General features: G+C 68.3%; 53 protein-coding genes (2 of these 53 running past the window's edge). 37 read left to right on the top strand and 16 right to left on the bottom strand.

The genetic code is table 11. The features are described from left to right. Positions 1 to 1,184 carry the 3' portion of a lipoprotein-releasing ABC transporter permease subunit gene (locus tag ACE3PU_RS06125; RefSeq protein ID WP_374387725.1) on the top strand. Its footprint begins 103 nt before the window's first position, so only the last 1,184 of its 1,287 coding nucleotides appear in the window; the start codon falls outside the window, past its left edge; the stop codon is at positions 1,182 to 1,184. Then, positions 1,177 to 1,881 carry an ABC transporter ATP-binding protein gene (locus tag ACE3PU_RS06120; protein ID WP_374387723.1) on the top strand — a complete coding sequence of 235 codons (705 nt, stop codon included), beginning with the start codon at positions 1,177 to 1,179 and terminating at the stop codon, positions 1,879 to 1,881. Before ACE3PU_RS06125 ends, ACE3PU_RS06120 begins: the two co-directional genes overlap by 8 nt. On the opposite strand, the gene msrA is transcribed toward ACE3PU_RS06120, so the two are convergent. Further along, positions 1,882 to 2,490 (bottom strand): peptide-methionine (S)-S-oxide reductase MsrA, encoded by a 609-nt coding sequence (msrA, locus tag ACE3PU_RS06115; protein ID WP_374387886.1) that lies wholly within the window; start codon positions 2,488 to 2,490, stop codon positions 1,882 to 1,884. Positions 2,491 to 2,981: 491 nt separating this feature from the next. Here msrA and dnaE point away from each other — a divergent pair, with 491 nt between their 5' ends. The 18 genes from dnaE (at position 2,982) to lpxB (ending at position 22,538) form a co-directional block, all read left to right on the top strand. Next, positions 2,982 to 6,434: a DNA polymerase III subunit alpha gene (gene dnaE / locus ACE3PU_RS06110; protein WP_374387884.1), complete on the top strand. Its 3,453-nt coding sequence runs from the start codon at positions 2,982 to 2,984 to the stop codon at positions 6,432 to 6,434. Then, entirely contained in the window at positions 6,434 to 6,790 is a 357-nt protein-coding gene (locus ACE3PU_RS06105; protein ID WP_374387721.1) for a GFA family protein, read from the top strand. The genes dnaE and ACE3PU_RS06105 overlap by 1 nt, the downstream gene beginning before the upstream one ends. A 92-nt stretch (positions 6,791 to 6,882) precedes the next feature. Further along, positions 6,883 to 7,482: a DUF4142 domain-containing protein gene (locus tag ACE3PU_RS06100; RefSeq protein ID WP_374387719.1), complete on the top strand. Its 600-nt coding sequence runs from the start codon at positions 6,883 to 6,885 to the stop codon at positions 7,480 to 7,482. 212 nt (positions 7,483 to 7,694) lie between these two features. Next, on the top strand, positions 7,695 to 8,603 hold the full coding sequence (rpsB, locus tag ACE3PU_RS06095) for a 30S ribosomal protein S2 (RefSeq protein WP_374387717.1): 909 nt from the start codon (positions 7,695 to 7,697) through the stop codon (positions 8,601 to 8,603). Between the two features lie 106 nt (positions 8,604 to 8,709). Continuing rightward, positions 8,710 to 9,651, top strand: a complete 942-nt coding sequence (gene tsf, locus ACE3PU_RS06090) for a translation elongation factor Ts (protein WP_374387714.1) — start codon at positions 8,710 to 8,712, stop codon at positions 9,649 to 9,651. A gap of 128 nt (positions 9,652 to 9,779) precedes the next feature. Beyond that, complete coding sequence (gene pyrH / locus ACE3PU_RS06085; protein WP_374387712.1) at positions 9,780 to 10,514, top strand: UMP kinase; 735 nt, start codon at positions 9,780 to 9,782, stop codon at positions 10,512 to 10,514. 38 nt (positions 10,515 to 10,552) lie between these two features. Then, positions 10,553 to 11,110, top strand: coding sequence for a ribosome recycling factor (gene frr, locus ACE3PU_RS06080; RefSeq protein ID WP_374387710.1), 558 nt, complete (start codon positions 10,553 to 10,555; stop codon positions 11,108 to 11,110). A 33-nt stretch (positions 11,111 to 11,143) separates the two neighbouring features. Then, on the top strand, positions 11,144 to 11,905 hold the full coding sequence (gene uppS / locus ACE3PU_RS06075) for a polyprenyl diphosphate synthase (RefSeq protein ID WP_374387708.1): 762 nt from the start codon (positions 11,144 to 11,146) through the stop codon (positions 11,903 to 11,905). Then, positions 11,905 to 12,723 (top strand): phosphatidate cytidylyltransferase, encoded by an 819-nt coding sequence (locus ACE3PU_RS06070; RefSeq protein ID WP_374387706.1) that lies wholly within the window; start codon positions 11,905 to 11,907, stop codon positions 12,721 to 12,723. The genes uppS and ACE3PU_RS06070 overlap by 1 nt, the downstream gene beginning before the upstream one ends. Continuing rightward, positions 12,720 to 13,916 (top strand): 1-deoxy-D-xylulose-5-phosphate reductoisomerase, encoded by a 1,197-nt coding sequence (dxr, locus tag ACE3PU_RS06065; RefSeq protein ID WP_374387704.1) that lies wholly within the window; start codon positions 12,720 to 12,722, stop codon positions 13,914 to 13,916. The genes ACE3PU_RS06070 and dxr overlap by 4 nt, the downstream gene beginning before the upstream one ends. A 25-nt stretch (positions 13,917 to 13,941) precedes the next feature. Beyond that, entirely contained in the window at positions 13,942 to 15,159 is a 1,218-nt protein-coding gene (gene rseP / locus ACE3PU_RS06060) for an RIP metalloprotease RseP (protein WP_374387702.1), read from the top strand. A gap of 29 nt (positions 15,160 to 15,188) precedes the next feature. Next, positions 15,189 to 17,609 carry an outer membrane protein assembly factor BamA gene (bamA, locus tag ACE3PU_RS06055; RefSeq protein WP_374387700.1) on the top strand — a complete coding sequence of 807 codons (2,421 nt, stop codon included), beginning with the start codon at positions 15,189 to 15,191 and terminating at the stop codon, positions 17,607 to 17,609. A 34-nt stretch (positions 17,610 to 17,643) separates the two neighbouring features. Then, the gene (locus tag ACE3PU_RS06050; RefSeq protein WP_374387698.1) at positions 17,644 to 18,249 is read left to right on the top strand and encodes an OmpH family outer membrane protein; all 606 of its coding nucleotides are present in this window, start codon (positions 17,644 to 17,646) and stop codon (positions 18,247 to 18,249) included. A 6-nt stretch (positions 18,250 to 18,255) separates the two neighbouring features. Then, on the top strand, positions 18,256 to 19,269 hold the full coding sequence (lpxD, locus tag ACE3PU_RS06045; protein WP_374387696.1) for a UDP-3-O-(3-hydroxymyristoyl)glucosamine N-acyltransferase: 1,014 nt from the start codon (positions 18,256 to 18,258) through the stop codon (positions 19,267 to 19,269). Positions 19,270 to 19,271: 2 nt separating this feature from the next. Then, positions 19,272 to 19,748: a 3-hydroxyacyl-ACP dehydratase FabZ gene (gene fabZ, locus ACE3PU_RS06040; protein WP_374387694.1), complete on the top strand. Its 477-nt coding sequence runs from the start codon at positions 19,272 to 19,274 to the stop codon at positions 19,746 to 19,748. Further along, a complete protein-coding gene (gene lpxA, locus ACE3PU_RS06035; protein WP_374387692.1) occupies positions 19,748 to 20,536 on the top strand; it encodes an acyl-ACP--UDP-N-acetylglucosamine O-acyltransferase in 789 nt (262 codons plus the stop codon). The genes fabZ and lpxA overlap by 1 nt, the downstream gene beginning before the upstream one ends. Then, positions 20,533 to 21,372 (top strand): LpxI family protein, encoded by an 840-nt coding sequence (locus ACE3PU_RS06030; RefSeq protein ID WP_374387690.1) that lies wholly within the window; start codon positions 20,533 to 20,535, stop codon positions 21,370 to 21,372. The genes lpxA and ACE3PU_RS06030 overlap by 4 nt, the downstream gene beginning before the upstream one ends. Continuing rightward, positions 21,369 to 22,538, top strand: a complete 1,170-nt coding sequence (gene lpxB, locus ACE3PU_RS06025; RefSeq protein WP_374387688.1) for a lipid-A-disaccharide synthase — start codon at positions 21,369 to 21,371, stop codon at positions 22,536 to 22,538. The genes ACE3PU_RS06030 and lpxB overlap by 4 nt, the downstream gene beginning before the upstream one ends. A 57-nt stretch (positions 22,539 to 22,595) precedes the next feature. Here the strand turns inward: lpxB and gltA are convergent, their stop codons facing one another. After that, positions 22,596 to 23,888, bottom strand: coding sequence for a citrate synthase (gene gltA / locus ACE3PU_RS06020; RefSeq protein ID WP_374387686.1), 1,293 nt, complete (start codon positions 23,886 to 23,888; stop codon positions 22,596 to 22,598). A gap of 66 nt (positions 23,889 to 23,954) precedes the next feature. Continuing rightward, a complete protein-coding gene (gene gltX, locus ACE3PU_RS06015; protein WP_374387684.1) occupies positions 23,955 to 25,370 on the bottom strand; it encodes a glutamate--tRNA ligase in 1,416 nt (471 codons plus the stop codon). 67 nt (positions 25,371 to 25,437) lie between these two features. On the opposite strand from gltX, the gene ACE3PU_RS06010 reads away from it, so the two are divergent. Continuing rightward, complete coding sequence (locus tag ACE3PU_RS06010; RefSeq protein ID WP_374387682.1) at positions 25,438 to 27,552, top strand: ComEC/Rec2 family competence protein; 2,115 nt, start codon at positions 25,438 to 25,440, stop codon at positions 27,550 to 27,552. Here the strand turns inward: ACE3PU_RS06010 and lexA are convergent. From lexA to ACE3PU_RS05990, 4 genes are all read right to left on the bottom strand, one after another. After that, positions 27,533 to 28,228 carry a transcriptional repressor LexA gene (gene lexA / locus ACE3PU_RS06005; protein ID WP_374387680.1) on the bottom strand — a complete coding sequence of 232 codons (696 nt, stop codon included), beginning with the start codon at positions 28,226 to 28,228 and terminating at the stop codon, positions 27,533 to 27,535. The two genes, ACE3PU_RS06010 and lexA, sit on opposite strands and share 20 nt — an antisense overlap. Positions 28,229 to 28,340: 112 nt before the next feature. Next, a complete protein-coding gene (trpC, locus tag ACE3PU_RS06000; protein ID WP_374387678.1) occupies positions 28,341 to 29,135 on the bottom strand; it encodes an indole-3-glycerol phosphate synthase TrpC in 795 nt (264 codons plus the stop codon). Beyond that, positions 29,132 to 30,169, bottom strand: a complete 1,038-nt coding sequence (trpD, locus tag ACE3PU_RS05995) for an anthranilate phosphoribosyltransferase (protein WP_374387676.1) — start codon at positions 30,167 to 30,169, stop codon at positions 29,132 to 29,134. Before trpD ends, trpC begins: the two co-directional genes overlap by 4 nt. Position 30,170: 1 nt before the next feature. Continuing rightward, positions 30,171 to 30,761 carry an aminodeoxychorismate/anthranilate synthase component II gene (locus ACE3PU_RS05990; protein WP_374387674.1) on the bottom strand — a complete coding sequence of 197 codons (591 nt, stop codon included), beginning with the start codon at positions 30,759 to 30,761 and terminating at the stop codon, positions 30,171 to 30,173. A gap of 106 nt (positions 30,762 to 30,867) precedes the next feature. On the opposite strand from ACE3PU_RS05990, the gene ACE3PU_RS05985 reads away from it, so the two are divergent. Beyond that, positions 30,868 to 31,059: a peptidoglycan-binding protein gene (locus tag ACE3PU_RS05985; RefSeq protein ID WP_374387672.1), complete on the top strand. Its 192-nt coding sequence runs from the start codon at positions 30,868 to 30,870 to the stop codon at positions 31,057 to 31,059. Here the strand turns inward: ACE3PU_RS05985 and trpE are convergent. Then, entirely contained in the window at positions 31,056 to 32,573 is a 1,518-nt protein-coding gene (trpE, locus tag ACE3PU_RS05980; RefSeq protein WP_374387670.1) for an anthranilate synthase component I, read from the bottom strand. The genes ACE3PU_RS05985 and trpE overlap by 4 nt on opposite strands. Beyond that, positions 32,570 to 34,480 carry a peptidyl-prolyl cis-trans isomerase gene (locus ACE3PU_RS05975; RefSeq protein ID WP_374387668.1) on the bottom strand — a complete coding sequence of 637 codons (1,911 nt, stop codon included), beginning with the start codon at positions 34,478 to 34,480 and terminating at the stop codon, positions 32,570 to 32,572. Before ACE3PU_RS05975 ends, trpE begins: the two co-directional genes overlap by 4 nt. Positions 34,481 to 34,618: 138 nt before the next feature. Here ACE3PU_RS05975 and tpiA point away from each other — a divergent pair, with 138 nt between their 5' ends. From tpiA to ACE3PU_RS05955, 4 genes are all read left to right on the top strand, one after another. Then, positions 34,619 to 35,368, top strand: a complete 750-nt coding sequence (tpiA, locus tag ACE3PU_RS05970; RefSeq protein ID WP_374387666.1) for a triose-phosphate isomerase — start codon at positions 34,619 to 34,621, stop codon at positions 35,366 to 35,368. A gap of 64 nt (positions 35,369 to 35,432) precedes the next feature. Continuing rightward, the gene (gene secG / locus ACE3PU_RS05965; RefSeq protein ID WP_374387664.1) at positions 35,433 to 35,870 is read left to right on the top strand and encodes a preprotein translocase subunit SecG; all 438 of its coding nucleotides are present in this window, start codon (positions 35,433 to 35,435) and stop codon (positions 35,868 to 35,870) included. Positions 35,871 to 35,993: 123 nt separating this feature from the next. Beyond that, entirely contained in the window at positions 35,994 to 37,646 is a 1,653-nt protein-coding gene (locus tag ACE3PU_RS05960; RefSeq protein WP_374387662.1) for a CTP synthase, read from the top strand. Positions 37,647 to 37,743: 97 nt separating this feature from the next. Then, positions 37,744 to 37,872, top strand: a complete 129-nt coding sequence (locus tag ACE3PU_RS05955; protein WP_374387660.1) for a hypothetical protein — start codon at positions 37,744 to 37,746, stop codon at positions 37,870 to 37,872. A 122-nt stretch (positions 37,873 to 37,994) separates the two neighbouring features. Here ACE3PU_RS05955 and ACE3PU_RS05950 read toward each other — a convergent pair whose 3' ends face one another. The 3 genes from ACE3PU_RS05950 to ACE3PU_RS05940 form a co-directional block, all read right to left on the bottom strand. Then, complete coding sequence (locus ACE3PU_RS05950; RefSeq protein ID WP_374387658.1) at positions 37,995 to 38,558, bottom strand: N-acetyltransferase family protein; 564 nt, start codon at positions 38,556 to 38,558, stop codon at positions 37,995 to 37,997. Then, positions 38,555 to 40,774 (bottom strand): S9 family peptidase, encoded by a 2,220-nt coding sequence (locus tag ACE3PU_RS05945; RefSeq protein WP_374387656.1) that lies wholly within the window; start codon positions 40,772 to 40,774, stop codon positions 38,555 to 38,557. The genes ACE3PU_RS05950 and ACE3PU_RS05945 overlap by 4 nt, the downstream gene beginning before the upstream one ends. Positions 40,775 to 40,881: 107 nt before the next feature. Then, on the bottom strand, positions 40,882 to 42,666 hold the full coding sequence (locus tag ACE3PU_RS05940) for an acyl-CoA dehydrogenase (RefSeq protein WP_374387654.1): 1,785 nt from the start codon (positions 42,664 to 42,666) through the stop codon (positions 40,882 to 40,884). A 118-nt stretch (positions 42,667 to 42,784) separates the two neighbouring features. On the opposite strand from ACE3PU_RS05940, the gene ACE3PU_RS05935 reads away from it, so the two are divergent. Both ACE3PU_RS05935 and ACE3PU_RS05930 read left to right on the top strand, forming a co-directional pair. After that, a complete protein-coding gene (locus ACE3PU_RS05935; protein ID WP_374387652.1) occupies positions 42,785 to 43,336 on the top strand; it encodes a cytochrome b in 552 nt (183 codons plus the stop codon). Continuing rightward, positions 43,333 to 44,250: an L-threonylcarbamoyladenylate synthase gene (locus ACE3PU_RS05930; protein WP_374387650.1), complete on the top strand. Its 918-nt coding sequence runs from the start codon at positions 43,333 to 43,335 to the stop codon at positions 44,248 to 44,250. The genes ACE3PU_RS05935 and ACE3PU_RS05930 overlap by 4 nt, the downstream gene beginning before the upstream one ends. Here ACE3PU_RS05930 and ACE3PU_RS05925 read toward each other — a convergent pair. The 3 genes from ACE3PU_RS05925 to yaaA are packed head-to-tail and all read right to left on the bottom strand — an operon-like array spanning position 44,247 to position 47,018. Next, positions 44,247 to 45,314, bottom strand: coding sequence for a patatin-like phospholipase family protein (locus ACE3PU_RS05925; protein ID WP_374387648.1), 1,068 nt, complete (start codon positions 45,312 to 45,314; stop codon positions 44,247 to 44,249). The two genes, ACE3PU_RS05930 and ACE3PU_RS05925, sit on opposite strands and share 4 nt — an antisense overlap. 21 nt (positions 45,315 to 45,335) lie before the next feature. Continuing rightward, a complete protein-coding gene (locus ACE3PU_RS05920) occupies positions 45,336 to 46,193 on the bottom strand; it encodes a 3-hydroxybutyrate dehydrogenase (RefSeq protein WP_374387646.1) in 858 nt (285 codons plus the stop codon). 54 nt (positions 46,194 to 46,247) lie between these two features. Further along, positions 46,248 to 47,018 carry a peroxide stress protein YaaA gene (gene yaaA, locus ACE3PU_RS05915; protein WP_374387644.1) on the bottom strand — a complete coding sequence of 257 codons (771 nt, stop codon included), beginning with the start codon at positions 47,016 to 47,018 and terminating at the stop codon, positions 46,248 to 46,250. A gap of 193 nt (positions 47,019 to 47,211) precedes the next feature. Here yaaA and serS point away from each other — a divergent pair, with 193 nt between their 5' ends. The 9 genes from serS to ACE3PU_RS05870 all read left to right on the top strand — a co-directional run bounded on the left by serS (position 47,212) and on the right by ACE3PU_RS05870 (position 54,945). Next, positions 47,212 to 48,498: a serine--tRNA ligase gene (gene serS / locus ACE3PU_RS05910; RefSeq protein ID WP_374387642.1), complete on the top strand. Its 1,287-nt coding sequence runs from the start codon at positions 47,212 to 47,214 to the stop codon at positions 48,496 to 48,498. A gap of 4 nt (positions 48,499 to 48,502) precedes the next feature. Further along, on the top strand, positions 48,503 to 48,895 hold the full coding sequence (locus tag ACE3PU_RS05905) for a hypothetical protein (protein ID WP_374387639.1): 393 nt from the start codon (positions 48,503 to 48,505) through the stop codon (positions 48,893 to 48,895). A 4-nt stretch (positions 48,896 to 48,899) separates the two neighbouring features. Beyond that, a complete protein-coding gene (surE, locus tag ACE3PU_RS05900; protein ID WP_374387637.1) occupies positions 48,900 to 49,694 on the top strand; it encodes a 5'/3'-nucleotidase SurE in 795 nt (264 codons plus the stop codon). After that, entirely contained in the window at positions 49,691 to 50,335 is a 645-nt protein-coding gene (locus tag ACE3PU_RS05895; RefSeq protein WP_374387635.1) for a protein-L-isoaspartate(D-aspartate) O-methyltransferase, read from the top strand. The genes surE and ACE3PU_RS05895 overlap by 4 nt, the downstream gene beginning before the upstream one ends. Positions 50,336 to 50,444: 109 nt before the next feature. Continuing rightward, positions 50,445 to 51,494: a peptidoglycan DD-metalloendopeptidase family protein gene (locus ACE3PU_RS05890; RefSeq protein ID WP_374387633.1), complete on the top strand. Its 1,050-nt coding sequence runs from the start codon at positions 50,445 to 50,447 to the stop codon at positions 51,492 to 51,494. 169 nt (positions 51,495 to 51,663) lie between these two features. Further along, entirely contained in the window at positions 51,664 to 51,981 is a 318-nt protein-coding gene (gene yajC, locus ACE3PU_RS05885; protein ID WP_374387631.1) for a preprotein translocase subunit YajC, read from the top strand. Positions 51,982 to 52,013: 32 nt separating this feature from the next. Continuing rightward, positions 52,014 to 53,606 (top strand): protein translocase subunit SecD, encoded by a 1,593-nt coding sequence (gene secD / locus ACE3PU_RS05880; RefSeq protein WP_374387629.1) that lies wholly within the window; start codon positions 52,014 to 52,016, stop codon positions 53,604 to 53,606. Continuing rightward, positions 53,606 to 54,595, top strand: coding sequence for a protein translocase subunit SecF (gene secF / locus ACE3PU_RS05875; protein WP_374387627.1), 990 nt, complete (start codon positions 53,606 to 53,608; stop codon positions 54,593 to 54,595). The genes secD and secF overlap by 1 nt, the downstream gene beginning before the upstream one ends. An 86-nt stretch (positions 54,596 to 54,681) precedes the next feature. Next, on the top strand, positions 54,682 to 54,945 hold the full coding sequence (locus ACE3PU_RS05870; RefSeq protein ID WP_374387625.1) for a hypothetical protein: 264 nt from the start codon (positions 54,682 to 54,684) through the stop codon (positions 54,943 to 54,945). Positions 54,946 to 54,990: 45 nt separating this feature from the next. On the opposite strand, the gene ACE3PU_RS05865 is transcribed toward ACE3PU_RS05870, so the two are convergent. Next, positions 54,991 to 55,180, bottom strand: partial view of a pyridoxal phosphate-dependent aminotransferase gene (locus ACE3PU_RS05865; protein WP_374387623.1) — the 3' portion only. It continues 1,016 nt past the right edge of the window; only the last 190 of its 1,206 coding nucleotides appear in the window; its start codon lies beyond the right edge, outside the window — the gene reads right to left on this strand; the stop codon is at positions 54,991 to 54,993.

Here is a 55,180-nt window from a genome sequence, read left to right as displayed (position 1 = left end):
TCGCCGTGATCAGCTTCGTCGGCATCATGCTGGCCGTCGCGGTGCTGATCAGCGTGATGAGCATCATGGCCGGCTTCCGCAGCGAACTGCTGGGGCGGACCCTGTCGTTCAACGGCCATATGTACGTTCAGGGCCCGGCCCTGACCGCGCCGGACCGCGACGCCATCCTGGCCCGGATCGCCGCCGTGCCGGGCGTGACCAGCGCCGGACCGCTGAACGAGTCCCAGAGCCTGATTCGCGTGGCCAACTTCACCACGGGGGCCATGGTGCGGGGCGTGCGTCCGCAGGACCTGCCCAACACCTCCTACGTCTGGGAAAGCCTGACGCCCGAGGCGCGCGCCAGCTTCGGCAAGGGCGCCTACGGCGGCGACCGCATCCTGATCGGCAAGACCATGGCGGCCCAGACGGGCCTGCGCGTCGGCGATCCCGTCACCCTGTATTCGCCCAGCGGCGCAGACAGCGCCTTCGGCAATCTGGGCGGGCTGGAAAAGACCTACTACGTCGGCGGGATCTTCAGCTCCGGCACCTCGGACTTCGATCAGGTCTTCATCTTCATGCCGCTGGAGCAGGCCCAGCTGTTCTTCGGCAAGGACGGCGTCTGGGACGTCATCGAGATCAAGGTCCAGGACCCCGACCGCGTCGGTGAAATGGCCGCCGCGATCCAGGAGGCCGGCGGACCCGGCACGGTCGTGACCGACTGGCGCGAGCGCCTGGCCGCCTTCGCCGGCGCCCTGAAGGTCGAGCGCGTGGCCATGAGCATCATCCTGGGCCTGGTCGTGGCCATCGCCGCCATGAACATCATCTCCGGCATCGTCATGCTGGTGAAGAACAAGACGCGCGACATCGCCATCCTGCGCACGGTCGGCGCCAGTCCGTCGGCCATCCTGCGCATCTTCTTCATGTCCGGCGCCATGATCGGCGTGGCGGGCACCCTGGCGGGCCTGACGCTGGGCCTGCTGTTCTGCCTGAACATCGGCGCGATCCAGCACTTCCTCGAGGGCCTGCTGGGCGTCCAGCTGTTCAACTCCGACGTCTATATGCTGGACGCCATTCCGGCGCTGGTGGACCCCGTGGACGTGACCTGGGTCGCGGTCTGGTCGCTGCTGATGAGCTGCGTGGCCAGCCTGCCGCCCTCGTGGAACGCCTCTCGCGTCGATCCGGTGGAGGCGCTGCGCTATGAGTAGGGAACCCATCCTGTCGGTGCGGGACGTGACCCGCACCTATCCGACCGCCCAGGGCGGCCTGACGGTGCTGAAGGGCGTCGACCTGGACGTCTTTCCGGGCGAGATCGTCGGCCTGATCGGGCCGTCAGGCTCGGGCAAGTCCAGCCTGCTTCACGCCGCCGGCCTGCTGGAAAAGCCGACGTCCGGCACCGTGGCCATCGACGGCGAGGCGGTCGGCGGACTGGACGAGCGGGCCCGCACGCGCCTTCGTCTGTCGCGGATCGGCTTCGTCTATCAGTTCCACCACCTGCTGCCCGAGTTCGATGCGCGCGACAACGTGGCTCTACCGATGCGCATCGCGGGCGTCAGCCTGGCCGAGGCGCGGGTGCGGGCAGGCGAGACGCTGACCGCCCTGGGCCTGGGCGACCGCCTCACGCACCAGCCGGCGCAGCTCTCGGGCGGGGAGCGCCAGCGGGTGGCCATCGCCCGGGCCCTGGCCAACCGCCCGCGCCTGCTGCTGGCCGACGAGCCGACCGGCAATCTGGACCCGACCACCAGCCAGTCGGTCTTCGAATCGCTGCGCGATCTGGCCAAGACGACGGGCGTCGCCGCCCTGATCGCCACCCACAACATGGAGCTGGCCGGTCACATGGATCGGGTCTTCGCCTTGAAGGACGGCCATCTGGAGCAGCGCGCGGCCGAGAGCCACGCCTACTGATCACCCCACGGCGGCGTCGCCCCAGATGGCGCGCAACCGTTCGGTCCTGCGGCATCCGATCCGATAGGCCTCATAGTGGGCGCGATGTCGGCGGGCGTAATCCTGGTGCTCGGCCCCGGCCGACCAGAATCGCTGGGCGCCGACGACGGGCGTTGTGAAGCTCCTGCGCAGCGTCCGCATGGCCGCATCGCGCGAGGCCACGGCTTCGGCGCGCTGCGCGGCCGTGGCGAAGACCGCCGTGCGGTATGACGGACCCCGATCGCAGAACTGGCCGTTCGGGTCGGTCGGATCGATGGTGCGCCAGTAGCGATCGACCAGGGCGCGATAGCTGACGACGCGGGGATCGAACGTCACGCGCACCGCCTCCATGTGGCCGGTCCCGCCGCCAACCACCTGTTCATAGCTCGGGTTGGCCGTGTGGCCGCCGACGAAGCCCGACACCGCCGAGCGGACGCCCGGCAGGCCGTCGAACGCCTTCTCCTCCGACCAGAAGCAGCCGCCGGCGAAGACGGCCGTCTCCAGGCGCTGCGACTGGGCCGTGGCGGACTGGGGCGCGGAGCCCGCGGCGAGCCCCAGGGCTATTGCAGCCGCTGTCGTCAATGTCCGGATCATGCCGATCTCTCCTGTCCTGTTCCTGCATACGATGGGCGGGACGGGATGGTTTCAGGACGCACTTGACGGGAACAGAAGTGGAACATAGAACATTAGGCGAACATACAGTCTGGCCGGGAAACAGGACCATGCCGCGTTTGATGAGGGATATGTTGTCGCTGGCGTCGTGCGGCGGCTTCGTCTGGATGGCCTGGACCCTGGCCTTCAGCGTGACCGCCGCCTGATTTGGCGCCCGGGCGGATGCACCGTGCGAAATGCGCCGCTCGATGTTTCAACGACTTAGGTGACGATTTCACACTGTTCGCACTATTCAGACCCTGTTTTCTCGCGTGCGCCCGGGTGTGAAACGACTATCCACAAACGATCCCGGCCCGCGACGGGCGGCGGCTGGTTTGCGATATTCCGAGGCCCCGTGATGTGAGATTCGGGTCAGGATGGCCTTCGCGATCCCCGCGAAGATGTCGGTCGGAGGTTCGGTGAGCGAGACGATGAACAGTCAGGGGTTCGTCCATCTGCGGGTCCGGTCGGCCTATTCGCTGCTGGAAGGCGCGATCAAGGCGGGCAAGATCGGCCGGATGGCGGCGGACGCCGGCATGCCCGCCGTCGCCGTGGCGGACCGCACCAACCTGTTCGGGGCGCTGGAGTTCAGTCAGACCACCCGCGACGCGGGCGTCCAGCCCATCGTCGCCTGCGCCCTGCCGGTGATCGGCATCGGGGGCCAGATCAACGCCCGTTGGGCCAAGACGCCGACCGTCGTGCTGCTGGCGCAGAACGAAACCGGCTGGCTGAACCTGTGCGCGCTGTCGTCCTCGGCCTACCTCGACGCCGGGGAAATGGCCGAGCCGGGCGTGCCGTGGGCCCAGGTCGTCGCGCGCGCCGAGGGGCTGATCCTGCTGTCGGGCGGTCCCGACGGTCCCGTCGATCCTCTGTTCGCGCAAGGCCGGCCCGCCGAGGCGGCCAAGGCGCTGGACGCCATGAAGGCCGCCTTCGGCGATCGGTTCTATGTCGAGCTTCAGCGTCATGGTCTCGACGACGAGAAGCGCGCCGAGCCGGGGCTGGTCGAATGGGCCTACGCCAACGACGCGCCGCTGGTGGCCACCAACGACGTCTATTACGCCAAGGCGGCGCAGGCGAAGTCGCATGACGCCCTGCTGTGCATCGCCGACGGAGCCTTCACCGGTCAGGACGACCGTCGCCGCATCACCGATCAGCACTGGTTCAAGCCGGCCGAAGCGATGCGCCAGCTGTTCGCCGACCTGCCCGAGGCGTGCGACAACACCATCGACATCGCCCGCCGCTGCGCATTCCTGGTGCGGACGCACGCGCCGATCCTGCCGCGGTTCGACACCGGCGCCGGGCGCTCCGAGCCCGACGAGCTGGCGCACCAGGCGCGCGAGGGCCTGAAGGTCCGCCTGACCCAGGTCACGCCCGCCGTGCCGGAAGAAGAATACTGGGCCCGGCTGGAGTGGGAGGTCGGGATCATCCAGCAGATGGGGTTCCCCGGCTACTTCCTGATCGTGTCGGACTTCATCAAGTGGGCCAAGGCGCACGGCATTCCGGTGGGGCCGGGACGGGGCTCCGGCGCCGGCTCGCTGGTGGCCTGGTCGCTGACCATCACCGATCTGGACCCGTTGCGGTTCGGCCTGCTGTTCGAGCGCTTCCTGAACCCCGAGCGGGTCTCCATGCCCGACTTCGACATCGACTTCTGCCAGGAGCGGCGGGAAGAGGTGATCGACTACGTCCAGGCCCACTACGGCAAGGACCGGGTCGCCCAGATCATCACCTTCGGCACCCTGCAGGCGCGCGCGGTGCTGCGCGACGTCGGCCGGGTGCTGCAGATGCCGCTGGGCCAGGTCGATCGCCTCTGCAAGATGGTGCCGAACAATCCGGCCAACCCGGTCACCCTTGCCCAGGCCATCGACCTGGAGCCGCGGCTGAAGGAGGCGCGGGATTCCGAGCCGGCGGTGAGGACCTTGCTGGAGACGGCGCTGGAGCTGGAAGGCCTCTACCGCAACGCCTCGACCCACGCCGCCGGCATCGTCATCGGCGATCGCCCGCTGACGGAGCTGGTGCCGCTGTACCAGGATCCGCGCTCCACCATCCCGGCCAGCCAGTTCAACATGAAATGGGTCGAACCGGCCGGGCTGGTGAAGTTCGACTTCCTGGGGCTGAAGACCCTGACCACCCTGGACCGGGCGCGGGGCTATCTGGAGCGGCGGGGGGCCGCCCCGGACTGGAACGGCCTGCCGCTGGACGATGGGCGCACCTACGAGCTGATGGCCTCGGGTCAGACGGTGGGGGTGTTCCAGCTGGAATCCCAGGGCATGCGCGACACGCTGCGCAAGATGCGCTGCGGCTCCATCGAGGAGATCACCGCCCTGATCTCGCTTTATCGGCCCGGGCCGATGGAGATGATCGACACCTATATCGACCGCAAGTTCGGCCGGGCCGAGGTCGATTACCTGCACCCCAGCCTGACCGAGGTCCTGACCGAGACCTACGGCGTCATCATCTACCAGGAACAGGTGATGAAGATCGCCCAGATCCTGGCCGGATACAGCCTGGGCGAGGCCGACCTGCTGCGTCGCGCCATGGGCAAGAAGAAGAAGGAGGAGATGGACTTCCAGCGGGCGCGCTTCATCAAAGGCGCGCTGGAGAAGGGCGTCCCGGAGACGCAGTCCGGCTCCATCTTCGACCTGGTGGCCAAGTTCGCCGGCTACGGCTTCAACAAGTCGCACGCCGCCGCCTACGCCCTGATCTCGTTCCAGACGGGCTGGCTGAAGGCCAACCATCCGGTGGAGTTCTTCGCCGCCTCGATGAGCCTGGACCTGTCGAACACCGACAAGCTGGCGGTCTTCTACCAGGACGCCAAGCGGTTCGACGTGCCGGTGCTGCCGCCGGACATCAACCGCTCCTCGGCCGACTTCGACGTGGCGTGGGACGACGACAAGGGCGCGGTGCTCTACGCGCTCGGCGCCATCCGCAACGTGGGCCTGGAGGCGATGAAGCACGTCATCGAGGTGCGCGAGCAGGGCGGGCGGTTCATCGACATCTTCGACTTCCTGGAGCGGGTCGACCCCCGCAGCGTCAACAAGCGCGCCCTGGAGGGCCTGGCCAAGGCCGGCGCCTTCGACAGCATCCACCCCAATCGGCGCCAGTTGCTGGAGCAGGCCGACGTCCTGATGGCCTACTGCCAGAGCGTGGCGGCCGAACGGGCCTCCGCCCAGGTCAGCCTGTTCGGCGGCGACCAGGCCCACGCCGGACGCCCGCGCCTGAAGAGCGTCGAACCCTGGGTCGGGCCGGACCGGTTGGACCAGGAGCTGTCGGCGGTGGGCTTCTATCTGTCCGGCCACCCGCTGGACGACATGGCTCAGGCGTTGAAGCGCAAGCGGGTCACCTTCGTCGCCGAGGCCCTGCCGCTGGCCGAGAGCGGGCACGAGGCCTTTCAGATGGCCGGCGTGGTGCGCCGCCGGCAGGAGCGCGCCAGCGCCCGCACCGGCGAGAAGTTCGCCTTCGTCACCTTCTCCGACCCGACCGGCGAGTTCGAATGCCTGTTCCCGCCCGAGCAGTTGCGTCGCTGCCGCGAGATCCTGGAGCCCGGCGCCTCGGTGATGGTGCGGGTCCGCGCCAAGGCGTCGGACGGCGAAGTGCGCTTCTTCGGCGACGACGCGTCGCAGATGGACAACCTGCTGGATGACTCCAACATGGCGCTTCGGGTCCATGTGTCGGCCCGGACGGCCGACGCCGAGGCCCTGAAGGCGAGGCTGGAGCGCGCCCGGTCCGGCGCCATCGGCAAGGGGGGTGAGATATCCCTGATGATCGCGGGTCTGGAGAACGGTCGCGAGGCCGAGATACGCCTGCCGGGCCGCTATCGCCTGGACGGCGCGCTGCGGGGGGCGCTGAAGTCGGCCCCCGGCGTCGTCATGCTGGAGGACGCCTGATGACCACCCATGCCGGATCCTGCCACTGCGGCGCCGTCGCCTTCGAGGTCGAGACCGATCTGGAGACGGTGATCGAGTGCAATTGCACCCACTGCTACCGCAAGGGGCTGATGCTGACCTTCGTCGAGCCGGAGGCCTTTCGGCTGACGGCCGGGGAGGGGGCGACGACGCCTTATCTGTTCAACCGCCACGCCATCGAACATCAGGTCTGTCCGACCTGCGGGGTGGAGGCCTACGCCAAGGGCCGGGCGGCTGATGGTCGCGTGCAGATCGCCGTCAACGTCCGCTGTCTGACGGACGTGGAGCCGTTCAGCCTCACGCCGACGCTGCGCTTCGACGGTCTCCACAAGGTGTGATTGCGCCGTCTCCCATACGGCCAAGCTGTTGATTTGCATGGAACCTCACGACGCCGTGATGGTTGAATTGGCTTCCATAGGGAGACTGTTCCATGAAAAACATCGCCATTGTCAGCGTCGCCTCGCTCGCCCTTCTCGCCGCCTGCGGCCAGGGTGGAGACACCGCCGGAGAGAACGCCAACGAGGCCGTCAACGCCACCCAGGACATGACGTCCGGCGCCGTGGGCCAGACCTCGGCCGCCACCTTGGGCGCCAACACCGTCGAAGGCTTCGTCACGAACCTGGCGGTCGGCAACATGTACGAGCTGCAGGCTGCTGAGGTCGCGCAGACCAAGTCTTCCAACGCCGACGTCAAGGCTCTGGCCGCGATGATCACGCGCGATCACACCAGCGCCGGCGAGAAGCTGATGGCCGCCGCGCCGACCGCCGCGCCGGACGTCATGGTCCCCACCGCCCTCGACCAGCGCCGCCAGGGCTTGATCGACAACCTGAACGCCGCCTCGGCGGACGACTTCGACAAGGTCTATCTGGAGCAGCAGGTCGCCGCCCATAACGAGACCCTGACCCTGCTGAATGGCTTCTCGGACAACACGGACGCGCCCGCGCTGGCCTCCCTGGCCCGCGAGCTGATCGCGCCGGTGACCATGCACCGCGACCGCGCCCAGGCGCTGCTGGACGCCATGCCGGGCTGACGCCGGGCTGTTGACGACAGGAAAGGGCGGTCGTGAGGCCGCCCTTTCGTTCGCCCGCTTGCCTTTCGGCCCGATCCCGCCTACATGGCCCCCGCATTTCGCAACGCGGACGAGGCGCGCGTCGGGGAGACATCCCGATCGCTCCATTCCGAGGGGCCACCCGGTCCTTTTATCGTCCGCGCCACGTTGATCGGAAAAAGGACTGAACGATCATGGCTCTGCCTGAATTCTCGATGCGCACCCTGCTGGAAGCGGGCGCCCACTTCGGCCACCAGACCCACCGCTGGAACCCGAAGATGGACAAGTACATCTTCGGCTCGCGCTCGAACATCCACATCATCGACCTGTCGCAGACGATGCCGCTGTTCCACCAGGCGCTGGTGGCCGTGCGCGACGTGGCCGCCAAGGGCGGTCGCGTTCTGTTCGTCGGCACCAAGCGCCAGGCCGCGGACCCGGTGGCCGAAGCCGCCAAGCGCTGCGCCCAGTACTACATGAACAACCGCTGGCTCGGCGGCACCCTGACCAACTGGCGCACCGTCTCGGGCTCGATCGCCCGCCTGCGTGAGCTGGAAGGCATCCTCGAGAACGGCGGCGAAGGCCGCGTCAAGAAGGAGCTGCTGAACCTGCAGCGCGAGAAGGACAAGCTGGAACTGTCGCTGGGCGGCATCAAGGACATGGGTTCGATCCCGGACATCATGTTCGTGATCGACACCAACAAGGAAGCGATCGCGATCCAGGAAGCCCGCAAGCTGAACATCCCGATCATCGCTATCCTGGACACCAACTCGGATCCGGACGGCATCACCTATCCGGTCCCGGGCAACGACGACGCCGCTCGCGCCATCCAGACCTACTGCGACCTGATCGCCGACGCGGTCCTGGACGGCCTGGCCGCCGGCGCTTCGGCCTCGGGCGTGGACCTGGGCGCTTCGGAAGCCCCGGTCGAGCCGATGCTGCGCGAAGCCTCGACCCCGGTCGAAGCCGACGCCGCCCCGGCCGGCACGGAAGGCGCCGCCGCTGAACTGGAAGCCGCCGCCGAACCGGCCGTCGCCGATGAGGCCGCTCAGGCCGCCACGTCGGAAGCGAACGACGCTGTCGAAACCGAGAAGGCCACGGGCTGATCGCCCCAGGGCGGCGTTCGTGCTCGTGAGCGCCGCCTGACGAACTGACACACGGCCGGGCTAAATCAGTCCGGCCGTTCCCGCATACGATCCATAGGAGAAGAACATGGCCGAGATCACTGCCGCCCTCGTGAAGGAGCTTCGCGAGCGTTCGGGCGTCGGCATGATGGACTGCAAGAAGGCGCTGGTTGAGAACAACGGCGACATCAACGCGGCCATCGACTGGCTGCGCGCAAAGGGCCTGTCCAAGGCCGCCAAGAAGGCCGACCGCGTCGCCGCCGAGGGCCTGGTCGCCGTCGCGTCGAAGGAAGACGGCAAGGGCGAAGTCGCCGCCGCCATCGAATTCAACGCCGAGACCGACTTCGTCGCCCGCAACGAGCTGTTCCAGAACGCCGCCAAGTCGTTCGCCCAGCTGGGCCTGGAGCACCACACCGTCGAGGCGCTGCACGGCGCCGAGCTGGAAGCCGGCAAGACGGTCCAGGACGAAGTGACCAACATGATCGCCACCATCGGCGAGAACATGCAGCTGCGCCGCGCCGCCCGCCTGTCGGTCGACGAGGGCGTCGTCGCCACCTACGTCCACAACGCGGTTTCGCCGGGCGTGGGCCGCATCGGCGTGCTGGTCGCCCTGCACGGCGAGGGCGACAAGACCGCGCTTCGCGAACTGGGCCGCAAGATCGCCATGCACGTCGCCGCGACCGCGCCGCTGTCGCTGAACACCGACGATCTGGACCCGGCCGCGATCGAGAAGGAACGCGCCGTCCTCACCGAGAAGGCCAAGGAAGAAGGTCGTCCGGAAGCCATGATCGCCAAGATCGTGGAAGGCCAGATCAACAAGTTCCAGAAGGACGTGGTGCTGACCAAGCAGCCGTTCGTCATGGACCCGGACGTGACCATCGAGCAGCTGGTCGCCAACTCGGCCAAGGAACTGGGCTCCTCGAACCTGCACCTGGCCGGCTTCGTCCGCCTGGCGCTGGGCGAAGGCGTCGAGAAGGTCGAAGGCCCGGACTTCGCCTCCGAAGTGGCCTCGATGATGGGCGGCCAATAAGCCGCCATCGCCCTCATTCGTGAGGGTTTTGTTTCAGAAGGGCGCGTTCGGCTTTGATGGCCGGCGCGCCCTTCGTCTATAAGGGGCCGCCCGATTCAGCGGCGCCGCAGTACACGGACCTTTCCCGCATGCCCGACGCCCCCACCGAATTCCGCTACAAGCGGGTGCTCCTGAAGGTCTCCGGCGAGGTGCTGATGGGCGATCAGGCCTACGGGGTCGACATGAACACCGTCGACACCGTGGCCAAGGCGGTGGCCCAGGTCGTGGCCGAGGGCGTCGAGATCTGCCTGGTCATCGGCGGCGGCAACATCTTCCGCGGCCTGTCCAAGGCGGCGGCGGGAATGGAGCGCGCCCAGGCCGACTACATGGGCATGCTGGCCACGGTCATGAACGCCCTGGCGATGCAGTCGGCGCTGGAGAAGATCGGCGTCTCGACCCGTGTCCAGAGCGCCATCCCCATGGCCGCCATCGCCGAACCCTACATCCGCCGCCGCGCCCTGCGGCACCTCGAAAAGGGCCGTGTGGTGATCTTCGCCGCCGGCGTCGGCGCGCCCTTCTTCACGACCGATTCCGGCGCCGCCCTGCGCGCCGCCGAAATGGGTTGCGACGCCCTGCTGAAGGGCACCAGCGTGGACGGCGTCTACACCGCCGACCCCAAGAAAGACCCGTCCGCGACCCGCTACGAAACCCTGACCTATCAGGACGTGCTGGCCAAGGATCTGCGGGTCATGGACGCCTCCGCCATCGCCATGATGCGCGACACGGGCATACCGATCGTGGTCTTCTCCATCCGGGAAGACAATTCGCTGCGCCGGAGCCTGACCGGCGAGGGCACCTTCACGGTCATCAAGGACGCCGCCTGAGCGTCCCGGACGAACCAGGACAGACAAGAGAGACGAACATGGCCAAGCCCGATCTGAAGACCTATCGCGACCGCATGGACAAGTCCGTGGCGGCGCTGAAGGAAGAGTTCAGCGGCCTGCGCACCGGCCGCGCCAACGCCGGCCTGCTGGAACCGGTGCGGGTCGAGGCCTACGGCTCCACCTCGCCGCTGAACGCCGTGGCCGCCATCAGCGTGCCCGAGCCGCGCATGATCACCGTCAGCGTCTGGGACAAAGGCATGGTGGTTTCGGTCGAGAAGGCCATCCGCAACGCCAACCTGGGCCTGAACCCGATCGTCGACGGCCAGACGCTTCGCATCCCCGTGCCGCCCCTGACGGAAGAACGCCGCAAGGATCTGGTGAAGCTGGCGGGCAAGTACGCCGAGCAGCAGAAGATCGCGGTCCGCAACGTCCGCCGCGACGCCAACGACGACCTGAAGAAGGCCGAGAAGGCCGGCGAGATCAGCCAGGACGACCAGAAGAGGATGGAGGCCGAGGTCCAGAAGGACACCGACGCCGCCATCAAGCGCATCGACGAGGCCTTGAAGACCAAGGAACAAGAGATCATGCAGGTCTGAGGCGGCCGTGGACCTGAGGGGATCGACAATCGCATGACGGCCGCGCCTTCAGGTCCGGAAGCCCAGATGGGCGGCGAGGGGCCGCGCCATGTCGCCATCATCATGGACGGCAATGGCCGCTGGGCCAAACGCCGGGGCCTGCCGCGCGCCCTGGGGCACCGCGAAGGGGTTCAGGCCCTGAAGCGGACCATCGAGGCCGCGCCTAAGCTGGGCGTGCAGTGCCTTACGGTGTTCGGCTTCTCGACGGAGAACTGGAGCCGGCCCGAGGACGAGGTCTCGGACCTGATGGGTCTGGTCCGCACCTATGTGGCCAGCGACCTGACGCGGCTTGAAAAGGCGGGCGTCCGGCTGCGCGTCCTGGGGCGGCGCGAGGGCCTGCCGGCCGACATCGCCGACATCATCGTCCGCGCCGAGTCGCAGACCGCCCACAACGATCGGTTCCTGCTGCAGGTGGCCTTCAACTACGGGGGGCGCGCCGATCTGGTGGACGCGGCGCGACGACATGCCGAACGTCTGCTGGCGGGAGAGACGGTGGAGCCGCTCAGCGAGCGCACGCTGGAGGCCGGCCTGGCCACGGCCGGATCGCCGCCGCTGGATCTGATCGTGCGGACGTCCGGCGAGCAGAGGCTGTCGAACTTCCTGCTGTGGGAATCCGCCTACGCCGAACTGGTGTTCCAGGACATCCTGTGGCCCGACTACGGCCCGGAAGCCTTGGCCGATGCGATCGAGGCCTACCGTCGGCGCGAGCGCCGCTTCGGCGGTCGCGAACTGGCGTCCGAACGTGTGACCGCCTGATGGGGGTCAAGGGTCGCGACATCGGGCTGCGCGCAGCCTCGGCCTTCGTGCTGGCGCCGGCCGCCGTGGCCGCCACCTGGGCCGGGGGCGTGTGGTTCCTGGCGCTGATGGTCGCCGCCTGTGTGGTCCTGGCCTTCGAATGGGCGGCGATGAGCGCGCCGCACGCCCGGCGGCTGATGGGCGGCGCGGTCACCTTCGGCCTGGTGGCCTCGGTCGTCAGCGCGCATTTCGGCGCGATGGCCGTGGCCTTCATCATGCTGGTATTCGGCGCCGCCGCCGCCGGCGTCTATGCGCGCAGCCGGGGCCAACAGGCGCTCGACGCCGCCTATGGGGTGCTCTACCTCGGCTGGCCCGCTGTCCTGCTGATCTGGCTCAGGGACGTGGACAGCACGGTCGGCCTACACTGGACGGTGCTGGTGTTCGCCGTGGCTTGGTCGGCCGACATCCTGGCCTATCTGGCGGGATCGACCTTCGGGGGCCCCAAGCTGTGGCCGCGATTCTCGCCCAACAAGACCTGGTCCGGCTTCATCGGCGGGATCCTGGCGGGCGCGGTCGCCGGCGCCGTGATGGCCGCCTGGCTGGACATGGGCCGGCTGACGGTGTTCTGGGGCGCCGTCCTGGGACTGGCCGCCGCCCTGGCCACGATGGCGGGCGACCTTTGGGAATCGGCGCTGAAGCGTCGGTTCGGGGTCAAGGATGCGGGCAACACGATCCCGGGCCACGGCGGCCTTCTGGATCGGGTGGACGGGCTGATGTTCGCCGTCGTCGTCGTGGCGGTGGGCCGCTTGGCCGTGCAGATGATCGAGCGTGCATCATGATCCGGCGTCGTGTGACCGTGCTGGGATCGACCGGATCGGTCGGATCCTCCACGCTGGACCTGATGGCGCGCGCCGAGGCGTGCGGGACCGGCGCCTTCGAAGTGGAGGCGCTGACCGGGGGCGGCAACATCGCCCGGCTGGCCGAACAGGCGCGCCGCTGGCGGCCCAGGATCGCGGTCACGGCGGATCCCGCGCGGCTTGAAGAGCTGACGCGGGCCCTTGCGGGGACAGGCGTCGCCGTCGCGGCGGGCGAGGCGGCCGTCGTCGAGGCCGCGCAGCGTCCCGTCGACTGGACCATGGCGGCGATCGTCGGCTCGGCCGGGCTGAAGTCGGCGTGGGCGGCGGCGGGAACGAGCGCGATCCTGGCGCTGGCCAACAAGGAAAGCCTGGTCTGTTGCGGTCCGGCGTTGATCGAGCGGGTGCGCGCCGCAGGCGGGCGGCTGATCCCCGTCGACTCGGAACACTCGGCCATCTTCCAGGTGTTTCCGGCGGAGGCCCCGGAACGGGTGGCCAAGTTGGTCCTGACGGCGTCAGGCGGACCGTTCCGCCAGACGCCCGCAGCCCGGATGGGCGCCATCACGCCCGAACAGGCCGTGGCGCATCCGAACTGGAGCATGGGCGCCAAGATCTCCGTCGACAGCGCCACCATGGCCAACAAGGGCCTGGAGATGATCGAGGCGGCCTATCTTTTCTCCATGCCAGAGCACCGCATCGACGTGGTGGTCCATCCGGAATCGATCATCCATAGCCTGGTCGAGTATGTGGACGGTTCGACGCTGGCGCAGATGGGGCCGCCCGACATGCGCACGCCCATCGCTTGCGCCCTGGCGTGGCCTGATCGGATCGAATGGCCTGCGCCGCCGCTGGACCTGCCGGCGCTGGGGAAACTGACGTTCGAGGCGCCGGACACGGAGCGGTTTCCCGCGCTGCGGCTGGCGCGAGAGGCGTTGCGCGCGGGCGGGGCGGCCCCGGCCATCTTCAACGCGGCCAACGAGGTCGCGGCCCTGGCTTTCCTTGACCGAAAGCTGAGCTTTCTCAATATTGCCGCAGTCGTCGCCGAAACCCTTGAGCGCGCGACGAAGTCGGGGATGACCTTTGGTTCCGGCGACGCCTGCGGCGCGGCCCTTTCGGTCGATGTCGAGGCGCGCGGGCTGGCCCGGTCCATCGTCTCCGATCTCGCCAAAGCGGCGTGAAGTCCTGCGGGGAGACCATTTGTCGATGCTAGGCGTCCTTGGGCAGGTCCTGACCTATATCGTGCCGTTCCTGCTGGTGCTGACGTTCATCGTCACCATCCACGAACTGGGCCATTTCCTGGTGGCGCGGGCCTTCGGCGTGAAGGTCGACCGCTTCGCCATCGGCTTCGGGCGGCCCCTGTTCAGCCGCGTCGACCGCAGCGGCATCGAATGGCGCCTGGGATGGATCCCGGCGGGCGGGTACGTCAAGTTCTCGGGCGATCTGGACGCCTCCAGCGTGCCGGACCAGGCCGGACTGGCCGAGCTGCGGCAACGGGTCGTGGCCCAGGAAGGCCCCGCGGCGGTGCGCGACTACTACCATTTCAAACCCGTGTGGCAGCGGGCGCTGATCGTCGCCGCGGGACCGGTCGCCAACTTCATCCTGGCGATCACCGTGTTCGCCATCCTGTTCATGACGATGGGCGCGCAGATGACGCCGGCGCGGGTGGGGCAGGTCCAGGCCGGATCGCCCGCCGCCGTCGCCGGCTTCCAGCCGGGGGATCTGATCACGGCGGTGAACGGACGCGCCATCGAGGATTCCTCGGAGGTCACGCGCGCCGTGATGCTGAGCAGCGGGGATCCGTTGCGCTTCACCGTCGAACGCGGCGGCGGACAGGTCCAGCTGACCGCGACGCCGCAGCGGCGCACGGAGAACGATCCCATCGCCGGCCGCATCCAGGTGGGCCGCATCGGCGTGCTGCTGGAAGCCCGCCGCGAAGACGTCCGCCATGTCCGGTATGGGCCGCTGGAGGCCGTCGGCGCCGGCGCCAGGCAGACGATCGACGTGATCGGCTCCACCGTCACCTATCTGGGCCGACTGCTGACGGGGCGGGAGTCCGGCGACCAGCTGAGCGGCCCGATCGGCATCGCCAAGGCCAGCGGGTCGCTGACCAACATGGCCGTGCAGGCCAATCCCGATCCGACGGCGACCGCGCTGAACCTGGGTCTGACGCTGATCAACCTCGCCGCCATACTTTCGATCGGAATCGGCTTTCTAAACCTCTTGCCCATTCCTGTGCTGGACGGCGGCCATCTCGTCTTTTACGCCTATGAGGCGGTGGCGCGGCGGCCGGTCGCCGCCCGGTTCCAGGAGGCGGGCTACCGGGTCGGGCTTGCTTTGCTGGCGGGATTCATGCTGTTCGCGACGTGGAACGACCTGCAGAAGCTCAACCTCTTCCAATTCCTCGGCGGGCTCGTCAGTTGAGCCGACGCCAGCCCCCGATGGTTTCCCGAATGATCGACATGAAGACCCGCGCCGCCGTCCGACTGAGCGCCCGTTCCAGCCTGATGGCGCTGTTCGTTGCGGCCGGCCTCGGTGCGCCGGCTCTGGCGCAGACCGCGCCGGCGACCCCCGCCCCGCAACCGCCCGCCAGCGCCGAGCAGCCGCCGCGCGTCGAGGTGGTCGCGCCGGAGTCGCTGGTCGTTAACCGCATCGTCGTGCAGGGCGCCCAGCGCATCGACCAGACGACGGTCCTGTCGTACCTGCCGATCCGTCCCGGCGACACCGTCGACGCGGCCGTCCTGGATGTCGCGGTCCGCACCCTTTCGCGGACCGGCCTGTTCGCGAACGTCCAGCTGGGCGTTCAGAACGGCGATCTGATCGTCACCATCGTCGAGAACCCGATCATCAACCAGGTGGTGTTCGAGGGGAACAGCGCGCTGTCGGAAGACAAGCTGACGGAAGAGGTCACGATCAAGCCGCGCGGCATCTACACGCGCGCCAAGGTCCAGGAGGACGTGGGCGCGATCGTCGAACTTTATCGTCTGCAAGGCCGCATCTCGGCCACGGTGACGCCCAAGCTGGTCCAACTGGAGCAGAACCGCGTCGACGTGATCTTCGAGATCAACGAGGGACGTCAGACGGGGATCAGCGCCGTCAACGTCCTGGGCAACGACGCCTTCTCCGACAACGACATCCGCGGCGTCATGGTGACCGAGCGGTCGCAGTGGTGGAAGTTTTTCTCCAGCAACGACAACTACGATCCCAACCGCCTGGAATACGACCAGGAGCAACTGCGGAAGTTCTACACCAACCGCGGCTACTACGATTTCCGCATCGTCTCCTCGGTCGCCGAGCTTCAGCCGGACGACCAGGCGTTCCAGATCACCCTGACGATGGACGAGGGCGATCGGTACAACTTCGGCGAGGTGACCGTGGTCACCGAGAACGATCGCCTGAACGCCGACTTCCTGAAGGCGCTGGTGCCGATCCGCACGGGCGACCTGTACGAGAGCGACAAGATCGAGAGCGCCGTCGACGCCCTGACCTTCGCTGCGGGCTCGGCCGGCTACGCCTTCGTCGAGATCAATCCGACCTATCGCGCCAATCCCGACACCGACACCGTCGACGTCACCTTCAACGTCTCGGAGGGCCAGCGCGTCTACGTCGACCGGATCAATGTCGTCGGCAACACCCGCACCATCGACCCCGTCATCCGGCGTGAGCTGATGCTGACGGAAGGCGACGCCTTCAACCGCGCCCTGATGGAGCGGTCGCGCAACAATCTGCGGGCGCTGGGCTTCTTCAGCGACGTCACCGTGGCCGAAGAGCGCGGCAGCGCGCCGGACCGTTCGGTGATCAACGTCAACGTCTCCGAACAGCCGACGGGCGAACTGTCGGTCGGGGCGGGCTTCAGCTCGGTGGACTCCTTCACGGTGAACCTGGGCATTTCCGAGCGCAACTTCCGTGGTCGCGGCCAGAACGTGGTGGCCCGGCTGGAGTGGGGATCGCTGCGGCAGCAGGTTGACTTCCGCTTCACCGAGCCGAAGTTCCTGGGACGTGATCTGCGCGCCGGCTTCGACCTTTTCCACTCGCGCTACGATCTCAGCGAATATTCCTCGTACGACTATCGCTCGACGGGCGGCGGCCTGCGGCTGAGCTATCCGCTGAACGGCTACACCCTGTTCAGCGCGCGCTACTTCCTGAAGAGCGACGAGATCATCGTACCGAACAGCTACTGCGACTCCGGCGGCTTCGGTTCGTCGGCGCTGTGCGACCAGGTCGGCAGCTATCTGAACTCGTCGGTCGGCTACACGCTGCAGGTCAACCGCACCAACGACCCGGTGCGCCCGACGCGCGGCTGGGCGGGCTCGCTCCGTCAGGATTTCGCGGGCCTCGGCGGCGACGTGAATTACGTGCGCACCGAAGCCGACGCCAGCTACTACTACGGCATCACGCCCGAATGGGTCGTCAGCCTGCAGGGCTCGACGGGCTATGTCAGCGGCTGGAACGGCGATCCGATCCGGATCAACGACCGCTTCTTCAAGGGCGGCAACAGCTTCCGCGGCTTCGAGACGGCCGGCATGGGTCCGCGTGACCTCGATACGACCGATGCCCTGGGCGGCAACTTCTACGCCATCGGGACCGTCGAACTGACCGTGCCCAACTATCTGCCCGAGCAGTACGGCATCAAGACGTCGCTGTTCGCCGACGTCGGCACCCTGGGTGCGCTGGATGACCGCTACACGCTGACGTCCGCCGGAACGCCCGACGCCACCATCGTGGACGAGCTGTCCCTGCGCGCCTCCGCCGGCATCAGCATTCACTGGCGCTCGCCGATGGGCCCGATCCGCTTCGACATCTCCAAGGTGCTCGCCAAGGAAGACTACGACAAGACGGAATCCTTCCGCTTCTCGACCTCCACCCAGTTCTAATCGCGGCGCCTGTCAGACCGCACGAGGAAAGACCATGAAGACCATCGCCATCACCATCGCCGCGGCCGCTTCGCTTGTCGCCAGCGCCGCCTCGGCCCAGCAGGCGGCCGCGCCGCAGAACCCGGGCCCGCAGATCCCCGGCGTGTGCGTCTATCACAACGCCCGTCTGTTCGCGCAGTCGTCGGCCGGCCAGGCGGTCGAGGCGCGCATGCAGCAGCTGGCCCAGGAAGTTCAGACCGAACTGCAGCCCTACGCCACGTCGCTCCAGACCGAAGCCCAGCAGCTCCAGACCTCGGGCTCGACGCTTCAGCCGGACGAACTGAACCGTCGTCGCCAGGCCCTGCAGCAGCGCGCCCAGGAAGCGCAGCAGCTGGAAGGCACCCGCGAGAACGAGCTTCGCTACACCCTGGCCATGCAGCGCCAGGCGATCACGGAAGCCGTGTCGCCGATCCTGGTGGCCGTCTATCAGGAGCGCGGCTGCGGCCTGATGCTGGACCGCGAAAGCGTCTTCATGATGAACCCGGCGCACGACGTGACGGACCTGGTGATCCAGCGCCTGAACACGGCCCTGCCGACGCTCAGCTTCAACCGCATGGCGGTGCCCGCGCAGCAACCGCAACAGCCGGCCGCCGCCAACTAGGCCGATATGCCGGATCCCCGCTTCTTCAAGACCCTGCCGTCCCTGACCGTCGCCGAGCTGGCGGACAGGATCGGAGGGCAGGTCGAGAGGGGCGGGGAGCGGGTCATCGCTTCCGTCGCGCCCTTGTCCTCCGCGGACGAGGGCGCGATCGCGTTTCTGGGCGATCGAAAATTCGCTGCGGCGTTGGCGGCCACGAAGGCCGGCTGCGTGATCGTGTCGGCGGAAGCTGTCTCCTCCGCCCCGGCGGACGCCGCCGTGATCGTGGCCCGGTCGCCGCAGGCGGCCTGGGCCCAGGCTTCGCTGCTGCTTCATCGGCCGTTGACCTTGGACAGAGCGATCACCGCCGCCGAGGCGGCGGAAGACGACAGCGTGGTCGTCGAGCCCGGCGCGGTTCTGGGCGAAGGCGTCCGGATCGGTCGGGGCTCGCGCATCGGCGCCAACACGGTGATCGGACAGGGCGTTCAGATCGGCCGCGACTGCGTCATCGGCTCAAACGTCACCGTCGGCTTCGCCCTGATTGGTGATCGGGTCAAGCTGTACGCCGGGGCCCGTATCGGCGAAGCGGGATTCGGGGCGACCGGCACGGCGGGCGGCGTGATGGACATTCCGCAGCTGGGTCGGGTCGTCCTGCAGGACGGCGTGACCGTGGGCGCCAACAGCTGCATCGACCGCGGCGCCTATGACGACACCGTCATCGGCGAGAACACCAAGATTGATAATCTGGTGATGATCGGCCACAACTGCGCCATCGGCCGCAATAATCTGATGGCCGCAAACACCGGCATATCGGGCTCGGTGACCAGCGGAGACAACGTCGTCTTCGGCGGCAAGGCCGGCATTGGCGACCACATCACCATCGGCGAAGGCGCGCGCGTGGCGGCCGGCGCCGGGGTCCTGGCCGACATTCCGGCGGGCGAGACCTGGTCCGGTTATCCGGCCCGCCCGATCCGACAGTTCTTGCGCGAGACCGTATGGCTCGCCAAACAGGCCGCTTCGAAAATGGGCCCGAAGGAATCATAGGGATGAGCGACGCGACGTCAGGCGGCGACAAGATCGACTACGCCGAGGTGATGCGGCGACTGCCGCACCGCTATCCCTTCCTGCTGGTCGACAAGGCCGAGGACTTCGTGGCGGCCACCTCGATCGTGGGCGTCAAGAACATCACTCACAACGAGCCCTTCTTTCCCGGGCACTTCCCGATCGATCCGGTCATGCCCGGCGTTCTGATCGTCGAGGCCATGGCCCAGACGGGGGCACTGCTGATGTCCAAGTCGCTGGACGTCGCGGTGGCCGACAAGGTCATCATGTTCATGTCGATCGACGGCGTCCGCTTCCGCAAGCCGGCGCGGCCGGGCGATCAACTGCGCATGGAGGTCAAGGTCATCAAGGCGCGGGGCGACGCCTACAAGTTCCGCGGCGAGACCTTCATCGACGGCAAGCTGGCGGCCGAGGCCGAATTCATGGCCATGGTCGTGACCGTGCCGGAGCCGACGGCCTGATGTCGGTGCATCCGACCGCGCTGGTCGATCCGTCCGCGCGCCTGGCCGACGGCGTGGAGGTCGGGCCGTGGTGCACGGTAGGACCGCGCGTCACCCTGGACCAGGGCGTGCGGCTGGCCAGCCATGTGGTGGTCCAGCAGGACACGATGGTCGGAGCCGGCACCATCATCCATCCCTTCGCCGTCATTGGCGGCGATCCGCAGCACAACGGCTACAAGGGCGAGCCGGTGCGGCTGGAGATCGGCGAAAACAACCTGATCCGCGAACACTGCACCTTCAACCGTGGCACGCCACAGGGCGCGGGCGTGACCGTGGTCGGATCGAACGGCCTGTTCATGACAGGCGCGCACATCGGGCATGACTGCGTGGTCGGGGACAATGTCGTCATGGCCAACAACGCCACCCTGGGAGGGCACGCCCAGGTCGGGGACAAGGTCTTTCTGGGCGGCCTGTGCGCCGTCCACCAGAACGGGCGCGTGGGGCAGGGAGCGATCATCGGCGGCCTGGCGGCCGTGACGCGCGATGTCATTCCCTACGGCTCGGCCTGGGGCAATCATGCGCGCCTGCGCGGGCTGAACCTGATCGGGCTCAAGCGCAAGGGTTACGGCAAGGACCAGGTTCGACGGCTTCTGGCCGCATACCGCGACCTGTTCGAAGGCGAGGGCGAGTTCGCCGGGCGCATCGACAGCGTGGCCGGACGCTATGCCGACCTGCCCGAGATCATGGAGATCATCGCCTTCATCCGCGACGGCGGCCGTCGGCCCCTGTGCCTGCCGAACGCGGAATGAGCGCGGCCGGCAAGCTGGGACTGATCGCCGGCGGCGGCGACCTGCCGGCGGAGGTGGCCCAGCGGTGCGAGGCGGAGGGCCGAGCCGTCTATGTCGTGCGCCTGGAAGGCTTCGCCGATCCACACCTGATCCGCTGGCCCGGCGCCGACTTCGGCATGGCGCAGATCGGCGCCATCCTGAAGGCCTTGAAGGCCGAGGGGTGCGCCGCCGTCTGCCTGGCGGGGATCGTCAATCGGCCGGATTTCAAGAGCCTGAAGCCGGACTTCAAAGGCGCCACTCTGCTTCCGGGCATCGTGGCGGCGGCGGCGAAGGGCGACGACGCCCTGCTGCGCAAGATCCTGTCGCTGTTCGAGGCGGAAGGCTTCGCCGTGGAAGGGGCAGACGACATCCTGGGCGGCGAGACGCTGGCGGCGGGGCCCCTGGGGCGCATCAGTCCCACGCCAGAGCAGCTGGATGATCTGAGGAAAGCGCTGCACGTCGCGGAAAAGTCTGGTGAACTGGACATCGGGCAGGGCGCGGTCGTCTGCGACGGCCTGGTTCTGGCGGTCGAGGCGCAGGAGGGGACCGACGCCATGCTGGCCCGCGTCGCCGGTCTTCCTGCCGATCTGCGCGGCGCGACCGGGGCGTTGAAGGGCGCGCTGGGCAAGGCGCCCAAGCCGATCCAAGACCTGCGGGTCGATATGCCGGTGATCGGGCCGCGCACGATCGAGCTGGCGGCGGCGGCGGGTCTGGCCGGCATCGGCGGGGTGGCCGGACGGCTGATCCTGATCGACCGGGCCGCCATAATCGCTGCGGCGGACCGGCTGGGCCTCTATGTGTGGGGCGAGACGCGATGAGCCGGCCGCTGAAGATCATGCTGGTCGCGGCCGAGGCCTCGGGTGACGCCCTGGGTGCGGGCCTGGCCAAGGCGTTGAGGGCGCGGCTAGGCGACGATGTCGTCTTCGTCGGCGTCGGCGGGCCGCGCATGGCGGCCGAGGGCGTCGCCAGTCCGTTCGACATCGCGGAATTGTCCATCCTGGGCTGGATCGAAGGCCTGCGCGCCTATGGCAAGGTCAAGGCGCGGGTGGCCGAGACCGCCGCCCTGGCCGCACGCGAGACGCCGGACGCCGTGGTCCTGATCGACAGCTGGGGCTTCACCATTCGCGTCGCCCAGGCGATCCGCGCCGCCCGCCCGGACGTGCCGCTGATCAAATATGTGGGCCCGCAGGTCTGGGCGTCCCGGCCCGGTCGGGCGAAGACGCTGGCCGGCGCCGTGGATCATCTGCTGGCGCTTTACAGCTTCGATGCGCCCTGGTTCGAGCGCGAGGGGCTGAAGACGACCGTCGTGGGCTCTCCGGCGCTGCACGTGGACATGAGCGGCGCCGACGGGGCCGCCTTCCGTGCGCAGCGCGGCATGGACGCCGGCGCCCGCCTGCTGCTCGTGCTGCCCGGCAGCCGGCCCAGCGAGATCGGACGGATGACGCCCGTCTATGAGGCGGCCATCCGAAAGCTGAAGGCGGCCGATCCGGCGCTGGAAGTCGCCGTGGTCGCCGCGGGCACGGTGGCGAAGGACGTCGCGGGCCGCGTGGCCGCCTGGCCCTTCCGCGTGCACCTGGTCAGCGAGGCCGAGAAATACGACGCCATGCGCGCCGCTACGGCGGCCCTGGCGACCAGCGGCACCGTTTCGACCGAACTGGCGTTGGCGGGCGTGCCCATGGTCATCGCCTATCGGATCGACGGCCTCAGCTACCTGCTGATGAAGCGGCTGGTGACGGCGAAACACATCACTCTGTTCAATGTGGCCGCCGACGAGCGGATCGCGCCGGAGTTCATCCAGAACGACGCCACGCCGGAAAAGCTGTCGGCGGCGGTCGGTCGACTGCTGGCCGACCCCGAGGCGGCCGCGGATCAGGCGCGACGACAGACGGCGGCGCTGGAGCTGATGGGGCGGGGCGGCCCGGATCCGTCGGAGCTGGCGGCCAACGCCGTGCTGCGTGTCATCGCCGCAAAGGCGTCCCGCTAGCGCAAGAAAAACGCCGGGGATCGCTCCCCGGCGTTTTCTGTCTGATGACTTCGACGATCAGCCGCGCTGGTCGATCGTCACATAGTCGCGCTCGGTCGGGCCGGTGTACAGCTGACGCGGGCGGCCGATCTTCTGCGACGGGTCGGCCATCATTTCCTGCCACTGGGCGATCCAGCCCACGGTGCGGGCCAGGGCGAACAGGACCGTGAACATGGTGGTGGGGAAGCCCATCGCCGACAGGGTGATGCCGGAATAGAAGTCGACGTTCGGGAACAGCTTGCGCGAGGTGAAATATTCGTCCTGCAGCGCGACCTTCTCCAGCTCCTTGGCGACCTGGAACAGCGGGTCGTTCTCGCGGCCCGTCGCGGCCAGGACCTCATAGGCCGACTGCTGCATGACCTTGGCGCGCGGGTCATAGTTCTTGTAGACGCGGTGGCCGAAGCCCATCAGCTTGAACTTGCGGTCCTTCACGCCCTGGATGAACTCCGGAATCTTGTCCGGGGTCCCGATCTCCCGGAGCATGGTCAGCGCTTCCTCGTTGGCGCCGCCGTGCGACGGGCCCCACAGGCAGGCGATGCCGGCGGCGATGCAGGCGAACGGGTTGGCGCCCGACGAGCCGGCCAAGCGGACGGTCGAGGTCGAGGCGTTCTGCTCGTGGTCGGCGTGCAGGATGAAGATGCGGTCCATGGCGCGAACCAGGGCCGGATCCACGTGGTAATCCTCGGCCGGCACGGCGAAGCACATCCGCAGGAAGTTCTCGGCGTAGGACAGGTCGTTGCGCGGCGAAACGAACGGCTGGCCGATGTGGTACTTGTAGGCGCGCGCAGCGATCGTCGGCATCTTGGCGATCAGTCGGATGGCCGAGATGTCGCGCTGGATCGGATCGTGGATGTCCAGGCTGTCGTGGTAGAAGGCCGAAAGGGCGCCGACGGTGCCGACCATGATCGCCATCGGGTGGGCGTCGCGACGGAAGCCCTCGAAGAAGCGGTCGAACTGGCTGTGCAGCATCGTGTGCATGGTGATGCTGTTTTCGAACTTCTCGTACTGCGCGGCGGTCGGCAGTTCGCCGTGCAGCAGCAGGTGGCACACCTCGACGAAGTTCGATTTCGACGCCAGCTGGTCGATCGGATAGCCGCGGTGCAGCAGCACGCCGGCGTCGCCGTCGATGTAGGTCAGGCCCGACTCGCACGAGGCGGTCGAGGTGAAGCCCGGATCGAAGGTGAAGGCGCCCGTGCCGCCGTAGAGCTTGCGGATGTCGATAACGTCCGGGCCGGTCGAACCCGACAGAACCGGCAGATCGACCCTCTTGCCCTCGAACTCGAGGGTGGCGGTTTTGGCTTGGTCAGTCATCAATGCCCCTTTGCAATATGACGTCCGGGCGCGGGGAGGCGTCGGGCGCGGTCTGGTTTGTGGGTGTCACTTAGTCTGTTGCAGCGCGTCATCCAAGCGCCCGAGACTTTCGTCGCGACCGAGCGCGGCCAAGGTGCGAGCGATATCGGGTGAAGTTGACCCGGCGGTAAGGGCGGCGCGCATGGGCGGGCCGATCTTGCCGAAGCCCACGCCTTCCGCCTCGGCGAACACCTTCAGCTCGGCCTCCAGGGCGAAGACATCCCAGGACTGGAACAGCGCCAGCCGATCCCGCAGGCGGCCCAGGCGATCCATCGTTTCGCCCGATAGCAGGGCGGCGCCCTTGTCATCCTGAGCCAGCGGTCGGGCCTTCAGGACAAATTGCGTCTGATCAACGAGTTCGAGAACGGTCTTGGCGCGGTCTTTGACGAAGGGCATGGCCCTCTGGAGGCGCGTCTCGTCGTCTTCGCGCAGGGCGTGACCCCGCTGCAGGTGGATGTCGAGCGCCAGCTTGGCCAGCCGCTCGTCGTCCGCCAGCCGCAGCCAGTGGGCGTTGACGTGCGCCAGCTTGTCGAAATCGAGCCGTGCCGGCGCCTTGCCGATACCCTTGAAATCGAACCACTGAATCGCCTGCTCGTCGCTGAACAGTTCGTCGTCGCCGTGCGCCCAGCCCAGGCGGGCCAGATAGTTGCGCATGGCCTCGGGCAGATAGCCCATCTCGGCGTATTCATGCACCGCCTGGGCCCCGTGCCGCTTGGACAGCTTGGCGCCGTCGGGCCCGTGGATCAGGGGAATGTGGGCGAAGGTCGGTCGCGGCCACCCCAAAGCGTCATAGATCAGGCTCTGACGTGCGGCGTTGTTCAAGTGGTCGTCGCCGCGAATGACGTGCGTCACGCCCATGTCATGGTCGTCCACGACGACCGCGAGATTGTAGGTCGGCGCGCCGTCGGAACGCAGCAGCACCAGATCATCCAGATCGTCGGTCGACCAGCTGACATCGCCCTGGACCTGGTCCGGGACCGTGACGGTCGTGGATTGCGGCCGGCGGAAGCGCACCACGTGGGGCAGGGCCAGGTCGTCGACGGTCGGCGCGCGGTCGCGCCAGGGCGATTCGAAGGCGCGCTTCTCGGCCTTTGCGACGTCGCGCAGGCGGCCGGTCTCTTCCGCGGAGGTGAAGTCGCGATACGCGTGACCGGTCTCCAGCAGCTGGTCCACCACCTCGCGGTGGCGGTCTGCGCGGCTGAACTGAAATACGGGCTCGTCGTCGGCGAACAGCTCCAGCCAGCTCAAGCCGTCGAAGATGGCCTTGACGGCGTCATCGGTGGAGCGCTCCCGGTCGGTGTCCTCCACCCGGATCAGAAAACGCCCTGCGTGCGCCTTCGCGTACAGCCAGTTGAAAAGCGCGGTCCGAGCGCCTCCAATGTGAAGGTAGCCGGTCGGCGAAGGGGCGAAGCGGGTGACGACGGTCGAGGAAGGGGAGGTCATGGGGGAGGGGTCCGTAAGCGAGGCCCTTATAAACCCCGACGCGGCAAAGCCTACCCCCTGGCGTCGAATGCGCCTGGGGCTGCAAGCCGAGGTCGCCGCGCAAACCCTGCGTTGGCGGCTGTGGACGCCGGTGGCGTTCGGCGGCGGCTGCGCGGCCTATTTCGCCCTGAAGAGCGAACCACCCCTGTGGCCGTTGGCGGCGGCTGCAACGGCCTTCGGGGCGGTCTGGATCGCGGCCCGGCGTCGCGGCCTGTCACGTCGGTGGAGCCTGCCGCTGGTGCTGGTGGCCTGTTTCGCACTGGGGCTGGCCGTCGCCAAGACCAGAACGATCGCCATCGCCGCGCCCATCGCGCCGGCGCTGGCGGAGCCGACCGTCATCGAAGCCTGGGTCGTCGATGTCGACAGTCCGGGCGACAACGGCCATCGGGTCGTGATCGCGCCCGTCCGTATCCGGGGCCTGGCGGCGGAGGCGACCCCGGTGCGGCTGCGCGCGACGGTGAAAGGCGACCCGCCGCCGCCCGGCGCGCCGGTTCGCCTGTTCGCCATCCTCAATCCGCCGCCGGCGCCCGCCAGTCCCGGGGCCTACGACTTCGGGCGAAACGCCTTCTTCCAGGGCATGGGCGGCGTCGCCTTCGCGCTTTCCGACACGCGGCCCGCTCTCTTGCAGGCGCCCCCGTGGCGTCTTAGCCTGACGATGAAGATCAATGCGGCGCGCTATGCGCTGGCGCAGAAAATCGTGGCGCGGCTGGGCGAGCGGACAGGCGGGATCGCAGCCGCCATGGTCACCAGCCACGAAACCTGGATCAGCCAGGACGACCTGGACGTGATGCGGGATTCCGGGCTGGCGCACATCCTGTCGGTGTCGGGTCTGCACATGGCGATCGTCGGCGGCTTCGTCTTCTTCGCCGTGCGCCTGGGCCTGGCGGCGTGGCCCTGGCTGGCGCTGCGGGCGCCGGGGAAGAAGGTCGCCGCCCTGGCGGGCCTTCTGGCCGTCGGGGCCTATCTGATCGTGTCCGGGGCGCCGCCGCCCGCAGAGCGGGCCGCGATCACGGCCTGCATAGCCTTTCTGGCCATCCTGCTGGATCGGCAGGCGGTGACCATGCATGGGCTGGCCGTCGCCGCCTTCGTCGTCCTGTTGATGCAGCCCGAAGCGATCATGAGCCCCGGCTTCCAGATGTCCTTCGCCGCGACGGCGGCGTTGGTGGCGCCGGTGGAGGCCTGGCCCCAGCGGACGCGGGAAATCCAGGCGCCGTGGCCCATCGTCGCGGTGCAGAGGCTCGGCGCCTGGATCAGCGCCGCCGTGGCCGCCAGCGTCGTCGCGGGTCTGGCGACTGGGCCGTTCGCCATGCAGCATTTCAACCGCACCGCCATGTACGGCCTGCTGGCCAATCTGGGCACATCGCCGATCGCGGACTTCGTGCTCATGCCGGCGCTGGCGCTCGGTGCGGCGCTGGAACCGCTTGGGCTCGGCGGGCCCTTCCTCGCCGTCGCGGGATGGGGCGTGGACGTCATGCTGGCGATCGGTCAATGGACCGCCGGGCTCCCCGGCGCGGTGAAGACCGTGGCCAGCGCGCCGGACTTCGTTCTGCCCGTCGCCTTTCTGGGCGTGCTGTTCGTCTGCCTCTGGCAGGGTCGGCTACGCTGGCTGGGGCTGCCGATGGCGGCGGCTGTTCTGCTGTGGGCGCGACCGCCCGCGCCCGACCTGTGGATCGGCGACGGCGGCACGAATGCGGCGTTTCGGGTCGGGACGGAAGCGGTCGTGGTCCGGCCGGGCGTGCGAACCTATGCGGTCGAGCTTTGGGCGCGGCGCAGGGGACTGACGCCGGTCGATCGTCCGGATGCGGGATGGACCTGCGCGCGCCTTGCTTGCGCGCCGGAAAAGCCTCAGGCCGTACCGGTCGCCCTCTGGTGGGGTCGCCGCGCGCCGGACGCCGCGCAGATGGAGGCCCTGTGTCGCGTTGCGCCCGTGGTCAGCGTTCGCGCCACCATGATCGACCTGCCGCAATCGTGCGCCGATCGGCTGGTGCTGGACGGTGTCGACCATGCGGGCGGGGGCGCGATCGAGCTCTGGCGCGACGGGCGCGGAGAAAACCGTTGGCTGGCGATCCGGGTCTCGGATGTCCGCGGCGACAGGCCGTGGGCCCGAGCGCCCGGTCCCGTCGTCAGTGATAGCGGCGGATAAGCCCGACCAGCTTACCTTGGACCTCGACCTGATCGGGTCCGAAGATGCGGGTCTCGTAGTTGCGGTTGGCCGGCTCCAGCGCGATGGAGCCGCCTTTTCGGCGCAGCCGCTTCAGGGTGGCTTCCTCCCCCTCGACCAGGGCTACGACGATCTCGCCGTTGTTCGCCGTGTCGCCCTTGCGGATGACCACCAGATCCCCGTTCAGGATGCCGGCCTCGATCATCGAGTCGCCCTCGATCTCGAGCACATAGTGATCGCCCTTGCCCAGCATCGACTCCGGAACGGGCAGGCGTTCCCGCTCATGCTGAATGGCGGCGATCGGCGTGCCGGCGGCGATCTTGCCCAGCAGCGGCAGTTCGCGCACGTCGTTGGCGGGTTCCGCAACGGGCGCGGTCCGGGCGCCGCCCTCGATGACGTCCGGCTTGAAGCCGGCGCGACCCCGCGGAGCGCCGGCCGTGGCCTGTTCCGGCAGCTTCATCACCTCCAGCGCGCGGGCGCGGTGCGCCAGGCGGCGGATGAAGCCCCGCTCCTCCAGCGCCGTGATCAGCCGGTGGATGCCCGACTTGGAGGCCAGGTCCAGCGCCTCCTTCATCTCGTCGAACGAGGGGGAGACGCCCGTCTCCTGGATGCGTTCGTGGATGAACATCAGCAGTTCGTGCTGCTTGCGCGTAAGCATCGCCTGGCCCTCATACGCCCCTCCCGACGAATCGGAACGAGCCGTGAACATGTGGCGATGTTCTGTAAGTGTTCCTTCCTAATGTCAACTTAACGGCGTCGGCCGTGGGACATCAGGCGGCCAGCAGACGCCGCGTCGCGGCCTCGACATCGGCCTGGCGCATCAGGCTTTCGCCGACCAGGATGGCCTGGGCGTGGGCGGCCGAGACGCGCTCCACGTCCTCGGGCGTGAAGATGCCGCTCTCGGCGACCAGCAGCGCCTTGACGGGGCTCAGCATCGACAGACGTTCGGTCGTTTCCAGGTCGACCTCGAAGGTGCGAAGCGAGCGGTTGTTGACGCCGACCAGATCGCCGCCCAGCGCGCAGGCGCGCGCCATCTCGGCCTCGTCGTGGGTCTCGATCAGGGCGTCCATGCCGAAGCGTTCGGCCTCGGACAACAACTCGGCGGCCAGGGCGTCGTCGATCATGGCCAGGATGATCAGGATGCAGTCGGCGCCCAGCGCGCGGCTCTCGGCCACCTGCCAGGGATCGACCAGAAAGTCCTTGCGCAGGCAGGGCAGGGCGGTGCCCGTGCGCGCCTGACCCAAATAGGCGTCGTCGCCCTGGAAGCTGGGACCGTCGGTCAGCACCGACAGGCAGGCCGCGCCGCCCGCCTCATAGGCCAGGGCCAGCGCCGCGGGATCGAAGTCGGCGCGGATAAGGCCCTTGGACGGGCTGGCCTTCTTGATCTCGGCGATCAGCGCAGGACGGCCGGTTTCCTCCACCTTGCGATCCAGCGCGTCGCGAAAGCCCCTGGGCGACGAGGCGGCCTTAGCCAGCGTCTCGATCGCGTCCTGCGTCGTGGCGGCCTTCCGGGCGGCGACGTCCTCGCGCTTGTAGGCGGCGATCTTCTCCAGCACGTCGGTCATGCGTCCTGTTCCGTTTCCAGAGGCGTGGAAGTGATGCGGGCCAGATTTTCCAGAGCCCGCGCGGCGCGGCCGTCGTCGATCGCGGCGGCCGCCAGGGCGGCCCCTTCGGCCAGGTCCGCCGCGCGATCGGATACCACAAGGGCCGCGGCCGCGTTCAGCAGCACAATGTCGCGGTAGGCGCCGGGCGCGCCTGACAGCAGCGCGCGCAGGGCCTCGGCGTTCTCCTGCGCGTCGCCGCCGCGAATGGCTTCGATCGAGGCGCGCGGCAGTCCTGCGTCCTCCGGCTTGACCTGGAAGCGGCGCACGGCGCCGTCCTTCCATTCCGCGACCTCGGTCGGCCCCGACGTCGCCAGTTCGTCCAGCCCCTGGCCGTGCACGGTCCAGGCGCGCACGGCGCCGAGCCGGCCTAGCACCTCGACCAGCGGCTCGAGCAGGCGCGGATCATAGACGCCCATGACCTGTCGTCTGGCCGAGGCCGGATTGGAAAGCGGCCCCAGAAGATTGAAAACCGTGCGGAAACCGATCTCAGCCCGCACCGGCCCGACGTGACGCATGGCGCCGTGGTAGGCGGGGGCGAACAGGAAGCAGATGCCCGCGTCGTCCAACGCCAGCTTCTGCTGCGCCTCGGACGCCATCAGGTTCACGCCCAGAATCGACAGGACATCGGAAGACCCTGATTTCGAAGAGATCGCCCGGTTGCCGTGCTTGGCCACCTTCAGCCCCGCGCCGGCCAGGACCAGGGCGGATGCAGTAGAGATGTTGTAGGTGTGCTGCCCGTCGCCGCCGGTGCCGCAGGTATCGATCACCTCATAGGGATGATCCAGCGTCAGCGCGGCTTCGCGCATGGCGCCGGCGAAGGCGGCGATCTCGTCGACCGTCTCTCCGCGAATGCGCAATGCGGTCACGGCGGCGGCGACCTGGGACGGCGTCGGCTCGCCCCGCAGGCAGGCGGCGAAGAAGTCGTGCGCCTGCTCGGACGTCAGCGGCCGGCCCTCGACCAGCCGGGCGAGAATGGGCTTGAAGCCTTCGGCCATGTCAGGCGGCTGCGAGGCGCTTCACGCCGGCGATCTCGAGGAAGTTGGCCAGCATGGCGTGGCCGTGTTCGGTGGCGATGGATTCGGGGTGAAACTGGACGCCGTGGATCGGACGCGACCGATGCTGCAGGCCCATGATCTCGCCATCGGCGGTCCAGGCCGTGACTTCCAGGCACTCCGGCAGCGTCTCCCGCTTCACCGCCAGAGAGTGGTAGCGCGTGGCCGTGAACGGCGTGGGAAGGCCGGCAAACAGGCTTTGGCCCGCATGCTCGATGGGCGAGGTCTTGCCGTGCATCAGCGTCTTGGCGCGGATCACCTCGCCGCCGAAAGCCTGGCCGATGGACTGATGCCCCAGGCAGACGCCCAGGATCGGCATGTCGGCGCGCGCGCTCTCGATCAGCGGAAGGCAGATGCCCGCCTGATCGGGGGCACATGGACCGGGGGACAGCAGCACCGCCTGAGGGTTCAACGCCCAGGCCTCGTCCGTCGTCAGGTCGTCGTTGCGGACGACATGCGTCGGCGCGCCCAACTCCGCGAGGTAGTGGACGAGGTTGTAGGTGAAGCTGTCGTAGTTATCGACGACGAGGATCATGATCCGGCTTCTAGGCCTGTGACGGCCCCACGCCAAGCGGGCGCGGCGGTAAAGCGCGCGTTAACACCGCCGCGTCGCAAATGAGCCCGATGAGACGAGGGGCGCCATGATCGATTCGGAAGCCAAGATCGCCAAGGCGAAATCGCTGCTGGTCCCGCCGCCGCCCCGTGGCGAAAGCGCCCTGGCGGCGCTCGGCGCCGCCGCCTTCGCGGCCGCCGCCGCGATGGTGATGGCCGGCGTCGTTATCCTGGGGCCCGGCGTGATCATCGAGGATCCGTCGGTCACGCTTTCCCGCTAGCGATTGCCCGTGCGGAAGCGCCAGGCGTCCTCGGCGGCCCGCATCGGCGCACGCGCCTTGTGGCGGGTCTCGGCGTATTCGGCGGCCGGATCGCTGTCGGCGACCACGCCGGCGCCGGCCTGAACGAAGATCCGGTCATCGGCGAACAGGGCGGTGCGCAGGGTGATGCAGATGTCCGCCTCGCCGCCGGCCGAGATGTAACCGACGCCGCCGCCATAGCCGACGCCGCGCTTTTCACCTTCGAGCTCGTCGATGATCTCCATCGCCCGCACCTTGGGCGCCCCCGACAGGGTGCCGGCGGGCAGGGCGGCCAGCAGGGTGTCGACCGCGTCCAGCTTCGGGTCGGCCTTGCCGCGCACATTGGAGACGATGTGCATCACCTGGCTGTAGCGTTCGACGACGAAGCTTTCGGTCACCTCGACCGTCCCAGGCGCGGCGACACGGCCCACGTCGTTGCGGCCCAGATCCAGCAGCATCAGGTGCTCGGCGCGCTCCTTGGGATCGGCCAGAAGCTCTTCCTCGAGCGCCCGGTCGGCCTCGGGCGTGGCGCCGCGCGCCCGCGTGCCGGCCAAGGGCCTGATCGTGACCTCGCCATCCTTGAGCCGGACCAGGATTTCCGGGCTGGATCCCGCCAGCTGAAAGCCGTCGAAGTTCAGGTAGAACAGATACGGCGACGGATTTTGACGGCGCAGGGAGCGATAGAAGGCGAACGGGTCGTCCGTCCACGGCGCCGAGAAGCGGTGGCTGAGCACCACCTGAAAGATGTCGCCGGCCCCGATATAGTCCTTCGCCCGGGCGACCATGCCGCCGAAGCCGGCCTCGTCGACGGGAGAGGTGAAGACCGGAGGCGGGGTTTCCTGCGGCGCCGCGCGGACCGGCAGCGGCTGGCGCAAGGCGGTCTCGAAGGCGTCCAGTCGAGCCTGCGCCGCCTCCAGCGCCGACGCGGGATCGCTCACGTCCGGATATGCGGCCGAGACCAGGACTATCTCGTGCTTCACCGAATCGAAGATGGCCACCAGCGACGGGCGCGTCAGCACGGCGTCAGGCAGGTCCAGCGGATCGGGATTGGCGCGTCCCAGCGGTTCCAGCAGGCGCACGATATCGTAACCGAACACGCCGAACAGCCCGGCCGCCATCGGCGGAAGATCGTCCGGCAGATCGAAGGTCGAGGCCGCGATCAGGCTGCGCAGGGACGCCAGGCTGGGAACTGGCTCCGGCGTGAATCGGCCGTCGGCGATCGCCTCGGCGCCGCGTGCGATTTCCGCCTGTTCGCCCCGGCAACGCCAGACCACGTCGGGATCCAGCGTCAGGATGGAGTACCGTCCCTTGACCGCGCCGCCCTCCACGGACTCCAGCAGGCAGGCGTAGGGCCGGTCCCGGCCGAGCTTCAAATAGGCCGAGACCGGCGTCTCCAGATCGTCGATGACCCGCCGCACCAGGACTTGCGGCCGGCCGGCCGACAGCCCCGAAAGGAAGTCCCCGGCGTCCTTCTCGCCGCCCGCCTCGGTCGTCATTGGGCGGGCGTGGGCGTGGAGGCCTGTTCGGGCAGACCCAGGGCCTGGCGAGCAAGAGCCGGATCGTTCTTCGCACCCGTGCGCTTGGCGCCGGCGGTGAAAGCCGCCTCGACCAGACCCTGCGTCAGGTCCTGGGCGATGCGCGTGCGCGCCGTCTCGGCGGCCGGGCCGGCGACGGCCGGATCGGCGGCGTGAACCTGATCCACGCGACCGACGACATAGGCGGTCTCCGACGAGGGCTGCGAGAAGACCTGCCCCTTCGACTGGCCGAACAGGCCCTGCAGGGCGCCCTGGCCGACGCTTTCCTGGGCGGCGCGATCGCGACCGACACGCTGGCGGGTGATCAGGCTTGCGCCGGCCGACTGGGCCACAGCCGCGATGTCCTGGCCGCCGCGCACGCGGCCGGCCAGTTCCTCGGCCTTGGCCGAGATGCGGCGCAGCACCTCGCGTCGGGTCCATTCCTGGGTCAGCGGCGCACGGACCTCGTCCAGCTGGGGCAGGGCGGCCGGGCGGATGTCGTTCACCCGGACGGCGAAATACTGGCCCTGGCCGGCGTCGATCACGTCGCTCTCGCCGCCCTTGGTCAGATTCCATGCGGCGGAGAAGACCTGTTCGGGGGCGTTCAGGGGCTGTCCGTTCGGCAGGCGACCGTCCTGCGTCACGGGCGGCAGGTCGACGACCCGCGCACCGGCTTCGCGCGCGGCGTCGGCCAGATTGCGGCCGTCCTGCCGCGCCTTCTCATACTTCTGCACGCCCTCGTAGGTCGCGCCCTTGGCGTCTTCGTCGCGCAGCTCCTGGACGATCTGGTCGCGAGCGCTTTCGAGCGTGGCGGGCTGGGGGGCCTGGATTTCGGTCACCTTGGCGACCGCGAAGCCTACGCCGGCCTGAACCGGATCCGACACCTGGTTGCGTTGCAGGCCGAAGACGGCGGCCGCGACGGCCGGGTCGCCAACGGCGGTGCGGGGCGATCCGGCGAACTCAGCCGGACGCACGTTGTTGGCGCGGCCGACGTCGGCGGGCGACTGGCCGGCGCGCAGGCCGGCGGCGATCTTCTGCGCCGTCTCGCGGTTGGGTGCGGTCAGGGTGACGAAGGTGCGGGTCTCGGGGCGGCCCAGGCTGTCCTTCTTGAACTCGAAGCGCTCTCGGATCCGCTCTTCCGGGATCGGCGCGGTGCGGGCGGCGGGGTCCGGGCTGAACAGCACGACCGAAACCATGCGGAACTCGGGGCTGCGCAGGCGGGCGGCGTTTTCCTGGATGAAGGCGTTCAGTTGGGCGTCCGTGGGCGCCGCCGGGCGCTCGATCATCGATTCATTGACTTCGAACCAGCGGCCGTCGCGGGTTTCGAACGCCTGGGCGGCCAGGATCGCGCCGTAGATGCGGGGCGCGCGGGCGCCGGCCTGCAGCGCCGCGCCGAAATGTTCGGTCGCATACTGGTCGCGCAGGTCCTGCTCCAGCATGGCCGGCGTCATGTTCTGCTGGCCCAAGGCGGTCTCGTAGGCCTGCTGATCGAACTGGCCGGTGATCTGGTTGAAGAAGGCCGGGATCTGGCGGATCTGCTTGACGATCAGTTCCTTGCCGGGACGGATGCCCGCCTCCCAGGCCCAGTTCAGGAAGCCCAGTTGCTGGGTCTGGCTCTCCAGGAAGCGGCCGGGGATGTTCTCGGCAGCCAGGTCCTCGTCGGTGATCGGCCGGCCGGCCTGTTCCTGCAGGCGCGCGCGGACGCGATCGAACGCCGCGCGGAACTCGACCTCGTTCATCGACCGGGAGCCCGCATCGATCACGTGCTTCGGTCCCAGGTTGGCGAACACGTCCATGCGCGCGCCGACGATCACGAAGCTGATGGCGATCAGAACGAGCAGGGCCGCGGCCCACTTGGAACGAGAGAAGGCGCGGAAGGCGGTGATCATTCGAAAATCCCGGGACTGGCCGAGGTTGGCGTCACTGCGGCGTATAGTCGGGCGAGGCGCGCTCCCGCAAGGACGGCATGATGTCCGGATTGCGGCGTCCCTCTTGGCTTGTCGGTTTTGGGCGCCTAGACAGGCCGCATGAAACAATCCGTGAAGTTGATCGTCGGCAATTGGAAAATGCACGGCCTTTCGGCCGCGCTCGTCGAGGCTCAGGCGCTGAACGACGCGCTGCGGGACGGGGCGGCAAGCGCCCGGGTCGGGGTCTGCCCCCCGGCGACGCTGATCGACCGGATGCGTTCGGTCCTGGCCGACGGACCGGTCGAACTGGGCGGTCAGGACTGCCACGCCAGCCCGTCTGGCGCCTTCACCGGGTCGATCTCGGCCGAGATGCTGGCGGATGCAGGGGCCGGCCTGGTCATCCTGGGCCATTCGGAGCGTCGAACGGCCTTCGGCGAGACGGACGCCGAGGTTGCGTCGAAGGTCGAGGCTGCGATCGCTGCGGGCCTGGAGCCGATCGTCTGCGTCGGCGAAAGCCTGGCGCAACGGGAAGCCGGAGAGGCGCTGGCTGTGGTGACGGCGCAGGTGCGCGGCTCGCTTCCGATGGGGCTGTCGGACCATCCCTTCGCCGTGGCCTACGAGCCGGTCTGGGCGATCGGAACCGGTCTCACGCCGACAACGACCCAAATCGCCGAGGCGCATGCGGCGATCCGCGCCGCCATCATCGAACGGTTGGGGCAGGGGGCGTCCAAGGCTCCGATCCTGTACGGAGGGTCGGTGAAGCCGGACAACGCCGGGGAAATCCTGGCCGCCCCGGAAGTCGGCGGCGCCCTGGTCGGCGGCGCCTCGCTGAAGGCTGCGGACTTCCTGGGGATCATTCGCGCCGCCTGACGTTTGCCCCCGGCAGGCTTCGGTGATAGAGGCCGCCGCTTGATCGGCGCGCGGTTGCGCCCACATGAACGAAGCCATGCTCCAGACCATTCTGCTCGTCGCCATCATCCTGGTCGCCATCGCCCTGACGGGCGTGGTGCTGCTGCAGCGTTCGGAAGGCGGCGCGCTGGGCATGGGCGGGGGACCGTCGGGCTTCATGACGGCGCGCGGAGCCGGCAATCTGCTGACGGTCACGACCTGGTGGCTGGCGGCGGCGCTGTTCGGCCTGACCATCGTCCTGACGGTCGTCGGCAACATGGACCGGGCGTCGCAATCGATCATCGACGCTGATGCGGTGGGCGCACTGGCCACCACTCCGCAGACCCAGACCCAACAACCCGCCCAGCCGGAACCGGCGACGCCCGCCCAGCCGGCGGCCCCTTCGCTGGACGACCTGGAAGCCAGCCTGCCGTCCGCCGGAGCGACCCCGGCGCCCGCGCCGGCCCAGCCGCCCGCCCAGTAACGGCCAACGCAACAACCGAAGTCCCGAAAGCGCGCCGCAGGGCGCGCTTTCTTCTTTTGATCAACAGTTCGATTCGCGGCGGGCCATGCGTCGCACGCGAATCATGGAGTAAGGTGTCCGCCCATGGCTCGCTATGTGTTCATCACCGGCGGCGTGGTTTCCTCGCTTGGAAAAGGCCTCGCCTCCGCCGCTCTCGGAGCGCTTCTTCAGGCGCGCGGATACAAGGTCCGCCTGCGCAAGCTGGACCCTTATCTGAACGTCGATCCGGGCACGATGAGCCCGTATCAGCACGGCGAGGTCTTCGTCACCGACGACGGGGCCGAGACCGACCTGGACCTGGGCCACTATGAGCGGTTCACGGGGGTGTCGGCGGCCAAGTCCGACAATGTCACCACCGGCAGAATCTATTCGACCATCCTGGAGAAGGAGCGGCGCGGCGATTATCTGGGCGCGACCGTCCAGGTCATTCCGCACGTCACCGACCAGATCAAATCCTTCTGCCTGACGCCCGCCCTGACCGACGACGGCGAGGAAGTCGACTTCGTCCTGGTCGAGATCGGCGGGACGGTCGGCGATATTGAGGGCCTGCCCTTCTTCGAGGCGATCCGCCAGCTGGGCCAGGATCTGCCGCGCGGCCAGTCGTGTTTCGTCCACCTGACGCTGCTGCCGTTCATCAAGACGGCCGGCGAGATGAAGACCAAGCCGACCCAGCACTCGGTCAAGGAGCTGCGCTCCATCGGCATCCAGCCCGACATCCTGCTGTGCCGCTGCGAGCAGCCGATTCCGGCCGACGAGAAGCGCAAGATCGGCCTGTTCTGTAATGTCCGCGAAAGCGGCGTCATCCAGGCCATGGACTCGGCCGACATCTACGCCGTGCCGCTGGACTACCACCGCGAGGGGCTGGACCGCGAGGTGCTGGCGCATTTCGGCATCAACGACGCGCCCGAGCCGGACCTGTCGGGCTGGAAGGAAATCGCGCGCCGGCGCCTGCATCCCGACGGCGAGGTCACCATTGCGGTCGTCGGCAAGTACACGGTGCTGAAGGACGCCTACAAGTCGCTGATCGAGGCGCTGCACCACGGCGGCGTGGCCAACAACGTCAAGGTCAACATCGACTGGGTCGAGGCCGACACCTTCGAAGGCGACCCCGAGGCCTGCGAGCAGCGCCTGCAGGGCGCCCATGCTGTGCTGGTGCCCGGCGGCTTCGGCGAACGCGGCTCGGAAGGCAAGATCGAGGCGGCCCGCTTCGCCCGCGAGCGCAACATCCCCTATTTCGGCATCTGCTTCGGCATGCAGATGGCGGTGATCGAGGCGGCGCGAAACCTGGCCGGCTATCCCAAGGCGTCCTCCACGGAATTCGGCCCGACGACCGAGCCGGTCGTCGGCCTGATGACCGAATGGACGCAGGGCAATCAGCGCGTGTTGCGCCAGCAAGGCGGCGACCTGGGCGGCACCATGCGGCTGGGCGCCTATGACTCGACCCTGAAGGCCGGCTCGAAGATCGCCGAGATCTACGGCTCGACCGCCATCAGCGAACGCCACCGTCACCGCTACGAGGTCAACATCAACTATCGCGAGGCCATCGAGGAGAAGGCCGGGCTGGTGTTTGCGGGGCTGTCGCCGGACGGCGTGCTGCCCGAGACCGTGGAACGGACCGACCACCCGTGGTTCATCGGCGTGCAGTACCATCCGGAACTGAAGAGCCGGCCGTTCGCGCCGCACCCGCTGTTCGCGAGCTTCATCGGCGCGGCCGTGGTTCAAAGCCGCCTGGTCTGATCAAACCGCGTTCACGGAGCCGCGATTCCACGCGGCCCAGGTCTTGCTGTATAGTGGTCGTGGGGATCGAAATGATCCAACGGCTGCGGGATCGTCGATGATCGGCGAATTGCTTTATCACCTCCACCGGCACTTCAAGCTGGTGATGGCCCTGTGCGTGGTCGCGGGTCTGGGCGCTTTCGGCGTGCTGGGCTACGCGACCCTGTCCTGGCTGACGTCCGCCTGAGAACGCGGGCCGTCGCAAGCACTAGCCCTGGACGGATCAGCCGATCGTCAACCGAATGCGCAGGACGCCGCCCAACGCCGGGAACAAGGTCGTCGACTTCAGGATAGGCGTCGCACAGTCGCTCAGGATTGAGACTTGTCGATCAGGGGCAGGCCGGGCGCGTCCGGCGCCGTCCGTTCGCCGTCGCCCAGCGCGCGTTGCATGAAGACGACATCGCGCCAGTCGTCGTGCTTCCATCCCGCCGCGCGGAACAGTCCGGCATCGGTGAAACCACGCGAACGGTGCAGGGCGATGGAGCCCAGGTTTTCGGAATCGCCGATCACGGCGACCATCTGCCTTAGCCCCATGCGTTCGCAGCCGTCGATCAGCGCGTCGAGCAGGAGCCCGGCCACGCCCCGCCCCCGCGCACCGGGCGCCACGTAGATCGAATCCTCGACCATGTAGCGATAGGCCTGCCGCGCCCGGAATGGTCCGGCGTAGGCATAGCCGACCACCGCGCCGTCCATCTCGGCGACCAGGCGCGGCAGCCCCAGCGCCGCGACGGCGTTGAGGCGACGGGTCATCTCGGCCTCGTCGGGCGCCTCCAGTTCGAAGGTGCCCAGGCCATTGGCCACGCTTTCGGCATAGATGGCGGTGACGGCGGGAATGTCCTCCGCCGTCAGCTTCCGCACGACCGGATTGCTCAAGCCTTCTCCCAGCCCTTCTCGACGGCCCAGACGGCGAAGGCGTAGTCGTGGGCGACCTCCTTCAGATAGTCGAACCGCCCGGCCGCGCCGCCGTGGCCCGCCTCCATGTTGATCTTCAGGAGCACCGGCTTGCCCGAGGTCGTGGCCGGCCGCAGCTTGGCGACCCACTTCTCCGGCTCCCAATAGGTGACGCGTGGATCGGACAGGCCGCCCGTCGCCAGCACCGCCGGATAGGCCTGGGGCTTCACCTGGTCGTAGGGGCTGTAGCTCATCATGTAGTCGTAGGCCTCGGCGTCCTCGATCGGATTGCCCCACTCGGGCCATTCCGGCGGCGTCAGGGGGAGCGAGGTGTCGCTCATGGTGTTGATGACGTCGACGAACGGCACCTGGCCGATGATCCCGGCCCACAGGTCGGGCCGCATGTTGTTGACCGCGCCCATCAGCATGCCGCCGGCCGAACCGCCCTGCGCGACGATGTTGCCCGCCGTCGCGTAGTTGCGCTGGATCAGATGCTCGGCCGCGGCGATGAAGTCGGTGAAGGTGTTCTTCTTCGTCATGCGACGCGCGGCCAGGAACCAGCCCCAGCCCTTGTCGGAGCCGCCCCGGATGTGGGCGATGGCGTAGATCCAGCCGCGGTCCACCAGCGACAGCCGGTTGGTCGAGAAGCTGGCCGGCATCGGGATCCCGTAGGAGCCGTAGCCATAGAGCAGCAACGGCGCAGAGCCGTCGACCGGCGTATCCTTGCGGCGCAGCACGGTCACGGGGACCAGTTCGCCGTCGGCGGCCGGGGCGTTCAGCCGCTCGACGACATAGTCGGCCGGGTCGTGGCCGCTGGGGATCTCCTGCGTCTTCCGCAGTTCGCGCTTCCGTTCGACCATGTCGTAGTCGAACGTCTGCGTGGGCGTGGACGGTGAATTATAGGCGTACCGGGTCGTCGTCGTCTCGAACTCGGACGCTCCGGCCAGCGACAGGGCGAAGGCGGGCTCGTCCACGGCGATCTCGTGTTCGGCGCCGGCGCGGTCCCGGATGATGATGCGGGTGTTGGCGTCCGCGCGCTCCTGGCGGGCCAGATGGTCCTTGGTCAGGTCCAGGCCCTCGATGAAGCGACCGGGCGTATGGGGGACCAGATCCTTCCAATTCGCCTTGGCCGGCGCCTCGGTCGGCGCCTCGACGATCTTGAAGTCGATGGCGTCGTCGGCATTGGTGCGGATCACCCAGCGGTCGCCCCAGTGATCGACGTCATAGCGGGTGGCGACGACGCGTGGCTCCAGCACCACCGGCTCGGCGGTCGGCGTGCTTCCGGGGATGTAGCGCGCCTCGCTGGTCTCCTGGTTCTGGATGCCGATGACGATGAAGCGGTCGTCGGCGGTGCGGCCGACGCCGATGAACATGCCGTCGTCCTCTTCCTCATAGACGAGGGTGGTCTCGCCGCCGCGCGCGGGACGGCGGAAAATCTTGTCCGGACGGCCGTTGTCGTCGCGGTTGGTCCAGAAAATCCACTGGCTGTCGGGCGAAAAGGTGAAATCGCCGGTGGCGCTGTCGATCACGGCGGGCAGCACCTCGCCCGTCACCAGGTCCTTGACGTAGATCTTGTGCACCTCGGACCCTTGCGCGTCTTCGGCATAGGCGAACAGGCTGTGGTCCGGGCTGTGCGCCGCGGCCGAGACTTCGGAATAGGCCTTGCCCTCGGCCAGTTCGTTGGCGTCCAGAAGCAGCTGAGGCGTCGGGGCGACGACGAAGTTCTTCGTCACGGGTTCGCCGTCGACCATCCACGTGCCCTGACGCTCGACGCGCATGTAGCGGGGGTGCTGGTCGCCCGTCTTGTACTCGACGTAATAGGTCCAGGGGCCGTCAGCAGCCGGAACCGAGCTGTCGTCCTCCTTGATGCGTCCACGCATCTCGGCGAACATCGTCTCCTGCAGCGGCAAGGTCGAAGCCATCATGGCCTCGCGATAGGCGTTCTCGGCGGTCAGGTGGTCCTTGACCTCGGCCTTGATCAGGGTCGGATCGCGCAGCACGGCCTGCCAGTTGTCGTCCTTCATCCACTGATAGTCGTCGGTGCGGGTGCGCCCCAGCTGTTCGATGACGACGGGGATCTTCTTGGCGACGGGCGGTTGCGGCATCGAGGCTCCGGACGGTTGGCTCAGGGCGACACGGGGAAGGCCGGCGACCACCGCGGCGGCGGTCGTCGAGGCGATCAGTTGACGGCGGTTCATGTTGGCTCCCCTGATTGGTCGCGGACCTTGTGCGCGGCTGGCGGCCGGCGTCAAATGAAGAAACGCCAATGCTGTCGGCTTGTCCGGCGCCGCCGGAGCTACGGGCTTCAGCCCGCCAGAGCCTCCACGCTCATGCGCTTCAGCACTTCGCCGCCCTGGCCGACGGCCGCCAGCCTGCTGGAGGCATGGCCCAGCACATTGGCGGCGTAGATTTCATAGAGGTCGAGCTTGCCCTGAAGCCAGGCCGGATCGCCGTCGCCGGCGTCCAGTCGAGCCTTCGCCGCCAAAGCCCCCTTGGCCAGCATCCAGCCGCCGATGACGTCGCCCATCAGCTTCAGATAGGCGTCGGCCGCGGCCAGAACATCGTCGGCCGCGTCGGCGTCGGCCTTGCGGTCCAGCAGCCAGAGGGTCGCATCCTCGACCGCCTCGACGGCGGCGGCGAAGCGTTCGACGGGCTTGCCGACGTAGATGCGCGCCAGCAAGGCCAACGTATCCTTCATCTCGGCGATTACGGCGCGCGCCGCCTCGCCGCCGTCCATCGACAGCTTGCGGCCGACAAGGTCCATGGCCTGGATCCCGTTGGTGCCCTCGTAGATCGGGGCGATGCGGGCGTCACGATAGTGCTGGGCGGCGCCGGTTTCCTCGATGAAGCCCATGCCGCCGTGGACCTGGACGCCCATGGACGCGACCTCGCAGCCGACGTCGGTCGACCAGGCCTTGGCGATCGGCGTCAGCAGGTCCTCCCGGGCCTTCCAGCGGCGGCGTGTTTCGTCATCCGCCGCGCTGCCGGCCAAATCCGCCGCCACGGCGGTCGACAGGCAGATGCCCCGCGCGGCGGAAATCTTGGCCTTCATCACGCCCAGCATGCGACGCACGTCCGGGTGGTCGAAGATCGGCGCCCCGGCCTCGCCGGTCCAGACCGATCGCCCCTGACGACGCTCGAGCGCATAGGCCAGGGCCTGCTGATAGGCGCGTTCGGCGATGCCGACCCCTTCGACGCCGACCGCAAGCCGCGCCGCGTTCATCATCACGAACATATGGGCCAGGCCCTCGTTCGGGCGACCGACCAGCTCGGCGCGCGCGCCTTCATAGGCCATGACGCAGGTCGGCGAGGCGTGGATGCCGAGTTTGTGCTCGATCCCGACGGGGCGGAAGGTGTTGCGCTCGCCCAGCGTCCCGTCCGTCCTCACATCGTATTTCGACGCCAGAAAAAGGCTTATACCCTTCGGCCCCGAAGGCGCATCGGGAAGGCGCGCCAGCACGAGATGCAGGATATTGTCCGTCGCATCGTGATCGCCCCAGGTGATGAAGATCTTCTGGCCGTTCAAGGCGTAGGTTCCATCGCCGTTGGGCGTCGCCGTCGCCGTCAGGGCGCCCAGGTCGGACCCCGCGCCCGGCTCGGTCAGAACCATGGCGCCGGTCCATTCGCCGCTGACCAGCTTGCCGAGGTATTTCGACTTCTGTTCCGCGGTCCCGACCTGTTCCAGCGCCTCGATCGCGGCCTGCGACAGCATGGGGCAAAGGCCGAAGGCCATGTTGGCGGCGTGGACGGTCTCGAAGGCTGCAAGCTCCAGCGCCTTGGGCAGGCCCTGGCCGCCCGCGGCGACGGGCGCGGCCAGGCCGGTCCACCCGCCGGCCGCGAATTGGTGGTAGGCGTCGACGAAGCCGGGCGCCGCGGTCACGGACCCGTTAGCGTAGGTGGAGCCCTTCTGGTCCCCGATCCGGTTCAGCGGAGCCAGCACCTCTTCCGAGAACTGCCCCGCCGCCTCCAGCACCGCGCCGGCGACGTCGGCGTCATAGTCCGGAAAGGCGCCGGTCGCTTCCAACTCGGGCATGCCGGCGACAGCCTGGAGGGTGAAGGCCAGGTCGCGGACGGGGGCGCGGTAGGTCATGGTGTCCTCTGAATTTCTTCGGGCCTAAGTGCCTCGTCTTCCGCTAGTGTCGCAAGCGGCTTGGCGGGCGTCATATCGTCGAGCCAAACTGACGAGCTGCCGCCACGGAAGGGAAGTCATGGCCGAACCGCGCAACCGCTATTCCGTCGTTTCGCTGATCCTGCACTGGGTGATCGCCGTCGCCGTACTGGCGCAAATCCTTCTGGTGACGGCCCACGAGGCCACCGAGGGGCCGCTCTCGCGCGAGTTCATCAACCTGCACAAGTCGGTGGGCCTGACCATCCTGGTGCTGACGCTGGCGCGGATCGGCTGGCGGCTGGCGAATCCGGCCATTGCGCTGCCGGCCACGACGCCGCGCTGGCAGAGGGTGTTCGCCCGCACCACGCACGTGCTGTTCTACGTCGCCCTGATCGTCATGCCGCTGACCGGCTGGCTGGCGTCCTCCGCCGGGGGACGGGCGATCGTGTGGTTCGGGTTGTTCGACTGGCCGCTGCTGCCGATGTCGGGCGGACGCGAGGCGGCGCGCGGATTCATGGCGGTGCACGGCCTGGTCGTGAAGGGGCTGTATGTGCTGATCGGCCTGCATGTGATCGGCGCGCTGAAGCACCAGTTCATCGACCGGGACAATGTGCTGCACCGGATGATCCCGCTGATCCCGCGCCGGCCGTGAGCGATACGTCCGAACAGGCGGCCGAGGCGCTGCGGCGCGGCGACCTGATCCTGCTGCCCACCGAAACGGTCTATGGTCTGGGCGCCGATGCGGCGAACCCCGAGGCGGTGGCGGCGATCTTCGAAGCCAAGGGGCGGCCGCGCTTCAACCCGCTGATCGCCCACGTCGCCGACGCGGCGACCGCGGAGACGGAGGGCGTCTTCAACGCCCAGGCGAAAGCGCTGGCCGAGGCCTTCTGGCCCGGCCCGCTGACCCTCGTGGCGCCGATCCGCGACACGACGCGGGTCTGCGACCTGGCGCGCGCCGGTCTGGACAGCGTCGCGCTGCGCGTGCCAGCCCACGCCGGGGCGCGCGCCGTGCTGGCCGCGTTCGGCGGTCCGGTCGTCGCGCCCTCGGCCAACCGCTCAGGACGGCCCAGCCCGACGACGTTCGCCGATGCGGTCGAGGAGACCGGTTTCGCAGTCGCGGCGGCGGTGGACGGCGGGGCGTGCGCCGTCGGGCTGGAAAGCACGGTCGTGTCGGTGCTCGGCGGCCGGGTTTCCCTGTTGCGCCCGGGCGCCGTCACACGCGCCGATCTGGAGCGGGTCGTGGGGCCGCTTGACGACAGCGGGGAGGGGCATCGATCGCCGGGCCGACTGACGCTGCATTACGCGCCGGAGGCGCCGGTGCGGATCGAGGCGGAGGCGGCGCGGGACGGGGAGGTGCTGCTGGGCTTCGGCCCCGGCGTCGGAGAGCCGCGCTGGAGCCTCAGCGTCTCAGGCGACCTGCGGGAAGCGGCGGCGAACCTGTTTCGCCTGCTGCGAGAGGCCGACCGGACCCGCCCCGTCGGGATCGCCGTGTCTCCCATTCCGGCCGAGGGGCTGGGCGAGGCCATCAACGATCGGCTGCGTCGGGCCGCGGGGCACGTCGGCTAGCCGAAGCGGGCCTGCAGATCGACGCTGGCGCGGACGCCGACCGTGGGCAGACAGGTCTTCAGCCAGTCGTCCGCCGCCGCCCGCCCGCGAGCCTTCAGCTCGTTCAGGAACGTCCATTCGGTGTTGAATTTGGAGCGCAGCGACAGGTCGTTCAGCCAGCCGTCCGCCTCGATGGCGTGAAGGCGGACATTGCGGTAGGCGCCAGGCTTCAGATGCCCCTGCGCCATCAGATCCTCGGCCATGGCGATGGCGCGCAGTTCGGCGACAAGCGGCGCGTTGAATACGATCTCGTTCAGGCGATCCACGATGTCGCCGGCGCCTTTGGGCGTCTCGTCGCGGGCCATGGGGTTCAGCGTGACCAGCAGCACGTCGCCCGGCGTGTCTTCGCCGATCAGGGGCCAAAGCGGGGGATTGGTCAGGTAGCCGCCGTCCCAGTAGGGCTCTCCGTCGATCTCGATCGCCTGGAAAAGGTGAGGCAGGCAGGCGGAGGCCATCAGGACCTCCGGCGTCATCTCGGCGGAGGTGAAGACCCGCGCCCTGGCCAGCCGTACGGCGGTGGCGGCGACGAACAGGCGGATCGGTGACGCGCGGACGGCCTCGAAGTCGACCGCAGCGTCCAGCACCCGTTTCAGCGGATTGTGGTTCAGCGGGTTGAACTCATAGGGGCTCATGGACATCGCCAGGGTTTCGCCGGCGCGCCAGAAGGGGTTGTCCTTGAACCAGTCGGGCGGCTGGGCCGCGCTCCAGATGGCGCTGTCGCCGAAGACGTTGCGCCCGCCGGACTGATTGACCTCGCGCCACAACTTGTCGAGCGCCGCCCGACCGCCTTCGGCCCCCTCCGCCGCAAGGCCGGAAACCAGGGCCGCGCCGTTCATCGCGCCGGCCGAGACGCCGGAGACCGCCTGCACGTCCAGCCGGTCGTCCTCGAGGATCCGGTCCAGCACGCCCCATTGGAAGGCGCCGTGCGCGCCGCCGCCCTGCAGCGCCAGGCTGACGGAGCGGCGGCCCTTCGGGAGGGGCGTGATGTCCGCCGGTTCGGCGGCCTTGCGCTTGAAGATCGCCATGCCGCCCCCTGTTTCCTCCGCCTATTGGGCGGTCCAGCCGCCGTCGATGGAGAAGCTGGCGCCGTTGGCCGAGGCGCCCAGGTCGCTGACCAGATAGAGGAACAGGCCGGTCAGTTCGTCCGTCGTGACGAACCGCTTGGTGGGTTGCGCCGCCAGAATGACGTCGGTCAGCACCTGTTCCTTGGAGATGCCACGCGTACGGGCCTGATCGGCGATCTGCTTTTCGACGATCGGCGTCTCGACGAAGCCGGGGCAGATGGCATTGCAGGTGATGTTGTCGCGCGCCAGCTCCAGGGCAACGGTCTTGGTCAGGCCGATCACCCCGTGCTTGGCGGCGACATAGGCGGACTTGAACGGGCTGGCGACCAGACCGTGGGCCGAGGCGATGTTGACGATGCGGCCGCGCCCCTGCGCCTTCATGATCGGGATCGCCGCGCGGGTGGCGTAGAAGGCCGAGGACAGGTTGATGGCGATGATCTGTTCCCACTTGTCGGCGGGAAACTTCTCAACCGCCTCGACGTGCTGGATGCCGGCGTTGTTGACCAGGATGTCCAGCCGGCCGAACTCGTGCCGGGCGAAGGCCACCATGTCCGCGACCTCGTCGCCCTGCATCATGTTGGCGGCGTGATAGCGGACGCGGCCGCTGGAGGACGCCTCCAGCTCCGCCCGGGTGCGCTCGATCTCCGCAGGGTCGCCCAGGCCGTTCAGCACCACGTCGCCGCCGCGCGCCGCGACCGATCGGGCCAGGGCCAGGCCGATGCCCGAGGTGGAGCCTGAAATGACCGCCACCTGTCCCTTCAAGTCGCCGATGTCGTGAAACTGCGGCGCCTCGCCGTGCGCGGCGTTTCCGCCCTTCGATGACTTAGGCCACTGGAACATGGATCCGCCCTTTGGTTCTTGTGCGGTTAGACTAGCGGCAGGACGGCCGGACGATCAAGAATTTCCCGACCTGATGAATATCCACTCCACCTCGGAGGAGGCGGCCTTGTCGAAGCGGTAGCCGTCGCGGTCGAAAGCCTTGAGATCCTCGGCTCGTTCGATTCGCTCGTCGATGGCGAAGCGCGCCATGGCGCCGCGCGCCTTCTTGGCGAAGAAGGAGATGATGCGGCTCTCGCCGTCCTTTTCCTCGCGGAACTGAGGCGTCACGACCGGCAGTTTCAGCGCCCGCGCGTCGACGGCGCCGAAATACTCCTGGCTGGCCAGGTTGACGAGCGTCGGATCGGCCTGGCCTTCGGCGTCGGCGTTCAGCTGCCTGGAGATGCGGTCGCCCCAGAAGTCGTAGAGGCTGGACCCGCGCCGCGTCTTCAGCCGCGTGCCCATCTCCAGGCGATAGGGCTGGATGCGGTCAAGCGGCCGCAACAGGCCATAGAAGCCCGAGAGGATCCGAAGGTGATCCTGGGCCCATCCAAGGGCCGCCGCATCGAGCTCTCGCGCCTTGAGCCCCTCGTAGACGTCGCCGGCGAAGGCGAAGGCGGCCTGGACGCCGTCGACCGATTCGGGGTCGAAGGCCTTGAACCGCTCGGCGTTCAGCTTGGCCAGATCGTCCGAAATGCCCATCAGACGGCGCAGGTCGGCGCGGGTCTGGCGCTTTGTGGTCTTCGACAGGCTGGCGGTGTCGTCGCGGAACCGGCGCTCCGACGCGGGCAGGGCGGGATCGGCTTCGGTGAAGTCGAGCCGCTTGGCGGGGGACAGAACGATAAGCAAGGCCAAGCTCCTAAAGCCAGGCGGCCGACATAGGCCGCTTCGGTGACGATTTGAACCAGGCATGGGGGGCGCGCCATCGACGAACGCCTTCCTATGGGAGGGCTCGGCGCCAGGGAGAGGAGAGGCGCGTTGCCCGACTCCGCGCAGGCGGGTAGAGCGTTCGGCTTCCAACGCCTGACCGAAGTTTCCGACCATGCACGACATCAGAGCCATTCGCGAGAACCCGCAGGTTTACGTGGCGGGGTGGTCGTCGCGCGGGGTGGAGGAGGCCGACGGGCTGGTGGCGCGCATCCTGGAGCTGGACGCCGAACTGCGCCGCGCCCAGACCACGGGGCAGGACGCCCTGTCCAAGCGCAACACCGCCTCCAAGCTGATCGGCGCGGCGATGGGCAAGAAGGACATGGCCGAGGCCGACCGGCTGAAGGCAGAGGTCGAGGCGCTGAAGGGCGAGATCGCCGCCGCCGCCGAGGTGGAGGCGTCCGTCGGTAAGGAACTGCGCGACCTGCTAGCTGGCCTGAAGAACCTGGCGGCCGAGGATGTGCCGGACGGCGAGGACGAGGCGGGCAATGTCGAGGTCTCCCGCTGGGGAACGCCCCGTGAGGGCGGCCCGGCCAAGGATCACGCCGACTTGGGCGAGGCCCTGGGCCTGCTGGACTTCGAGGCGGCGGCGAAGATGTCGGGCGCGCGGTTCGCGGTGCTGAAAGGGCAGCTGGCGCGGCTGGAGCGCGCCGTGGGCCAGTTCATGCTGGACATGCAGACGGACCAGCACGGCTATCTTGAAGTGAACCCGCCGTTGCTGGTGCGGGACGAGGCGATGTTCGGGACTGGCCAGTTGCCGAAGTTCGAAGAGGATTTGTTTCGCGTCGGCGAGCACCTGCTCATCCCCACCGCCGAAGTCTCCCTGACCAATCTCGTGCGCGACACCATCCTGTCCGAGGACGAGCTGGCGACGCCGATGCGAATGACGGCGCTGACGCCGTGCTTCCGGGCCGAGGCGGGGTCGGCGGGGCGCGATACGCGCGGGCTGATCCGCCAGCATCAGTTCTCCAAGGTCGAGATGGTCTCGATCGCGCGGCCGGAGGACAGCGACGCCGAGCACGAGCGGATGACCGCCTGCGCGGAAGCTGTGCTGAAGGCGCTGGAGCTGCCGTTCCGGCGGATGCTGCTGTGCAAGGGCGACATGGGCTTTTCGGCGCAGAAGACCTTCGACCTGGAGGTCTGGCTGCCCAGCCAGGGCACCTATCGCGAGATCAGCTCCTGCTCGAACTGCGGCGACTTCCAGGCGCGGCGCATGGACGCGCGGTTCAAGCGGGCCGGCGAGAAGAAGACCGAGTTCGTCCATACCCTGAACGGCTCGGGCCTGGCGGTCGGTCGCACACTGGTCGCGATCATGGAGAATTATCAGCAGGAGGACGGACGGATCGCGGTGCCGGCCGTCCTGCGTCCCTATATGGGCGGTGTGACCCACATCGGAGCCTGAAGCCATGATGAAGACCCTGACCCTCGTCGTCGCCGGCGCCGCCCTGCTGGCCGGCTGCGCCACCGCAGCGACCCGGACCAATCCGGACCTCGATCCATCGGCGACCCAGTTCACCGGCTGGGTGCGGGTGTCGAACGGGGAGTTCCAGCTGTTCCAGGAGCAGCGCGACCTCGACAACGCCCCGTCGACGACCACCTGTGTCAGCGGCGCCCTGCCGCGTGACGCACAAGCCGCCGCCGGCGATCTGAACGGCGTGCAGGCGACCTTCACTGGCCGCACCGCGCCCTGGAGCGAAAGGGACGGGGTGCAGACGCTGATGCACGAGGGCGCCCGCATCACCAATCAGTGCCGCGGCGACTATGTCATCAAGGCGGATTCGGTGCGGGTGTTGCGCTGAGCTGATGCGGATACTTCTTACCAACGACGACGGGATCGAGGCCGAGGGCCTTGAATGCCTTGAGAGGATCGCGCGGACCCTGACGGACGACGTCTGGGTTTGCGCCCCCGCCGTCGAACAGTCGGGCAAGGGCCGCGGGATCACCCTGACCGAGCCGCTGCGTGTGCATCGGCTCGGCGAAAAGCGGTTCTCGGTGACGGGCACGCCGACCGACTGCGTCGTGCTGGCGATCAACGACCTGATGCCGGACAAGCCCGATCTGGTGCTGTCGGGCGTGAACCGGGGGCACAACATCGGCGAGGACGTCAGCTATTCCGGCACGGTGGCGGGCGCGCTGCAGGGGATGGCGTTCGGCATCCGCTCCATCGCCCTGAGCCAGAGCCTAGAGCGGTTTCATGACGAGGTGATCGCCCATTGGGAGACAGCCGAGGCCTTTGCGCCGGCCATCATCAGCCGCCTGCTGGAGCAGGACTGGGCGCCGGGGGTGGTGATGAACCTGAACTTCCCCAACCGTGCGCCGGAACAGGTGGAGCAGGTCGAGGTGACGACCCAGGGTTTCCGCGACGTGGGCGAGATGCACGCGGTGCGCCGAACCGACCTGCGCGGGCGGGATTACTATTGGATGAGCTTCCGCGGCCACAAGCAGGACCACGCCGAGGGCACGGACCTTCGCGCCGTCGAGGAGGGCCGCATCTCGGTCACCCCGCTGCACATCGACCTGACCCACAGGGCCAGCGTCCACGATCTGAAGAAGGTGCTGGGCGGGGCGCCGCCCAAGACGGTGTCGACGGCCGCATGAACCTGCAGGACGACCGTGCGGGCCGACTGATCCTCTCGCTCAGGCAGCAGGGAGTGACGGATCCGCGCGTGCTGAAGGCGATGGAGAGCGTCGATCGCGCCGTCTTCGTGCACGAGAAGTTCCTGGACCAAGCTTGGGAGGACCAGGCCCTGCCGATCGACTGCGCCCAGACGATCAGCCAGCCCTATATCGTCGGCCTGATGACCCAGGCGCTGGACGTCCAGCCGCGCCACCGGGTGCTGGAGATCGGCACGGGCAGCGGATACCAGTGCGCGGTCCTCAGCCGGCTGGCGCGCTATGTCTATTCGGTCGAACGGTATCGCAGCCTGCTCAACGAGGCCGAAGCGCGGCTGCGGACGCTGGAGATCGACAACGTCATCACCCGCCACGGCGACGGGGGGCTGGGCTGGCCCGAGCAGGCGCCGTTCGACCGGATCATGGTCACCGCCGCCTCGCCACATGAGCCGAGGGAGCTGCTGAAGCAGTTGAAGCCGAACGGCGTGCTGGTGGCGCCGGTGGGGCGCACGTCGGTGCAGATGTTGCACCGCTATGTCGGTCAGGGCGACGGCGCGTTCCACCGCGAAAGCCTGACCGAGGTGCGCTTCGTGCCTCTGGTCGAGGGGACGGCCAAAGAGGGCTGACCCTCCGCCGTTAACCTTCCCGCCCCAATTCGGCGACGATTACGGGGTTGGCTTCGCGGCGCCGACGGGGCACACCCGGCGGACGAGTTTAACCATGCGGGAGCGGCCGGTGACGGGTATTTCGGGCTGGATGAGAGCGGTTCTGATCGTGGCGGCGGGGGCGAGCGTGACGGCGTGCATCAGCTATCCGTCCGAGCCGCGCTATTCGACCCGGGCCACGCCCGCGCCCGCGCCGAGCGGATATCCCCCCGCCGCCTATCCGCCCCAGAGCCAGCCGTATCCTGGTCAGACCCAGCCGTATCAGCCGGGCGTTTCTGAATCGCCGCCGCCGGCGACCGCCCCGGTCGGGTCGGTGGAGGGCGGGGCCCTGCCGCCGACCGTCAGCGTCACGCCGCCTGCCCAGCCCAGCTATACGCCCGCGCCGGTCAATGGCGGGCAGCCGGGGGCGGCCTATGTGATCCAGCCGGGCGACACCATCTCGGGCGTCGGGCGGCGGTTCCAGACGCCGGTGCAACTGTTGATCGACCTGAACGGCCTGGGCCCCCGGGGCGCGATCACGACGGGCCAGCGGATCATCCTGCCCGAGTCGGCGGTCGACACGGGCCGCGACCCGTATGCGACCGGCCCGTCGCCCACCGGCGTGCTGGTGCCCAACGGCTCGGTTCCGCCGCCCCCGCCGCCGCCGTCGGGCAATGCGGCCCTTCCGGCGCAGACCCGCCCGGTCGCGCCTCCGCCCAGCACGGGCGCCCCGCCGCCCGCCGCGGTCGGTCAGGCCAATCTGGTGTGGCCGGTGCGGGGCGACATCCTGCGCCGCTTCGGCCCGGTCGGCATGGGCGAGCGCAACAACGGCATCAACATCGGCGCCTCGGCCGGGACGGCGGTCGTGGCCTCGGGCGCCGGGCGCGTGGCCTATGTCGGCGACGATCTGGTCGGGCAGGGGCTGACGGTTCTGATCGTGCACAACGGCGGCTGGCGCACGGTGTACGGACACCTGGGCTCGGCGACGGTCAGCGACGGGGATGACGTGCGCCAGGGCCAGCAGATCGGCACGGTGGGCCTGACCGCCGGGGACGGACGGCCTTCAATCCATTTCGAGACCCGGCAGATGCAGGGCGACGATCCCGTGGCGGTCGATCCGCTGACGGTATTGCCGCGCTGACGCCTGGCCGCGTCGCGATGCGCGAGGCGCGCCCGACGCGGCATTTTCGCTGAAGCGCGATCTTATCCGAAAACCGGCTTCCACTTTCCGGGATCGCGCTTTAGGTTCCGCGCCTCGTTTTTGATGGGGCGCCGACGAGGGCAGACCCCTCGTGTCTCGGAGATTCACCATGGGCGCTCCCGCTGACGGCGGCATGATGGCCGTGATCATGCAGTTCCTGCCGATCGTCGCCATCTTCATCCTGTTCTACTTCCTGCTGATCCGTCCGCAGCAGAAGCGCGCCAAGGAACATGCGGCCGCAATCGGCGCCGTGAAGCGCGGCGACACGGTGGTGCTGTCCAGCGGCATGATCGGCAAGGTCACCCGCGTCGAAGAGGCCGAAGTCAACGTCGAGATCGCCCCCAGCGTGAATGTGCGCGTGGTCAAGGGCATGATCGCCGAGGTGCGCAACCGCACCGCCATCGCCGCCAACGACGCCAAGGCCTGACACGCGCCTATCGCTGATCCGGGATCGCCCACATGATTCAGCTCTCGCGCTGGAAAGTCACCCTCGTCGTCCTGGCCGCCATTCTCGGCGTGCTGTTCGCCTATCCGAACATGCTGAGCCCGGCGCAGCGCGAGGCGCTGCCTGGCTGGCTGCCAAAGAACGCGCTGAACCTGGGGCTGGACCTGCAGGGCGGATCTTACCTGCTTCTGGAAGTCGACGTGCCGGCGATGCGCCAGGCGCGCGTGAACAATCTGGTCGAAGACGTCCGCGTCACGCTGAACGAGGCCGGGATCAGCACCGGCGGCTTCCAGCGGGAAGCGGGCGGGGTCGTCGTCACGCTGGCCAATCCGGCGCAGAATGACGCGGCGTTCGAGGCGCTGCGGACCCTGGCGGGCGCCCCCGGGCCCAGCGGGCAGGTCGAACGCACCGCCACGCGTCTCAGCGACAACCGCATCCGCTTCGCCTACACGGACGCCGCGCTGAACGGCATGGGTTCGACAGCCGTGGATCAGTCGATCGAGGTGGTGCGCCGCCGGATCGACAGCCTGGGCACCCGTGAACCGTCGATCACCCGCCAGGGCGCCGACCGGATCGTCGTCCAGGCGCCGGGCGAGAGCGATCCGACCAAGCTTGAAGAAGTCATCGGCCAGACGGCGCAGCTGACCTTCCAGATGGTGGACACCGAGAACTCCATCCAGGACGCCATGGCCGGCCGCGTGCCGCCCGACGCGCAGCTGCTGATGGACGAACTGGGTACGCCCTATCTGGTGAAGCGTCGCATTCTGGTGGCGGGCGAAAACCTGACCCGGGCCAGCGTCGGCGCCGATCAGAGCGGTCGCCCGGCCATCGACTTCCGCTTCGACGGCGCCGGCGCCCGCCGCTTCGGCGAGGCGACCGCCGCCAACATCGGCCGGCCGTTCGCCATCATCCTGGACGGTCGCGTCATCTCGGCGCCGACGATCCAGAGCGCCATCACCAGCGGCTCGGGCCAGATCACCGGCCAGTTCTCCATCGAGGAGGCCGCGACCCTGGTGAATCTGCTGAACGGCGGGGCCCTGCCGGCGCCCCTGAACGTCGAAGAGCGTCGGGTCGTCACCGCCGAACTGGGCGCCGACGCGGTGGCGGCGGGCGCCCTTTCGACCGCGATCGGCTTCGCGATCATCGTGCTGTTCATGATCCTGGCCTACGGCCTGCTGTTCGGCGGGGTGTCGGTGCTTGGCCTGATCCTGAACGGGGTGCTGATCATCGCCGCCATGTCGCTGACCCAGGCGACCCTGACCCTGCCGGGCATCGCTGGTCTGATCCTGACCTTCGCGGTGGCGGTCGACGCCAACGTGCTGATCTATGAGCGGATGCGCGACGAGGCGAGGGCGGGGCGCAGCGTGATCGCCAGCATGGACGCAGGCTTCAACAAGGCCATGGGCACCATCATCGACGCCAACCTGACCACCCTGGTCGCGGCGGGCATCATGTTCGTCTTCGGCCAAGGCCCGGTGCGCGGCTTCGCCTGGACCCTGACCATCGGCGTCTTCACCTCGATGTTCTCCGCGGTGATGGTGTCGCAGGTGCTGCTGTCCTATTGGCTGAAGACGGCCAAACCCAAGAAACTGCCGATCGCGGAGTGATGGCGATGCGTGGATGGCCTCTCATCAAGATTCTGCCGCAGAAGACGAACTTCCAGTTCGTCAAATATGCGCGCGCCGCCGGCGTCCTTTCGGTCGTGCTCTGCATCGCCTCGATCATCGGCTGCTTCTATCCCGGCCTGAACATGGGCATCGACTTCCGGGGCGGCGCCTCCATGGAAGTGTCCAAGCCCGCGGGTCAGGTGATCGAACTGGATCAGGTTCGCGAGGCGGTGAACACGCTGAACCTCGGCGACGTCCAGGTTCAGGGCATCGCCCGGCGCGACACCAACGCCAATGACGGCTCGACGGCCATCCTGCGGTTCCAGGTGCCGGAAGGCCGCGACCAGACGCAGGTCGTGCGCCAGGTCGAAGCGTCGATCACCCAGGCCGTCGGCGAGGTCGCCTATTCCGGCGTCAGCGTCGTCGGATCCAAGGTTTCCGGCGAACTGTTCACTTCGGGCCTGATGGCGCTGGGCGTCGCCGTGCTGCTGATGTTCCTCTACATCTGGTTCCGGTTCGAGCCCCAGTTCGGCTTCGGCGCCGTTGTCGGCCTGCTGCACGATGTGATCCTGACGTTCGGCCTGATCGTGCTGTTCAAGCTGGAGTTCAGCCTGAACATGGTCGCCGCCATCCTGACCGTCATCGGCTATTCGATGAACGATACGGTCGTGGTGTTCGACCGCCTTCGCGAGAACCTGCGCAAATACAAAACCATGCCGTTGCGCGAGGTCATCGACCTTTCGCTGAACGAGACCCTGTCGCGGACCATCATCACCGGCGTGACGGCGGTCATGGTTCTGGCGGCGCTGGCGGTCTTCGGCGGCGAGGCGTTGTTCGGCTTCTCCGTCGCCCTGATGTTCGGCATCATCATCGGCACCTATTCGTCGATCTATGTCGGCGCGCCGATCATCCTGCTGTGGGGCGTCAAGCGCGGCGCCCTGGCCGAGGACGCCAAGCCGGTGAAGCTGGGCATGGCCAGCCGGCCTTAGCGCCACGCCATTCTTAAAGAATTAGGCCGCCCCGGCGTCGCTGGGGCGGCCTTTTCCTTGAGCGTCGTCCGTGCAAGGCTGGGCTTATGAAAGCTCTCGCCTGTGTCGTCGCCGCCCTCGTCCTGTCCGCCTGCACCGACAGCAAGCGCGCGCGCAACGACGCCACTTGGGGCGACAAGCCGGCGGACATCACCTGCTGGACCTATGGGGTCGAGAACTTCAAGGGGCGGTCGACCGGCAAGGTCGAATATGACGACGGCGGCCGGATCTCGTTCGTGGACGCGTCGAACAACCGCTACACCACCATCGATGGCGATTGCCGCGTCGTCTACACCGAGCCCAGCAAATAGAGGCCGCGATAGCGGGCGGAGGCCTGAGCCCCCGCCCTTTGTCGGTCAGCGCAGCGAGGCGGTGAAGCGCTGGATGCGGGCGCAGGCCTCTTCCAGCACGGCGTCCGAGGTGGCGTAACTGATGCGGAAATAGGGGCTCAGGCCGAAGGCCTCGCCCTGGACCACCGCCACGCCCTCGGCGTTCAGCAGTTCCGTCGCGAAAGTGGAATCGCCATCGATGGTCACGCCCGTTTCG

The organism is Brevundimonas sp., assembly GCF_041911375.1.
Taxonomy (GTDB): domain Bacteria; phylum Pseudomonadota; class Alphaproteobacteria; order Caulobacterales; family Caulobacteraceae; genus Brevundimonas.
Note: the sequence above shows the minus strand (reverse complement) of the source record. Positions and strands in the feature narration are given on the sequence as shown.

What these genes read in the sequence shown, in the direction of transcription:
- ACE3PU_RS06120 (WP_374387723.1), top strand. Translation starts at nt 1,177, where the DNA reads ATGAGTAGGGAACCCATCCTGTCGGTGCGGGACGTGACCCGCACCTAT.
- dnaE (WP_374387884.1), top strand. Translation starts at nt 2,982, where the DNA reads ATGAACAGTCAGGGGTTCGTCCATCTGCGGGTCCGGTCGGCCTATTCG.
- ACE3PU_RS06105 (WP_374387721.1), top strand. Translation starts at nt 6,434, where the DNA reads ATGACCACCCATGCCGGATCCTGCCACTGCGGCGCCGTCGCCTTCGAG.
- ACE3PU_RS06100 (WP_374387719.1), top strand. Translation starts at nt 6,883, where the DNA reads ATGAAAAACATCGCCATTGTCAGCGTCGCCTCGCTCGCCCTTCTCGCC.
- rpsB (WP_374387717.1), top strand. Translation starts at nt 7,695, where the DNA reads ATGGCTCTGCCTGAATTCTCGATGCGCACCCTGCTGGAAGCGGGCGCC.
- tsf (WP_374387714.1), top strand. Translation starts at nt 8,710, where the DNA reads ATGGCCGAGATCACTGCCGCCCTCGTGAAGGAGCTTCGCGAGCGTTCG.
- pyrH (WP_374387712.1), top strand. Translation starts at nt 9,780, where the DNA reads ATGCCCGACGCCCCCACCGAATTCCGCTACAAGCGGGTGCTCCTGAAG.
- frr (WP_374387710.1), top strand. Translation starts at nt 10,553, where the DNA reads ATGGCCAAGCCCGATCTGAAGACCTATCGCGACCGCATGGACAAGTCC.
- uppS (WP_374387708.1), top strand. Translation starts at nt 11,144, where the DNA reads ATGACGGCCGCGCCTTCAGGTCCGGAAGCCCAGATGGGCGGCGAGGGG.
- ACE3PU_RS06070 (WP_374387706.1), top strand. Translation starts at nt 11,905, where the DNA reads ATGGGGGTCAAGGGTCGCGACATCGGGCTGCGCGCAGCCTCGGCCTTC.
- dxr (WP_374387704.1), top strand. Translation starts at nt 12,720, where the DNA reads ATGATCCGGCGTCGTGTGACCGTGCTGGGATCGACCGGATCGGTCGGA.
- rseP (WP_374387702.1), top strand. Translation starts at nt 13,942, where the DNA reads ATGCTAGGCGTCCTTGGGCAGGTCCTGACCTATATCGTGCCGTTCCTG.
- bamA (WP_374387700.1), top strand. Translation starts at nt 15,189, where the DNA reads ATGATCGACATGAAGACCCGCGCCGCCGTCCGACTGAGCGCCCGTTCC.
- ACE3PU_RS06050 (WP_374387698.1), top strand. Translation starts at nt 17,644, where the DNA reads ATGAAGACCATCGCCATCACCATCGCCGCGGCCGCTTCGCTTGTCGCC.
- lpxD (WP_374387696.1), top strand. Translation starts at nt 18,256, where the DNA reads ATGCCGGATCCCCGCTTCTTCAAGACCCTGCCGTCCCTGACCGTCGCC.
- fabZ (WP_374387694.1), top strand. Translation starts at nt 19,272, where the DNA reads ATGAGCGACGCGACGTCAGGCGGCGACAAGATCGACTACGCCGAGGTG.
- lpxA (WP_374387692.1), top strand. Translation starts at nt 19,748, where the DNA reads ATGTCGGTGCATCCGACCGCGCTGGTCGATCCGTCCGCGCGCCTGGCC.
- ACE3PU_RS06030 (WP_374387690.1), top strand. Translation starts at nt 20,533, where the DNA reads ATGAGCGCGGCCGGCAAGCTGGGACTGATCGCCGGCGGCGGCGACCTG.
- lpxB (WP_374387688.1), top strand. Translation starts at nt 21,369, where the DNA reads ATGAGCCGGCCGCTGAAGATCATGCTGGTCGCGGCCGAGGCCTCGGGT.
- gltA (WP_374387686.1), bottom strand. Translation starts at nt 23,888, where the DNA reads ATGACTGACCAAGCCAAAACCGCCACCCTCGAGTTCGAGGGCAAGAGG.
- gltX (WP_374387684.1), bottom strand. Translation starts at nt 25,370, where the DNA reads ATGACCTCCCCTTCCTCGACCGTCGTCACCCGCTTCGCCCCTTCGCCG.
- ACE3PU_RS06010 (WP_374387682.1), top strand. Translation starts at nt 25,438, where the DNA reads ATGCGCCTGGGGCTGCAAGCCGAGGTCGCCGCGCAAACCCTGCGTTGG.
- lexA (WP_374387680.1), bottom strand. Translation starts at nt 28,228, where the DNA reads ATGCTTACGCGCAAGCAGCACGAACTGCTGATGTTCATCCACGAACGC.
- trpC (WP_374387678.1), bottom strand. Translation starts at nt 29,135, where the DNA reads ATGACCGACGTGCTGGAGAAGATCGCCGCCTACAAGCGCGAGGACGTC.
- trpD (WP_374387676.1), bottom strand. Translation starts at nt 30,169, where the DNA reads ATGGCCGAAGGCTTCAAGCCCATTCTCGCCCGGCTGGTCGAGGGCCGG.
- ACE3PU_RS05990 (WP_374387674.1), bottom strand. Translation starts at nt 30,761, where the DNA reads ATGATCCTCGTCGTCGATAACTACGACAGCTTCACCTACAACCTCGTC.
- ACE3PU_RS05985 (WP_374387672.1), top strand. Translation starts at nt 30,868, where the DNA reads ATGATCGATTCGGAAGCCAAGATCGCCAAGGCGAAATCGCTGCTGGTC.
- trpE (WP_374387670.1), bottom strand. Translation starts at nt 32,573, where the DNA reads ATGACGACCGAGGCGGGCGGCGAGAAGGACGCCGGGGACTTCCTTTCG.
- ACE3PU_RS05975 (WP_374387668.1), bottom strand. Translation starts at nt 34,480, where the DNA reads ATGATCACCGCCTTCCGCGCCTTCTCTCGTTCCAAGTGGGCCGCGGCC.
- tpiA (WP_374387666.1), top strand. Translation starts at nt 34,619, where the DNA reads ATGAAACAATCCGTGAAGTTGATCGTCGGCAATTGGAAAATGCACGGC.
- secG (WP_374387664.1), top strand. Translation starts at nt 35,433, where the DNA reads ATGAACGAAGCCATGCTCCAGACCATTCTGCTCGTCGCCATCATCCTG.
- ACE3PU_RS05960 (WP_374387662.1), top strand. Translation starts at nt 35,994, where the DNA reads ATGGCTCGCTATGTGTTCATCACCGGCGGCGTGGTTTCCTCGCTTGGA.
- ACE3PU_RS05955 (WP_374387660.1), top strand. Translation starts at nt 37,744, where the DNA reads ATGATCGGCGAATTGCTTTATCACCTCCACCGGCACTTCAAGCTGGTG.
- ACE3PU_RS05945 (WP_374387656.1), bottom strand. Translation starts at nt 40,774, where the DNA reads ATGAACCGCCGTCAACTGATCGCCTCGACGACCGCCGCCGCGGTGGTC.
- ACE3PU_RS05940 (WP_374387654.1), bottom strand. Translation starts at nt 42,666, where the DNA reads ATGACCTACCGCGCCCCCGTCCGCGACCTGGCCTTCACCCTCCAGGCT.
- ACE3PU_RS05935 (WP_374387652.1), top strand. Translation starts at nt 42,785, where the DNA reads ATGGCCGAACCGCGCAACCGCTATTCCGTCGTTTCGCTGATCCTGCAC.
- ACE3PU_RS05925 (WP_374387648.1), bottom strand. Translation starts at nt 45,314, where the DNA reads ATGGCGATCTTCAAGCGCAAGGCCGCCGAACCGGCGGACATCACGCCC.
- ACE3PU_RS05920 (WP_374387646.1), bottom strand. Translation starts at nt 46,193, where the DNA reads ATGTTCCAGTGGCCTAAGTCATCGAAGGGCGGAAACGCCGCGCACGGC.
- serS (WP_374387642.1), top strand. Translation starts at nt 47,212, where the DNA reads ATGCACGACATCAGAGCCATTCGCGAGAACCCGCAGGTTTACGTGGCG.
- ACE3PU_RS05905 (WP_374387639.1), top strand. Translation starts at nt 48,503, where the DNA reads ATGATGAAGACCCTGACCCTCGTCGTCGCCGGCGCCGCCCTGCTGGCC.
- surE (WP_374387637.1), top strand. Translation starts at nt 48,900, where the DNA reads ATGCGGATACTTCTTACCAACGACGACGGGATCGAGGCCGAGGGCCTT.
- ACE3PU_RS05895 (WP_374387635.1), top strand. Translation starts at nt 49,691, where the DNA reads ATGAACCTGCAGGACGACCGTGCGGGCCGACTGATCCTCTCGCTCAGG.
- yajC (WP_374387631.1), top strand. Translation starts at nt 51,664, where the DNA reads ATGGGCGCTCCCGCTGACGGCGGCATGATGGCCGTGATCATGCAGTTC.
- secD (WP_374387629.1), top strand. Translation starts at nt 52,014, where the DNA reads ATGATTCAGCTCTCGCGCTGGAAAGTCACCCTCGTCGTCCTGGCCGCC.
- secF (WP_374387627.1), top strand. Translation starts at nt 53,606, where the DNA reads ATGGCGATGCGTGGATGGCCTCTCATCAAGATTCTGCCGCAGAAGACG.
- ACE3PU_RS05870 (WP_374387625.1), top strand. Translation starts at nt 54,682, where the DNA reads ATGAAAGCTCTCGCCTGTGTCGTCGCCGCCCTCGTCCTGTCCGCCTGC.